Here is a 47111-nt window from a genome sequence, read left to right on the forward strand (position 1 = left end):
CCGGAGAACAGCAGGGCGGTGTTGTTGTCGGCCACCAGCGTTTTCAGCGGTTCACCGACGCTGGACACCCGCCGGTCCACACCTTGGTTCTGGAGGATCACCCCGGCGGCGGTGACCGGCCCGGCCGTGACGATCCCGAGGGTTTCCGAGCCGCCCTGGGTCGGCAGCGGATCGACCAGGGCACGGGGTGCGCCCTGGTAGTTGTTGACCGCGCCGAACAGCACCGCCTTCTCGTGCGTGCTGGTCATGGTGTCCATCGGCTGCGTGAGGTGTTTGCCGTCACCGTTGTGGCGGTGCGCCGCGAACACCGACCCCGACCCGAGCAACACGGGCTCGGTACGGCCGGTGCTGGTGTCGGGCAACAGGATCGCCGGGAACTCGGCGAACTTCTGCCTGCACCGTTCGGCGCGGGCGAGGGTCGCCGGCTGCAACGGGCGCTTGCGGTCCCCGATCTTCGTGCCGAGGGTGGTGAGGTCCAGGGCGTGCAGCGATGGCGTCATCGGCGGGACGACTTCGCGGTGGCAGCGCGGGCACCGGTAGTTGTACTGGGTGCCGTAGCGGACCGCGCCGGTCGGCGGCACCCCGGTCTTCCACGACCACATCGCCTCCACCACCTCATCGCAGTGCGAGCAGCGCGCGGCGGGACGGTGCTCCAGATCCGGGGCCGGGATCTTGCGGTCCCAGAACACGATGTAGAGCCGGTCCCGACTTTGCGGGACCCCGAAGAACATCGAGTTCAGGTACAGCACCTGATGCTGGTAGCCGAGGAGATCGAACTGCTTGAGCCACCACCGATAGGTGGTGCCGTCACCGACCTTCCGGCGACCCGGCAGCGCCGGACCCCACGAGGTCAACTCGGTGGTGCACTCGACCAGGATCATGCGTGGGCGGTGCCGGTCGGCGTAGTGCAGCACGCAATTCGCCGTCGCCCGGTCCCGCTCCGACCGGGTCACCCGCGCTTCGTAATCGGGATCGTCCAAATCGAACAGGGACACGCCCTGCTGGTAGGCCTTCTGCGTGTTCGCCTGCGAGTGATTCACGCACGACACACCCGCGACCAGCAGATCAGCGGCGGGCAGGTCCCGAACGTCGTGGTAGTCGGCGGACTCCGGGTCGACCAGATCCGCGATCCAGTGCTCCGCGCGCGGGTGGTTCGCCTCGTGGACATCCACCTTGTAGGCGTTGTGGTTGGCCGCCAGGATCGTGGTGAACCCCGCCATCTCCACCCCCCGGGTCAATCCCCCGAATCCCGAGAACAGGTCCACCGCGACGAGATCATCGTGGCGGTAGCGACGTTGGCGCGTGGCGGGCCGGTGGGTCGCGGTACGCGGCCGCTTCTTGGCCGAACGGTTGGACATGAGCACCCCTGCTGGTCGATGACCTGATTTCTCAAGTGCACCACAGGTCAATCAATAGAATCAAGTGTCAATCAGTTCACATGATCGACTACGGGTCGACCTACACTGAGTCGGTGAGCAACCAGCCTCGATACGCGCAGATCGCCGCCGACCTGCGCGCCCGAATAGAGCGCGGCGAGTACAAGACCGGCGACCAGATCCCCACCAAGGCCGAACTCATGACCCAGTGGGGAGCCGCCCTGAACACGGTGGCGCGCGCAGTCACCGAATTGCAGCAGGCCGGGCTCATCGAGACTTTCCACGGCGTCGGCAGCTTCGTGCGCACCCCGCCCGAACCGACCCCCACCCTCGACGAGGAAGTCACCGCCCTACGCGACCGTGTCGCGACGCTGGAACAGCAGCTGGCCGCCCTGCACGAACACCTCGGCGTCGCGCCGCCCGCCACGGACCCAGCGTGAGCCTCAACGGCGAAATGTAGTGTCGATGGCCATGTCTCAACCCGTTCCGGAGATCGAGCAGGTCACCACCTTCACCGCGATCATCGGCTCGACACCGGTCGTGATCGTGCTCCCACGAGTGCGCGCCACCGTGATCGCCGAGTCCGGCGCGCTGGTCACCGCGGACGCCTGGACCACCGCGCTGCTCGCCCACGGCGCGCAGCCGATGCGCGACATCGAATTCCACGACGACCCCGCCGCTGGCTGGACGATCACCATCGGCGCGGGACTGACCGCGGTGCGGATCAGCGGACCGGCCGGACTCGGCGACATCTACGACGGCGAACTGGTGGCCGATACGGCGTGGCGCGAGCGGGTCGCGGGCCTGCACCACCTCGGCGCGGGCCTGGTCGTCATCAGTGGCACCGTCGCTCATCCGACGCCGGACGCCGCGCTGGAGATGATGGAGCAGGACCGCGCGGTGTGTGTCCGTGTCGCCACCGCCTTGGATTGATTCCACTCATGATGTGTCCTGCACCACACTTGCTCGGTGGAAGTTCACGGGAGGGGCCGATCCAGCCTCTTTACCTGTGACAGTTCCACTTCCGGTGGAAAAGCATTTCGAGCGGTCTGTACCGGGCGAGGAGGGTGGAGGGGTGACAACGAAGCGGGGCGGCGATGGCTGAGCAGGAAAGTTCCAAGGCTCGACCGTCCCGACTCCAGTCCTCGGTGGAGCCGGATGCGGACGAGATCGAGTTCACCAATTTCTATCGAGACTTCATGCCGAGGTTGTTCGGTTTCCTGATCATTCTCGGTGCCAGCTCAGCGGATGCCGCCGAGATCGCTCAAGACGCGATGGTGGAGTCGTGGCGTTATTGGTCGACGATCAGATATCACGAGGCGTACGCGCGCACAGTCGCTGCTCGCAAGCTGGTGCGCCGATTCGTAGACGCTGACGAGAAGTTGGTCGCCGCGGTCCCGGAGCGCTCGGCGCTGCTGCCCTCACCGGACGCCATGGCCGAATTTATCGAAAGCCAGGAGTTGCTCACCGCCATCCGGAAGTTGCCCCCGCGCCAACGCCAGATCATGGCCTACACCCTGGAGGGATTGACTCCTACCGCGATTGCTCATGAGCTACAGCTGTCCGCCGAGGCGGTGCGATCGAGCCTGAAAAAGGCGCGTCTTCGGATTGCTCGCCACGTCAAGATGAACGAGGAGTCATGACCGATTCCCTGGACAATGACGCACTGGACGCACTACTGGCCGAGCACAGCAAGAACCTGCTCAAGGTTGTTGCTCGCGAGCTCGACATCGACGCGGGCCTGCGGGAAGCCTTGATCGAAACCCGACACATCGAGTTCGCACGTGGTCTGCGCGATGTGCTCGATGTCGAATCGGGACTTGCCGCCATCATTCCTGCTGTACAGCTGAAGCCCATTCCTTCGCCTCAAGCCGAAGAGTGGGACATCGTGGATGCCGTCCTGGCCTTGGAGCCGCCGCTGGCGGCCCGCCTGGAGTTGCGCCACATGGCCGCCGCCGCGATGACGGATGCGATGGCGGTCGCTCGTCGGATAGCCGATGTGTTCGCTTCGATCGCGAAACGCACCGGAGGCGTGGGAGATGCGGCCGGTGCCGTCAAACAAGTCGACGCAGGTCTGCGGAAGATCAGTGACCAGCTCGGGTACGTCCTCATCGAGGACGCCGCAGCCCACGTGCTCGACGGCGGCGATGGCGCCGCGGCCGAATGGCTCGAACACGTCCGCCGGTTCTTGCGCGTGTCGATGAGAAGGATCGAAATCGCCGTCCACGAGGTGTTTTGTGCCGCCTTGCAGGGCACGGAGTCGCAAACCCCTGCCACCCAGCTCACCGACTCCCTCGCGGCCGCGCGCGCCGTTCACCGGCTCCTCGAGCGATTCGCTCACGGCCTGTTCCGGTTCGAAAAGGTCCTCAACAACTTCATCGGCGAGGACCTCAGCGCCGTCGACCTGGTCGGCGTGCACCTGTCGGGGGTGCGGTGGTCCGACGACACCCGATGGCCCGAGGACTGGCGGGACGAGATCGAACACAACTCGGACCAGATCAGCGAAGGCATCTACGAGATCAGAAGCAGTATCGGTAAGAGTGTCGATGTCCTGATAGACGCGTGAATTCGTCCGGACGCCCGGAAACAAGAGGTGGTGGTGCCAACGATGGCTGTGTGTCCACTCGATCACCGATCCTGTCGTCGAACAGCCTGATCGATGACCACTGCATCGAGGTCGGAACGGACGCGGGCATCACTCGTGGGAGTGGGCAAGATGGTGATCGGTGCCCTCCGGCCGCCTGCGCGGCCTGGAGGGCACCGATGTCGATGGGTTATCCGGGCCAACGGATCCCATCACCCGGGTGCTCGGCTGTGTCAATGCGATCATCCGGGGGTTCATGACCCGTTCGATCGGGCTGTTCCTCACTGTAGGCCACCGATACTGTCCAGCGGTGTCCACCCTGACTGTCCAATGCGCTCTGAAGTGCACGAATGGCGAAAAATGCAAGGTCCGCCACCATTCGTACCTCATGTGGTGCGAGTGAGAACCCGTCTCACTGAACAGGCCCGTTGGACACCGGGACGCTGTGGCCCTCCTTGGTGAGTCGCAACTCGCCCACCTCGGCCCACGGGCGTTTCCGGCGAGCCGAGGTTGTTGGGCAGCGTGAGATTTCGTCTGTCTCTACCACACCGCGTCCGCCCCGGGAAGGAGGGAAGTGAGAGCTGAAAGAGCGTGCTCTTGCTGGACATTCATCCCTACCCTGACGGGCGAGTTGGTGATCAGAGCCGGCAGACTGTATGTCGCAGGCTCCAACCCATGTTGGAGCGGCCCACCCTCGAAGGCCAATTCGGGGAACGGGTTTCGTAAACGCAAACCTTTCAAAGGGTGCTCGGCTGTGTCACCGGTGTCCGTGCGGGCTGGAACCCGCCTGGTGGAACGCTCGTCGCGGGTTGCCCCCGACAAGCGGGTCACTGGCGTAACCGCCCCGCACGGGCACCTCCCTCCGGAGGTACGTCCGTGTCGGATTTCTTCACTCGAAAACCCAATCCCGTGGATGGGCAAGTCCAGCAGCAGCCGATGAGCGTTCCGGCGCCGGTGGCGCACAGGAAGGTGGGCGGCGGTCTCACCTGGAAGGGCACGATCCTCGTCATCGCGGGTCTGGCCTACAGCTGGATGTTGATGGCGCACGGGATGTCGCCCACCGACGCCGCCAAGACCGCGGCCGCGACCATCGGGACGCTGCTGGTCGTCGTGGTAGCCGCGCCGCCGGTCGTCGCGCTCTGCCAAGAGCTGAGTCGTCGGATCGGCACTCCGGGTCCGCAACAGGGCGTGCAGTAGTGGACGCGTTCCACACCATGGGGTCGCACAGCGAGCGGCGGTCGCCGTTCGCTGTGCCCACCGATGTCCGCGACGCGGCGGCCTTCATGGAGATGATGCGCGACATCCAGCAGTGGTCGGGCCTCACCGGCGGCCAGATCGCGGCGTACGCAGATCTTCCGAGGTCCACTGCTTACCGGTTCCTCAACAAGGACAACGTCACCCTGCCTAAGTCTCGGGAACAGGTGGAGCGGTTCGTCACCGTGTGCCGGTTGACCGGGTCGCAGGTCGTGGCTGTGCTCGCGATATGGGATCGGCTGGCCGAAACCGCAGACGCGGACAAGCCTCGCTTGAGCGTCATTATCAGCGACCCCGGGGATACCACCTGCGCGGACCCTGAAGAGCCGCCCACCGCCCCGGAGGAGCCGCAGACCGAGCAGCAAGAGCGTTCTGATGGTGGGCGGCAGACGTTTGGCGTGCGAGGGCGACGAACTCGCCGTTCCCGTAAAGACGCTCGTAAAGAGCGGTATGTGCGCCAAGTTGCCCAGCGGACCACGTTGCCTTTGCTGGCGGCGTTGCTGCTACTGGTGGCTGGATCGAACGATACGAGTTGGTTCCTGCCCCTCAATCCGGCTGGCCTGCGCTATCCACTTGAGATGGTGATAGTGGGGCTCGCCATCATCTCGATCGGGGTGAGTGTCGACAGCATTTCCATCGTCTCGGTGACCGCTGGCCGTGTCAGCTTTCTGGGTTCGCTCCTGGCTGGGATTCTTACCAGCCTGGCTGTCTACACCGCGGTTTCGAGCTACGTCATCGCCAGCGGCCTCGGATTGCTGATGTTCGCTGCCTTCCCGGGCTGGCTGGGCCTGCTGGAATTCCTTTACTCGCCGCTCCGCAGGATGGCTGATGCCAGACGACGCGTTGGTGGCGAGCAGGGCGAAAAGATCGAGGCCCGTGCCGAGATGTACCTCTACGGCATGATGTACGGCCTCTTGGCGTGCGGGGGCATCGGATTCATCGCGACGCTGGTCGTGTGCGCGATGAACGTACCCATCCAGATAGCCATTCTGGTCGGTGTCGTCATCACGGCCGCGATGCTGACCAAGGTCGACCGACAAGACCGAAGAAGACCTGACGCGTAGTAGTGCCCACAAGCGTTGAAGATGAGGCATCCACCGATATGGTGGGTGCCTCATCTTCGTCTCGAAAACCGGACAATCTCAAGGTCACGGGATTGAGCGCATTCCGTGCGCGGTTCACAACCGGTAAGCCTTCTCGACTTCTCATTTCCACACTCGCTGTGCGCCTTCACCATCCCCGCCGCAGCCCCTCTCCATACCCTGACCACATGCTCTCGCTACCCTTCTCCCCTAACCATTCCCCCTGCTCAACACACAAATTTGCACACCTCTTGCATGCAGGCCCTGTTTTCGGACTATCGCCGGAAAGGTGACCGAATCAGACTGCGGGGTACGGTGGTTGGGGTGATGTCACTGGCGAAAATCGCGAGTGGCGACGGCTACGAGTACTACCTGCGCAACATCGCCACTCACGACGCGAACGAGCGCGGCCCGCAGGCTCTGGCCGACTATTACTCCGAACGCGGTGAATCCCCGGGCCGGTGGTGGGGTTCGGGGTTGGCCGATCTGACCGTCCTGGATGCCGATGGGCGCATGGTCGATTTCATCGTCGCCGGTGATGAGGTCACCGAATCGCAGATGTGGGCGTTGATGGGGCGCGGCCTGCACCCGAACGCGGAAGCGTTGATCGCCGAGGAAGTCGCCGCCCAACGCGCCGCAGGGAAATCCGCGCGCATCGCCCGGAACCGCGCACTGCGGGCGAAAGCCCGGATCGGGACGCCGTTCGGCAAGCCCAAGGCCCACGAGATCGCCTACCGCGCCGAATGCCGCCGCGCCTACGAGGCGTGGAACGTCGAGCACAGCCGCCTGCCGGGGGCGCCGATCCCCGACACCGACCGCGACTACATCGCCACCGAGGTCGCGGGCCGGATGTTCCTCGCCGAGCACGGCCACGCCCACCGTGACGAGCAGGAGCTGTCGGCGTGGGTCGCGAAAGCGGCGCGACCGCACTCCAAACGGGTCGCCGGATTCGACCTCACCTTCTCCCCGGCGAAGTCGGTCAGCGCGTTGTGGGCGTTGGAACGCCGACCGGTCGCGGAGATCGTCGAGAACGCCCACCATGCCGCCATCGCCGACGCGCTCACCTACCTCCAGGACCACGCCACCTTCACCCGCATCGGGGACGGCGGCATCGCCCAGGTCGAAGTCGGCGGGTTGATCGCGACGATGTTCGACCACCGCGACTCCCGCGCCGGCGACCCCGACCTGCACACCCACGTGGTCATCTCGAACAAGGTCCGCCGCCTCACCGGCGAGTGGGGTGCCTTGGACGGGCGGATGCTCTACCAGCACGCCGTCACCGCCAGCGAGATCTACAACTCCCGCCTGGAACACCACCTCGAAACCGCCCTCCCGGGCATCGAGTTCACCGAACGCCCCGGCACCGACCCGTCGAAGCGTCCGGTCCGGGAACTGGCCGGATTCTCCCCCGCTCTGGCGGCGCAGTGGTCCTCCCGCGCGCAGCAGGTGAGCGCGAAGGTCGGGCAGCTCTCGGCCGATTTCCAGGCCCGCCACGGCCGCGAACCGTCGCAGAAGGAGCTGTGGCGGCTCGCCGAACAGGCCGCGCTGTCGACCCGCGGCGACAAACACCACGCCAGATCCCGCGCCGAGCAGCGCCGCGACTGGCGCATCCAGGCCCAACGCGTTCTCGGCTCCGCCGCGCGGCTCGACACCATGCTCTACGCCATGACCGGGCACACCCGCCCCACCCGAGAACCGGTGTCGGCCCACGAGATCGCCCGGCAGGTGCTCGATGTGGTCGCCGAGGAGCGGGCGACCTGGCAAGCCCACCACGTCCGCGCAGAAACCGTCCGGCAGCTACGCGGCCGCGTCGCGTCGGCGGACTGGGCGCAGGCCCTGGAACAGGTGAGCGCGGTCGCTCTCGGGGAGGGCATGTCGATCCCGCGCCGTGCGGTCGATCCCGCCCCGGCCGCGGCCGGGCTGGTGCGCTCGGACGGGACCAGCGTCTACGTGCGCGCCGAGTCCACCAAGTACACCTCCCGCGAGATCGTCGCCGCCGAGCACCGACTCCTCGCCGCCGCACGACTCGACGGCGGCCGCACCATCACCGCCACCGCCATCGCGCTCGCCGAAGTCGAATTCGCCGCCAACGGCCACGAACTCAACCCCGGCCAACGCGGGCTCGTGCACGCCTGCGCCACCTCCGGGCGCAGGTTCATGGCCGCGGTCGCCCCTGCCGGTACCGGGAAGACGACTGGCATGCGCGTGCTGGTCAACGCCTGGACCGCGACCGGCGGGACGGTGATCGCGATCGCGCCGACGGCGGCCGCGGCCGCCGTGCTCGCCGAGGAGACCGGCGTGCCCGCGTCGATGACTGTGGACATGCTGCTCACCCTCGCCGAATACGCCCCCGAACGACTCCCCGTCATCGACGAGACGACGTTGGTCGTCATCGACGAAGCCGCCAAGACCTCCACCCTGAAACTGGATGCCGCCGTGCACCTGTTGATCGGGCGCGGCGCCACGATCCGGGCGATCGGCGACGACCGACAATTGTCCTCGGTCGAGGCCGGGGGCATCGTGCGCGACATCGTCGCCTCCACTCCCTCCCCGACCCTCACGCAGGTCATGCGGTTCACCGACCCGAGCGAGGCGGCGGCGAGTCTCGCGGTGCGCCAGGGCGACCCGGCCGGGCTGGCCTACTACTTCGACCGGTCTCGCGTGCACGTCGGCACCGAGGCCGAGAACGTCGCCGCGGCGTTCCGGGCGTGGCGGGTCGATTTCTCGCAGGGCCGTGACGCGGCGATGCTCGCCCCGACCCGCGCCCTGGTCGGCGAACTCAACGCCTTGGCCCGCGCGGATCGGCTCGCGCGCGGCGAACGTCACGGCGAGATTCCCGGCCCTGAAATCGTCCTGGGTGACGGGCTGTCGGCCTCGGTCGGTGACATCATCGCCACCCGCCGCAACGACTCCCGCCTGCGGATCTCCGACACCGACTACGTGCGCAACGGATATCGGTGGGAAGTCCGTGCCGTCCACGAGGATGGGCGGATCACTGCCGCGCACCTCGGGTCCGGGCGTCGTGTGGCCCTGCCCGCCGACTACGTGCGCACCCATGTCGGGCTTGGCTACGCGACCACCATCGACTCCGCTCAGGGCATCACCGTGGACCGCTGCCACGGCGTGCTCACCGGGCGTGAGTCCCGCGCCCAGCTCTACGTCATTGCCACCCGCGGTCGCAGCGGCAACTACTTCTACCTCTCGACCGCGACCGCCGTCGACGAACACGCCGCCCACGCCTACGAAGCCATTCACCCGCCGACCGCCCTGGACCTGCTTACCGGAGTCCTCGCGCGGGAAGGCACCCAGACCTCGGCCACCACCCAGGCCCGCGACGCCGCCGACCCGCACCGCCTGCTCGCCGACGCGGGCGACGCCTACCGCCACGCCCTCGCCCACATCGCCGAAACCCGCGTCGGCGCCGAACGACTCGCCGAGATCGAGGCTCTCGCCGAGCGCCTGGTCCCCGGGATCACCGACGCGCCCGCGTGGCCGGTCCTGCGCGAGCACCTGGCCGTGCTCGAGGTCTCCGGCGCCGACGCCGCCCAGGCTCTCACCGACGCCGCAACCGCCCACGAACTCGCCTCGGCCGCCGACCCCGCCGCGGTGCTGGACTGGCGGATCGACCCCACCGGACGCCACTCCCAAGGCGACGACAGCGGGCCGTTGCCTTGGTTGCCCGCCATCCCGAGCGCCTTCCAGGCGTGGGAGCAGGACCGCCAGCACCTCACGGTGCGCGCCGAGCAGATCCGCGCCCTGGCCGCCGACATCGCCGCCCACGCCCGCACCACCACCGGCGACACCGTGCCCCTGTGGGCGGCCGGGCTGCGTGAGGTCGACCCGGCGTTGACCGCCGAACTCGCGGTCTGGCGTGCCGCCCACCGGGTTCCGGACCTCGACCGCCGACCCACCGGACCCCGCCAATACCCGGTCGCGGACCGCCGCGAACAGCAGCGCCTCGACGCCGCAGTCGCCGAGCGGGTCGGTGGCCACGACTCACACGCCCGACGGTGGCGGCCCGTCGTCGACGCCCTCGACACCCGCATCGCCACAGATCCGTACTGGCCGACCCTCGCCACCGAGTTCACCCGCGCGGCCGTGCGTGGCGTCGACATCCCCGACGCGGTCCGCACCGCCCACGCCGCCCGGCAACTGCCCGCCGAACAACCCGCGGCCGCGCTGCGCTGGCGTATGGCCACCGCGCTGGCCGCACCCGCCCCGCAACTGCCCCGCGAGATCGGCGACGGTGCGGTCCCCCAACTCGACGCGGCCCCGGTCGTCGATGAGCGCGCCGAGGCGCTGGCCCGGGCCCGCGCGCAGCTGCACCGCCTACGTTCCGATGACCCGCGTCGGATGAGCGACGCCGCCCTCGCCGACGCCGTCGCCCGCCACGAGCCTCTTTTCGACGGCGGACTCGCCGCGGTCCACGCCAACCGGATCTACAACGCCAAACAGCGCCTGGCCCGACTCGAAACCCGCCACCGCGAACTCGACGAACACGCGGCCGCGATCCGCCGCGCCCAACCCGCCGTCACCGCCGCCGAATCCCTACGCCGCGACCTCTACACCCTCGGCGACCAGATCCGCACCGCCCAACACCAGCTCGACACCACCCGCAAGATCCGGTGGCGCGCACGCGCCGAACAACAAGCCCACCTCACCGAACTGCACCGCCAGCGCGACGAAGTCCAGCAGCGCGCAGCCGCCACCGACGCCCACGCCCGACACCTCATCATCGAGACCACCGTCCCGGAAAGCTGGTGGGACAGAACCCTCACCGAAGCCGACGACCACCAAGGCCGTGCTGCCGACATCGCCGACGCGACCCGCGAACTCGCCGTCGCCCGCGCGGCCGACGAACGCCTGGCCGCCCGCGACAGAACGCCTTTCCAGGATGCCGTCCGCGCCGAGATCGCACGCCGTGACCAGCTCAGCGAACTCGACCTCGAAGCTGAGGAGATCGCCCGCGCTGAAGCCGACAACCAACCCGCCCCCACGCCCGGCACTGGTGCTCGACAACGCCGCACCCGGGCCAAGAGGCTGTCCGGGGGCGGCTTGCGCCGCGTCGTGTGGGACAACGGCCCCAGCAGCGGCTACCAGCACGGCCCACCGTCTTACGACGAGCCGTCCAACGACCGCGGCTACGGCCTGTGAATCAGAAGCCGAGGGCGTCGCGCTCGGCCGGGGTGAGGTTCGCCAAACCGATCACGCCCCAATGCAGGTAGCGGGCGTCGATCCACTCACCGGCGCGGGTCTCGCGCAGCAGCGCCTCACGCCACCGGTTCTTCTCCGTCTCGTCCATGTTCGAGGTTTCCAGCTCGCGCACCTTGTCCGCGCGGCAGGTGATGGCCCACCCGAGTTGCTTCGCCGTCCCGGTGAGGTCCGGCCAGCCCGCCACCCGAGCCGCTTCGGCGTTGGCGGCGTTCACGGAGTCGTTGTCACTCATGCGATCTAGAGTGCGCCCGACCACCGACACCACCACCCGCCAGCGCCCCGGCACCGGCCGAAAGAGGCTGCCGCACCCTCCCTTAGCGCTCCAGATCCGGGCCCGTCCGGTCGGTCCCGAGTTCACGCGCCCGCCCGCGGGCCTGTGGGGTCGTCGTGCGCCCGCCCGGCACCGGTTGGCGTGTGGTCGCGGCCTCGGCGACGATGTGGCCGTGCTCGTCGACCTGGCGGCGCCCGACCATGCCGATGTCGCTCAGGCGCTGGGCTTCCCACGCCCTTCGGGTCTCGGCGATGTCGGCTTCGGCCTCGGTCCGGTCACCGCGATCCACAACGACTGCGGCGCGGTAGGCCGCTGCCCAGGGTGGTGAACCTTCCTCCCGGACGTAGGGACGGGTCGGGTCGATGCCGTCGCGGCGCATGTGGATCTCGGTCAGCGCCCTCCGTGCGGTCAACGTCATCGCCGCCGCCTCGGTGGCGCGGTGGTTGGCGTCGAGCATGTCGCGAACGGTGAGCAGGCATTCGGTCAGCGCGTACATCAACGCGACCGTCCCTGCCTCCTGGGATTGCCAGCCCCACGCCATCCGCGCGACCGCCCGCACCGCCGACCCGTGAACCGGTTGCGGCCGACGGCGATGCGCTGGCAGCTGGCCCGCGCGGGCCAGCTGCCGCGCCATCTGATTCAACGGGCCCGGCTTGGTCTCGGTGCGCACCGACGCGGCCGCGAACACCCCGGAGGTGCGGGAGGCTGCCTGCGCCCACGCGTCGTGGTCGGATTCGGGGATGGTGCGCATGTAGGCGCTCCACCGGCCCAACTCCTCGATCGCGGCTCGCTCGTCGGAGGGGGCGATACCGGACCGCGTCGCGGCGGGCTCGCCCAGGGATTTGCGCCACTCCCGCAACGCTTCCTGCTCGGCCTGCGGGGAGCGGTCCCACGCCGCCCACCCCCGGATCGACGGCAGCGTCAGGTCCTTGGCCAGGTAGCCGCCGCTGTACTCGATGGCCTTCTCCAGCTTGCCGTCCCGGTTGACCTGCGGGCGCATCTGGAACGAGCAGCCGCCCACCGACTCCCCGCCCTTGGTGAAGCGCGGCTTCGCCAACACCCCGGCCGCGCGCAGTTCCCGGATCCACTCCGCTTCGCTGCCGGTCGCGATCGCCAACGCCCGCACCCGCCGCTGCATCGCCTCCCGGTCGGTCTCGGGTGCCCCGATCCGGTCCCTGCGGGCACGTTCGGCCGGTTTCGTCGCCCGCTCGGTCCCACCGCTTTCCCGCGAGGCCAGCACTTGCAGCCCGTACTTGTGTTCGAGCTGGTTGCAAGCCCGCTGCGCGCGGACGTGATCGCGGAACAGGTCCGCGATCGACCCGTCCGGACGCACCACGCCCATCGCGATGTGGACGTGGTCGCCGCCGCCCTCGTTCAGCCCGTGGTGCACCACCGCCCACCGCGTGTCCGGTGTCCCGTCCTCACGGTGGGCGAACCCCATCAGTTCCATGAAGTCGTGCGAGATGGCCGCCCAGGTCTCCTCGCTGAGCTGGCCCTCCTCCGGCTTCAACGTCAGCGAGCAGTGCCAGGTGTTGTGATCCGAGGTCGCCGCCTTCACCGCCTCCGCACGCTCGACCCCGTCGGCGACCAGCTTGCGCACCTTGCCGCGGTCGACCACCGACACCGGCGCACCCCGCAACACCGTCTGCCGCGGCGAATCCAGCAGCCGCGCCAACGACGCCGCCGCCTGCGGGGTGATCGGACCCCGGAACACCGCCTCGGTCACCACATCCCCCGCGATCACCCGCTGATCGCGATGTTCGTTCCGGCGGCCCTTGCCCGCCAGATACACCAGAAGATCCACCATGTAGGAGCCCTTGCGGATGTTCGGCATCACCGCGACATCACCGCCCCTCGGTCGAGCCCGCGCCGCTCTCGTCGTCCAGATCCGACCACCGCCCGTTCACGGCCAGGTCCTCCACGTCGACCACGCCCGGGTCCACCGCCGGGGTCTTGCCCATCACCCACCGCGCGGTCGCGTCCACGCTCAAACACGCCCGCGTCACCGCCCGCAACGCATCCGCGTGCGCCAGCACCAGATCCTCGGCCAGATCACCACGCACCTGATGCAGATGCCGGGTCTGCTGATTCACATTCGTCCCGATCCGACGGATCTGATCCTCAAGATCCAGCAGCCGCAACGCCGCGTACGCGCGCCCCGACTCCACCTGATCCCCGGCCAAGGTCGTCTCCACCATCAACCGCGCCACCGTCACCCCCACCTCCTCAGCCCGCGCCGAGAGGACGGCGTCCTCCTCCGGGGTCAGCTTCACCACCCGCCGGTGAGGTCTTCCCCCATCCAAATTCTCCTGCCGCGCACGCCGAGTCGACGCCCGACGATTCGCCGACCCACCTGCCACCGCAGCCTCCTCATGCTCAGCGCAGCGACCCACCGAGACCTCGGTGGGGGTGCCGATAGGGCACCTAAACACTAGCTCGCTCCCGGCTCTTGTCCTGAGAGTACCGGACCGGTAGGCGCTCGGTCGCCTCTTGAACCGAGACCTCATGATCTCCGAAGCATTCGCTCGACAAACCGTGCAATGTCGAGCGAGTGCTGCAATGGCGAGATCGGCTGATTCTCGATGCGGACGTGGGCAGAGGTATCCGGATATCCCCCCACCGCGCCCATCCAAGAGGAGCTTCCGCAATGTCTTTCAGCACCAAAACGCTGGTACTCACCTGCACTGTGCTCATGGCAACCATCACCGGGATCACCGCGGGGTTCCTCGCGAAAATCGACGGCGGAACTACCCCCGCTGCCCTGCGTGCTGCGGCGATCGGCTTCGGCAGCAGCCTGTCCTTGGCCCTGGCCGTCCTTACCGCTTACACCCTGCTGTGACTGACCGAGCTTGCGTGCACCACCGCGTCCTGGTGGGACACACAGGAGCGACGCACGGGGCAAGGGGCGGGCGCGGGGTCTCGGTAGAGTCCGCATCGACGCGGTCCCTGGATAGTTCGCGCTTCCAGGGGCTGCGTCCCCCCGAACCCCGCGCGGAGAATTCTCGCGGCCGGTGGAACCGAAGCGGACCTGGTGGCGTCCAACCCTGTGTTCACCGAAATTCGGTCGAAGGGGGAATCACGTGATCAGGACAGCCAGAGCAGCGCTCGGCGTGGTCGTCATCGGAGCACTGGTGGGGGTGGTGCCCGCCACCATCGCGGGCACCGCGGGGGCGACCACCGTCAACTGCATGTACAGCGGCCCGATCGTCGGGCACCCTGGCATGCAGTACATCTGCTACGTGGTCCACGACGACGGTTCGAGGGAGACTTTCTATGCACCAGGCCCCGCAGTCCGGCCCTGACCAGGTCGTTCACGTCAGCCAGAAACCCGAGTTCGTCACTCAGGCCGACGGCACGATCCGCGCCTACTACCCGGGCGAGGACTGGCACGTGACCGGCGCCGACCGCCAGGACGCCATCGCGGCGCTCACCGCCGAGGTGGACCGCCGCATGCAGGACCCGAACTACGTGGCCCAGCACTTCGCGATGGCACAGCGCCACCTCGACGGGGAGCACACGCCCGGGTTCGACGTGCAACGCCTAGACCAGGACCGCTACCAGCAGCGCGTGGTCGAGATCGGGGACTCGCTGACCGAAGGCCGTGGCCCCGAACAGCGATAGCACGCCTGTAGAGTTCGGAAACGACGAAGGCACCCGGCGAGTGAGAGCCGCCGGGTGCCTTCGTCGTTTGTTCGGACTGGTGGTGCGCTACGTCCGGTCGTGCTTGCGCAATTCGATCACGCGCCCACCACCCTCGCCGCGCGCGGCTTCGGCCAGGACGACCGCAGCGGTGTCGCGGATGCGCTCGATGGTGCGGCGGTGCACACCGGTGCCGTTGTGCACCGCGTTGATGCTCGCGCCGCGGTCGAGTGCTTCCAGCACCCGCACTACGGTCTCGACGGGCATCCGCGCGCCGACACCGCGCCCCCGCACTTCGGTCGCGAGCGGGGTCAGCGAGGCCCGCACTTGGCTGTCCTCTCCCGCACCAGCACCAGCACTTGCCCCCGCACTTTCGACCGTCGACAGGGCGAGTGCGGCCTGCGACCGCGCCCCCGCACCAACCGATGCCGGGTACCCCGCACCAGCGGCGCGAGAGGGATGGGAAGTCCTGGTTCGTGGTGCGCGCGGTGCCCGCACTTCCTCCGCACTTGTGGCCTCGTCGGTGGTGTCGTCGCTGGTCGGGGTGGTGCGGGTTTCGGTGCGGGCAGGTGCGGGGGTCTCTTCGGTGACTGGTGCGGCGGGTATCGCACTTTCCTCGCTCGGCTGGTGCGGTGCGGGCTCGGCGGTGTCGGTGGCGGCCCCCGCACTTTCGTAGTGCGGGGTGCCCGCACTACCCGCACTTGCGTCCGTTTCGGGAGTGCTGTGCATCTCCGGCGAAGTGCGGTGCGGGCTCTGGTGCGGGGTCGGCAGGACCGCACTTTCCTCGTCCGTGAAGTGCGGTGCGGGGGCAAGTGCGGGCTCCGCAGCGAAGTGTGGTGCGGGGTCGAACTCGGCCTCGAATTCGGCCATCGGCTCCGGAGTGCGGGCCTCCTCGTCACGATGCTGCGCAACGGCGGGCGCCGACGGCGCGGGCTCGGTGCGCGCGGCGCTGGAGTGCGTGGTGTGCACGCGCAGATCGGGGAGGTGGGTGGCCAGGTCGGCGTTGATGCGCTGCGCGACGATCTCTCGTGCGCGGGCGTTGTCGCGGCCGAGGTAGTGCAGCACCCACAGCGCGCCACCGATCAGCACGGGCGCGATGCCATGCAGGCTGGCCTGGTACCAGTGGCTCGCGGCGACGTAGGGGTAGGTGTTGAGCGCCAAGGTCAGTAGGAACAGGCCGACCTCGGCCCACTGGAGTCCCGGTGACGGCTCGACGCCCGCGGCTTCGCGGTGCTTGGCGGTGCCCACGGCGATGATGACGAGCAGTCCGGAGATCATGCCCTCGACCAGGAACGACACCCAGAACATCGGGTCGGACGGGCCACCGGGGGCCATGTTGTGCTGGACGTTGACCGCCGACCAGATCATGCCCGCGGTGATGACCGCGGCGCAGCCGTAGCGGGTGCCCTGGCTGTAGCGGTGCAACTCCGCGATCGTCGAGGCCGGGGTCTCCGCGCGGCGCTGCGCGGCCAGGGCCTTGCGGGCGCCCACGGCGTCACGGATGTCGGCGGTACGGATCTCGGCCTCGGCCTGCCGGATCGCGGACTCGGCAGCCAGCTGCGCGGTCAGCTCCGCGCGTTCAGCCTCGCGCAGTTGCGCGCGCCGCCACTCGGCCAGGCCGCGCTGCTCGGCGATCTCGGCCTCGGACAGAACCTCGGTCAGCACTGTCGCGGCGTCACCGCCGAGTAGGTCCCGACGGCCGCGGGCGGTGGTGAGCTGCTCGGCCAGGGTCTCGACGTCACCGCTGGGTGGATGCGCAGGGGCGGGTGTGGTCTTCTTCGTTCGGAACAGCATCAGCGGTCGCCCTTCTTGGTGGTGCGGGCCTCGGTGAGCGCGGTCCGCAGTGTGGTGATCTCGGATTCGAGTCGGGTGATGGTGGTGTTGGCGGTGTCCAGCGCGCCCTGCACGGCGGTGAGCTGCGCGGTGTGGGCGGCCTGGGCGCGGGCGAGGTCGCCCTCGTGGGCGGTGTGGAGGCGGTCGCGCTCGACGCGGTTGTCCTCGCGGGTGGCGGTGAGTTCGTCGCGCAGACGGGCGATCTCGGCCCGATCGGCTTGGGCGCGGGCATCGGAGTCGGATCGGATGGTATCGACCTGCGCCCGCAGTTCGCGACGTTCGACGCTGGCCTCCTCTCTGACCTGCGCCAATTCCGTGCGCAGCCGCGCGGTTTCGGCGCGGGAGTCGGCGGCGGCGCGGTCCGCGGCCGTGGCGGCGGACTCGGCGCGGGCCTGGGCAGTCCGCGCGGCGGCGAGTTCGTCGTGGGCCTGGGTGATCTGGAGCGCGGCTTGGCGCTCGATCTCCTCGGCTTCCTCCACTCGGGTCTGCGCGCGGGCCTTCTCCTGCGCGATCGCCTGATCGGCGGCCGTGCGGGTGTCCTCGAGTTCGCGGTGCGCGGTCTCGACTTCGGCCCTGCTCGCGGCGACTTTCACGTCGGCGGCGGTGTTCGCGGCCGCGATCTCGGCGGCGGCCTCCTCCCGCGCTTGGGCGGTCTCGCCGCGCGCGACCTCGACGAGCGCCAGGTGCTCGGCGACGCGGGCGTCGGCGGCGGCTGTGGCTGCCGCGATCTGCTCGGCCGCAGCGGCTTCGGCGTCCTGACGTGCCTGGTCGGCCTCGGCCACGCGGGCGTCGCGGTCTGCGATGGCGTCCTCGGCGGCGCGGGCGGCCAGTTCGGCATCCTCGACCGCGCGGTCCCGCTCGCGGCGCGCGGCGACCGTCTCGGTCTCGGCTTCCTCGGCGGCCGCGCGGGCGGCGTCGATCTCGGCTTGGGCGTCACGGCGCAGCTGCGAGACCTCGGCGACGGCGGCGTCCGGATCGCCCGCGGTGGCCACGATCTCGGCGGCGCGACCGATCAGCTCCTCCAGCTGCGCCCGGTGGGAGGTGGTGACCATCTCCCACTGCGCGAGCAGATCCGCCATCGAGGACCGCGACGAGGTCACCGGGCGCGGGGCCGACCGTTCGCGGCGCGACGGGGCCTTCCCCGCGGCCGCCAGTTGCAGTTCGCGCTTGCGCTGGAACGCCCCGAGGCGGTCGTGCTTGCGGCGCACGCCGTCGGGATCGATCCGTTCGACGCCGCAGTACTCGCTCTTTCGCCCGGGACGGCCCGCGCCGTCGTCCAAGGGCTGGCCGCACACCTGGTGTTCGCCGGATTCGGCGTCGAATCCTGTCCAGAACTGGCACACACGCGGCGCGACGGCGGCCGTCGCGGGCGGGGTTTCGGGCTGTGTCATACCTCGAATTCTACCACAAATCGTTATGTTTGATACGTTTTTAATTCGTTTCGTTAATACGTTTTAACAAAACATATTAATAAATGCTAGCTATGCTAGCGCGCCTAGCTATAGATACTTGCTATGGATGTTAGGGTCGCTCCGTGAGCGAAACGAGCGCGCGCAGCGATGAGAGCCAACCTCGCCGGATCGTGCTGGCCAACCAGAAGGGCGGCGTAGGAAAAACCGCCACCACGCTGGGAATCTCCAGCGCGCTGGCCGCGGCCGGTCGCCGCCGCGGTGAGGGCGGCCGGACCCTGGTACTGGACATGGACCCGCAGGGCAATGCCACCGGTGGGGTCGGTGTCGAGGTCGCGCCGGGGCAGCTGACCGTCGCGGACCTGTTCGACCGCACCGCCAAGCCGGGCGCGCTGGCCGACGTGGTCGTCGCCTCGGCGTGGGACCTGGTCGACATCGCCCCGGCCACCCGCGAACTGGCCGCCGTCGAGGAAGCCGGTGACGCCGACCTGGTGTGGCGGCTGGACGCGGCCTTCGACGGTGTCGACCTGTCGGCCTACGACGCGGTGCTGTTCGACTGCCCGCCCTCGCTGGGCCGGCTCCTGTTCTCGGCGCTGGTCGCCGCCGATCAGGCCATCGTGGTCACCGAGGCCACCAAGGACTCCGTCAAGGGCGTGACCGAGGTCGAGGAGACCATCGACCGGGTACGCCGACGCCCCAACCCGCGGCTGGAGCTCGGCGCCATCGTCGTCTCACGCCGTCGCAACACCGGCGAGCACAACTTCCGCGAGCGCGAACTGCGCGAGGCCTACGGCACCTACGGCACCGACGGGGGCCTGGTCTGCCGGACCGTGATCCCCGACCTGTCCGCCCGACAGGACGCGCACTCCGCGGCGAGACCGGTGCACCTGTTCCAGGGCGGCAAGGTCATCGCCCTCCAGGTCGCCTACACCGACCTGGCCATCGAGCTGGGCCTCACGGCGGGAGTCTCGGCATGAGCGGCGTCAACCGCGAACCGGCGATCAAGCGCCGTCACCCCGCCGACGCCATCCCCGACCGCCCCGAACCCACCAGGCCCGACCCCACGCCCGCGGCCGCCGCACCCGCACCCGCACCGCCGCAGATCCCTCCGGCGACACCGCTGGAGGAACGCCTCATCGAACAGCACAACGTTCGCATCCGGCCCTCCACCAAGGACCGCCTCGGCCGCGCGGTCGACAAACTCCGGTACGAGACCGGCGACCGCAGCATCTCCATCGCCTCGATCACCGACCTCGCCCTGCGCGAATACATGGACCGAAATGGCTGCTGACCTGCAAGGCTAGGTTTGCTAGCACGACTAGCTAGCAGTGATCGCGGTGCACACCTCGACCGCAGCGCTCCGCACCCCAGCCGAACTACCACCCGGCGCGGTCATCGTTCGCGGGCACCGCGCGCGAGGTCGCGCAGTTTGGCGGCCGCCCGCAGCCGCGCCGCCGCCTGGGTGCTGAGCCCTCGCTGTCCGGCGGCCGCCGCAACCGCGCGGGCACGGCTCACCGCCGCCGACCCCCGAGAGGCCGGTACCGAGGCCATCGCCTCAGCGCGTCGAGCCTGGGCCTCGGCGCGCTGGCGGGCCAGCCGCTCCAGTTCCGCGGCGGCTTCTCGCGCCCGGTCGAGCAGCATCGGCGGCTCGTCGACCGGGGTGCTGGCCAGCAGGTAGGCCAGGTAGGCGTAGGGATCTCGGGGCCGGTCGAAGATCCGACGCCCGCTCAGGTAGACCTCGTCGAGGGCGGCGTGCACGTCGTCGGCCTGCCACCCGTGGATCGCGCGGCGGGTCAGGACGGCCGCCAGCCCCTGCACCCCGAGTTGTCGTACCCAGAGCGGGAAACGGGCGTCTGTGCGCACTCTGGCGGCCAATAGCACCGCCCTGGAGTCGTACGCTCGAGGTTTCCGGCGAACCCCCTTCGTGTCCTGGCCGCGCGGAGCGCGTCCCTTCGTCACGTCCTGGTGGTCAGTAACTGCTCTCGGACGTGAGAGAGAAAGCGAACCGGGGCTTTGCCCCGGTGGGGTGCCAAAGCCCTGGTGGAGGATGAATTCCACCAGGGAGTTATCCACAGCCAGTGTCGTGGATTCGTGCAGTGCGGCAACCGCTGACCAGCCGCGGCACGGGTCGTCACGCCGCCACGAGTCCAGGCGTTCGGCGCGGGTGCGGTGACGGCCCCGGAACACCACCGTCCTACCGCCGAGGGCACCCAGCAGTCGACGACACCGATGCATGGTGGACTCGCTGCGCAGGGTGACCTTCTGGAGCGTGGCGACGGTCAGCCGGGCGTTGCGGCCGGTGCCGTGGTCGGCGCCGCCGGATTCGGCGATGAGGTAGTGCTCGAACGTCCGCCTCGATACCGATTCGACCATGCCGTTGCGGCGCAGTAGCGCGTAGTACTGGTCGTAGAGGGCCAGGTGGTGCGCGATCCACCGCTCACGCGACCACCAGCACGCCGGAGACGCCGCGTAGGCGTTCTCGGGCAGCTCCAAGCGCAGGGCAGGCACACGGAAGAGCGGGACCGCCAGCGCGGGCCTGCGTCCGTGTCGAGGAGGCGAGGCGACACAGCCTCGTGAGATGCGAGAGGGTAGCCAACACCGGCTGTTCGCGGAATCGTGACCCGATACACCGGGCGCGATCCTTTGTTGCGAACGTGCAGTATTGCTACCCTTGGAACCGCTTTCCAAAGCGTCGGTCCTCAGGGGCCATGAAGAGCCTCCCAGTTGGCGCTGGGAGGCCTTCGCTCGTTATGGGGACTATCTCCTCCGCGATCGGCTGCGGAGTCCTCCGGCTAGGCCGATATCGGCAGTTCCTCCTGTCCGTTGTCACCGGGATAGGGCGGCAGACCGAGTTCTCGCCGAAGCGCGATCTCGAATAGCGCCCTCTTGCTCAGCCCTCGCGCCGCTACTGCGGCGTCCAGGGCATCCACTACCTCGAACGACAGATTGGTACCGACGGGTTTCGTCACCGGGAGTCTGCGCGTTCTAGCCATAGTCGTTAGTACTAGCTCGTTTCCGACCATATCTGTGGCTGACACGCCGCAGAACCACTGTTTTCGCCCAATCTGGGGGCATCACTCTGGCTTCAACTTCCGGGCACGAAGCGAGAAATACAGCGGCAGTTCGATGCCTTCGGGCGGTATGTACTGCCGCGGAGTGACTTTCGTAAGCGAGGGCAGTGCGCGGTCCAACCAGGGGAATTCGTGGAAGAACTCGATGTAGAGGCCAGCCTGTGCGACAGCGGTGATGAGGTCGCCGGTGCTGTGGGTCCACAGGTACTTGCTGCCAGAGACGACCTTGGCATTCGGTTCGGCGTAGGAACCGGTGACCACGTGCCGCGTGGGCTCCGGTCTGGACCAGTAAGGCCGCCCGAGACTGAGGGTGTCGGCGGTGTCGTCGACGGCGCGCGCAAGGGGGTGCATGTCGGTGAGGTAGAGGGTTCCTCCGGGCCGTAGAAAGTGGCTCGCGACGTGCACCCAGCGATCGAGGTCGGAGATCCAGCCGAGGACGCCGCGTGAGGCGTAGACGACGTCCCATGCACCAGTGAGGTTTTCGGGCAGCGCCAGCACGTCGGAGCACACGAACTCGGCGGTCACCGCCAGGGATTGCGCCAGTTCGGTGGCGATCTGGACGGCGACCGGGGAGAAGTCCACGCCGGTGACCCGCGCGCCGCGACGAGCCCACGCCACCGAGTCCGCGCCGATCTGGCATTGGAGGTGCAGGAGACGCAGACCGGTGACGTCGCCGACCTCGGCGACTTCGTAGGGCCGGAGCTTATCGGCCCCGGCCCGGACCGCATCGAGGTCGTACCAGTCGCTTTCGGCGTGGATCGCTGCCCACTCGTTCCAGAGTTGACGGTTGGACTCCACTGCGGCAGCGGTGTGGTCTGGCTCGTCTGTGGGCATCAGGAGACGGTCACCCATTGGCCCTCGGGGATGGCGAACTCGCCGAATTCCAGGACGACGCCGGATTCTTCGGGCCAGCTGTTCTCGCCGCGCAGGATCGGATCGCCTTCGTTGATGCCGAGTCGTTCGGCGATGAGCGCGGTCGCCCGAGCGGCGCACTGGCGGTAGCTGTCGAGGCCTACCTTCGGGAAGCGGCCGGTCCGCTCCTTGACGAGGCCGATCGTGCCCTGCCCTCCGGGGATTGGTGCCAGGTCGAGCAGTTCCGGCACCGTTTCCACCAGTTCGGCGGGCATCCAGGTTACCGACCAGGTCACGGGCACATCCCCGTGTGCGGTAACCCGTTCGCGGCGAACGACCCGGTCACCCGCATCGAGTCCCATCGCGTCCGCGACGTGCTGGGGTGCCTCGATGACTTCGGCCGAGATGATTTTCGAGGCACCGTGCGGGTAGATCACGCGGCCGCGGTGAACAGACCGCAGGCGATCCGCAGGCGAGTAGGTCGATCCCTCCAGGAAAGCAACGATGGTGCCCTGCTTGCTGGTGGAGACCAGACCGTCGGCAGCGAGCTGGCGTACGGCCTTGGCCGCGGTGGTGTAGGCGACCTTCCAGTAGTCGGCGATCTCACGAACGGTCGGCAGACGCTGCCCCTCGGCGAGTTCGCCGCTGGTGATCGCGTCGCGGTAGTGAGTTACGAGCTGGAGGTACACGGGCTCGGGCCGCTGCAAGTGCGGATTCATATGGGGGTCCTTCTCTCGGAGTTCATCGATCAAGTCTAGCCATCGTGTGCGCGTGTGCGCGCCGCGGATCAGGATGCCGCACAACCGGCGATTTTTCGACCGTGTGCGCTCTTGTGCGTGGTCGCTATCACGTTCATACTCAATCGTGTGCGCTATGCGCACACAGCGCGCACACGATTGAGGAGGACGCGATGAACATCCCCGACGTATGGACGAGCAAGACCTGGCGGCGCAGCGCGGCGCCGACCATCCCGGCGGTGATCGAGGCCGCTGGCCACTTGGTCAGCGAGACCACCGAGCACCACGCCGATTACGTGGGCCAGGACCTGTGGGTCGTGGACTACCTGCCGGGTCGGACGCTGACCCGCGCGCAGGCGACGGCGGCGATGCGGATCGCGGTCGCTCCGGAGCGGCCGGAAGTCGAGCGGTGGGCGGGTCTGATCGGCCTGACCGCTGCTGAGGCACTGGGCTTCGTGTCGATGGCGGAGGCGGTGGCGTGATGGCCCGCGAGCGCGTGATCGATGTCTATGTCCCGGTCGGTGGCGGGATCGCTGGTGGGGTCGGTGTGATGGGCGCGTTGTTCGCGGCCGCCGTGCTGGTCGCCCTCGCCGCGTTGGTGGCTGTGGTGCTGCTGTTTCCCTCGCACGAGCCCAGCACCCAGTCCCCGACCCGCGTGATCGGCTCCTGCGAGCCGTTCTGCGGTGTCGCCCCGACCAGCACTGTTCCGGCGGGGAGTGCGCGGTGATGAACAAGCCGACCAAACTCCCGGACCCGGCGACCTTCACCGATCGCGCCTGCAACGGCGTGGACCAGGACGTGTTCTTCCCGCCGAACCGGGCGGGTGCCGCCGATCAGGCGATGGGCCTGTGCCGTGGCTGCCCGCGGTTGGCCGAGTGCGCCGAGTGGGCGGTCGGTGAGGTGCTCGCGGGTCGGCTGACGGGCGCGGTCACCGCGTCGGTGAAGGTGCCCGCCTCGCATTCGCGTCGCGATCAGAAGCGGCGACTGGTCGTCGCCGAGGAACTCCGCGCCGTCGCTCTCACCGTGCGCGGAGCCCGGATCGCGGAAGGGGCCGCGTGATGGATCGCAGTGTGAAAGCTCCTGGTGGTAGCGCTGTTTCGGAGTGGGCTGCGCCGCTCGCGACGGGTGCGGTGTTCGGTGTGGCCGAGGTGGCGGGGCTGTCGGTCCGGGTCGGCGGTGCCCTCTTCGGCGGGCCTGATCAGGACGTGCCGTGGAACCCGGCCGCACTCGGAATCGGGCTGATGACCGGAGACGTGGATTGGACGCACGCCGCTACAGGCGGTGCGGTCACTCTCGTCGTCGGTGCGGCCGGTGCGGTGGTCGGGGCGCGGTGGGCGTGGACGGCGGCGTGCGGCAAGTGCGCGCAGCTGCGCGGGTGCGGTCGGGCGGGCCGGATCAAGAAGCAGAAGGTCGACACCCAGTCCCGGTACATGGCCTACGGCCGCGAGTTGGCCGATCTGCGCCGCGACGCGGTGCTGGGCAAGGCCCAGGACCTGAACGTGCGCCTCGGCGAGGACGACGTTCCGGGGGTGTTCGTCGGGCTCAATGTCCGTGACGGGCAGGAGCTGTGGGCCTCGTTCGAGGACCTGCACCTCGACATCTGGGGGCCGCGTCAGGGCAAGTCGACCTCACGGGTGATCCCGGCGGTGATGGAAGCCCCCGGTGCGGTCGTGGCCACGTCGAACAAGCGTGACGTGGTCGACGCGACGCGCGATGCCCGCGCGGAGTTCGGTCGGGTGTGGATCTTCGATCCGCAGGGCGTGGCCGAGCAGGAGCCGACGTGGTTCTGGGATCCCTCGGCGTGGGTGCGCGCGGGCGGCGATCTCGTGATCGCGGAGCGTCGCGCGGCCGAGCTGGCCGGTCATTTCGCCGTCGGCGGGGACGCCAGCAAGACCGACGCCTTCTTCGATCCGGAGGGCAAGGATCTGCTGATGGCGCTGTTCCTGGCGTGCGCGGTGTCGCGGGCGCCGATCACCCAGGCCTTCGACTGGACGGTCACCCCCGACGACACGACGCCGGTCAAGATCCTGACCCAGGCGGGGTTCCGTCGTACGGCACGGGCGTTGTCGGCCCAGTACTCGGCCTCGCCGAAGGAGAAGTCCGGGGTGTTCTCCACGGCCAAGAAGATGGCCGCGTGCCTGCGCTACGAGGGCATCCGCCCGTGGGTGACCCCGCCCGAGCCGGGCGAGGTGCCGCGCACGGAGTTCCGGTGCGCGGATTTCGTGACCTCGACCGAGACCCTGTACCCGCTGAGTCTGGAGGGTGAGGGCACTGCGGGGCCGCTGTTGACGGCGCTGTGCGCGGCGGTGGCCGACGCCGCGACCACCGAGGGCACCCGCCACGGCGGTCGCCTGCCGGTGCCGATGCTGATCGCGCTGGACGAGGCGGCCAACATCGTCAAGTGGTCGGCGCTGCCGAAGCAGTACTCCCACTTCGGTTCTCGCGGAATCATCGTCATGACCATCCTTCAGTCCTGGGCGCAGGGCGTGGGCTGCTGGGGCCACGACGGCATGACCGCGCTGTGGTCGGCCGCGAACTTCAAGGTCCTCGGCGCGGGCCTGGACGACGCCGGATTCCTGCGTGATCGCGCCGAGTTGATCGGCCAGCACTACGAACTGGTCGACTCGGTGTCCAAGAGCAACGGCCACCGGTCGGTGTCGACCTCGCGCACCACCGAGGTGACGTTGACCGCCAGCGATCTGGCCTCGCTGCCGCGCGGGCGCGCGGTGGTGTTCTCCTCCGGGCACCGCCCCGCCCTGGTGCAGCTCGTGCCGTGGCGCGAACGTCCCTATGCCGACAAGGTCGACGACTCGATCAAGCGCCACGACCCGGCCCGCAAGCACGCCCCGTCCACGGCCGGGGTCACCCCGCCACCGCGGCTGCGCAGCGTGCCCACCGGTGAGGAGGTCGTGGCATGAGCGAGGCCACCGACAACCCCGCGCCCACCGAGGACGCTACGGCCGCTCAGGCGGTGGTGGCGCAGATGGATCTGGGCGCGCTGCTGGATTCGGCGACCCGCAAGGCGGTCACCGCCCAGGTCAACGCGGCGGCCAAGGAGATCGCCGAGGGGGTGGTGGCCGATCTGCTCACCCCCGAGGTGGTGGCCGGGGTCCGCGAGACCGCCGTGAACCAGGCCAACGCCGCCCTGAGCCCCACCGGCGCCGAACCCGAGCCCGCCCCGGAACCCGCCGCGGCGGCGGACGGGGAGGCCGAGGAGCCCAAGCGGGAACTGCGTTTCAAGACCCTGGCCGACTTCGTCGAGCGCTACGTCGCGCAGGTGTGGCGGCGTGAGGTCAGCGAGTTCCAGTCCGAGAAGTACTTCCGCTGGTGCCCGGACTGGCACGAGCACGGCGAGGTCGTGGCACGGATGGAGGCGCTGTGGGCGGCCTTCGAGCACCTGCGCCTGGGTGAGACCACCGAGATGAGTGAGTTCTGGCTTTCGCACTTCGGCCCGCACATGGCCGCGATCCTGAACCCGCAGGGACCGTTTCGGCACTGCTCGGTGGAGAAGGGCCACAGCGCCGAGCTGGGTCCGCTGCCCTGCAAGCCGATCTCCGTGGCCGTCAACACCGAAGGCCACTACACCGAACGCCCCTCGGGGTTGTTCGTGCCGACCGACACCGGCAAGCCGCTGCGGCGACGGGTCGAGATGGCGTGGCCGGAGTGAACACCGCCCCGACACACGATCAGGGATCGTTCGCGCTGGTCACCGATGCCCTGGAACGCGTTGTGGGACCGGGCAGGCCATCGGGGACCTGGACCAAGTTCTGCTGCCCGGTCCACGAGGGCGACGGTCGCCACCACGACCCGTCGCTGAGTGTGAAGCACTTCGCCGACGTGGGCCGCACGAAGGTCGAGTGCCGCGCGGGATGCGATGACGAGCGAATCCTCGACGTGCTCGGGCTCAAGGTCCGCGACCTCTACGACAACCCCTTCCAGCCCGGAACCCGGCGCGCACAGAGCGGTCCGCGCCGGGGCCGGGTTCCGGCGCGCAAGCCCGCGCCTAGGGTCTCTCAGGCCGATCGGGCGATCGAGGCCGCCGGAATCCCGGTCACGAAAGCCAAGACCGACCTGGGCGAGCGGGTGACGCCGTGGGAGCGCACCGCGACCTACCCGTACCTGAGCCACGACGGTGAGGTCCTCGGCGAGGTGATCCGCAAGGAAGCCCAGTTCGAGCGCGGCCGCGACAAGGCGTTCTCGCAGCGCCGCTGGGACCAGCAGGCCGGGCAGTGGCAGGCCGAGGGCTTCGCGAAGGTCCCGTTCCAGCTCCCGGCCGTGCTGGAGGCGATCGCGCAGGGCCGAACCATCTATCTCGTCGAGGGCGAGAAGGACGTGCTCAGCGCCGAGCACGCGGGACTGACCGCGACCACCAACGCCGGTGGCGCCGCGGGCTGGAGTCCCGAGCACGCGCAATGGCTGCGCGGGGCGCGCACGGTCGTCATCGTCGCCGACCGTGACGCGCCCGGCTACCGCCGCGCCGAGCGCGTGATGGCCAGCCTGAAAGGCCGCGTGGAGCGGGTGCGGGTGGTGCAGGCCGCCACCGGCAAGGACCTCACCGACCATCTCCACCTCGGCCACGAGATCGCCGAACTCGACCCGATCCCGGGCCTGGACCCCTACACCCCGATCCCCGCCGACGGCGCGCTCTCACCCGCCGGCGGGGCCTCGATCACCCCGGGCTCCGACGTCACGGTCACCAGCCCCTCACCGACCCACCCACCCACCCAGCACGAAGGAGATCCCACTGTGGGAGAAGGATTCGTCGCGCCGCTGCGCGATCACCCCGTCGACACCACCCCCGACATCGACCAGGTGTCGGGGGCCTGGGCGCGGTTCATGCAGCTGTGGTTGCAGCAGTTGCTGGTCTTCGCCCAGAAAGCCCAAGCCCAGCGCGCCGCCGACCGTCGGGTCGCCGAAGCGCGGGAGGAAGCCGAGCGGGCGGTGATCGAGGCCCGTCACGAGGCCGAGCGCAAGGCCATCGAGACGCGGTTGTCGATGCTGCGGAAAGCGGGCTGGGACAACGCCACCCGCGCCCAGGTCGCCGGTGCGGTCAAGGACGCCGCGGCGTGGGCCGCAGATTCCGAGGTCGCCGCGCGCACGATCGCCGAACTCCAGGACCACGTTCACCACCGGTGGGGTCTGCGCGTGGATCTGGAAACCGGTGCGGTCACCAACGCGGTCACCGTCGAGCTGGCCGAAGCGCTGCGGGCCCGGGAGACCGAGCGCGCGGGCGCGCACCGGCTGCGGATGGCCGGGGACCGGATGACCAAGGTGGTCGCCGGGATCGAGGGCCTGTCGGAGTCCGAGCAGCAGATGCTCTACCAGCAGATCAACGCCTGGCAGACCAACCCCAGCGCGGACGAGTTGGCCAAGCTCACCGCCGCGCTGAAGGACCGCAAGGTCTCCGAGCGCGACCGGACCCAGATCCGGTTCATCGCCGGATATCTCGGCCCGGAGGCGGTGGTGCCCGACGCGCAGGTCGGGGTGGTGCCGTCGGTGCTGCCCTCGCGGGAACTGCGACGTATGGAGGCTCCGCTGGTCGATCCCGGCGAGGAGGTCAAGCCGCGGGTGGACGCGCTGCTGGTGCGCTACCGCGACCGGCTGCGCGGCGGGTTCGACACCGCCGAGGTGCGCGGAGAACTGGCCGAAGCGGTGGCGCTGATGATGCCCGAGGACCAGGCCATCGCCCGGGCGCGTGGGGTGGAGATCCGCACCGACCCCACCGTCGAGCACAAGCCGCTGTGGCCCGACCACGTCGACCGCGAACAACTCGGCGACTCGATCCGGATGTACGCCGCACTGGCCCCGGAGTCCGAGCGCCAAGCCGCGATGGCCGGACGCCTGGACGCCGAGACCGCCGAAGGGCTGCGCAAGCAGGCCCAGGTCCATCGCCGCCGCATCGATCACGCCCTGACCCGGGGTAAAGGGCTGCACGAGTTGGAGATCGACCAGATCCGCGCCGTGATCGCCGACGCCGACGCCGGGGTGCCCGCGGTGCCCCAGATGCTGTTCGTCGATGACCGCACCGGAGCCTCGGTCGACCTGACCCGCGCCGACGACGCCGCCCGGATCAACGGCTACATCGACCGGCGCCGAGTCGAACAGATCCTCGGCTCGGCCGCGGCCCCCGACCGCGCGATCGCCCGCACCACCGACGAGGTCTCGCAGGTGTTCCACCTGCAAGCCCAGCTCGGCGCGGGCCGGATCAGCCTGCCCGACTACGAGCAGCACGGCGTCGAGGTCCGCCTGGACGCCGCCCTGACCCGCAGCGGCGTACCCGAACCGATCCGCAACAGCGTGCGCAACTACCTCACCCGCGTCACCGAGGAATCGGCGATCACCGGCACCCAGACCCGCCGCACCGCCGACCAGTGGGCCCAGCGCAGCGAGCGCATCGCCGCCGATCGCGGCGTCCGCCCCGACTACGACAGTCCCGAACGCCGCGCGGAGATGGAGGCCGGGCTGCGCGCGGAGGGGAGGTCACCCGACCAGGTCGCCCAACGCATGGCCGCCGACGCCGGACGAGCCAACCCCATCGAGGCCGCGGTGCGGACCACCCCCGGCAAGGCCCGCAAGACCCGCACCACCCGGCCCGGCAGCGGCGTGGAGCGCACCCAGCATCGGGGCCCCGAAGAGGAACGCGGCCTGGGCCGCTGACCTCGGATTCCAAGGGGGGAACCGATGGCACCACCGCTCGAAACATCCACCGGTAGCGGCCCACACCTGGACTGCTACCCGTGGATGGCCGCACCCGCGCACCTCAAGACCCGCCGCCAACTCCGGGCGGCGGGTCTCGCGCCCGGCGGACACGAACCCGTCTCGAAGATGGTCCGCCGCCGCTACGGCCGCGAGATCGTCGCTCACCTCTACGACTCCCGGCTGGCCACGCCCAAACGCACCGCCACCCCCGCCCAACTGCTCGCCGTCGCCAAAGCGATCCGCGAGCACCAGGCCCGCGCCGCCGAACGCCGCGGACTCACACGCGCCGACCTCACCACCGAGGTCGACCCCGGCCCCACCTGGGCCGGACCTCACCCCACGAAGGAGAACACCATGCCCGAAATGCACGTCAGCACGCCGCGCCCGCAGGAGGTGACCATCGGCCCCGACGGCACCCCGACCTACCACTTCGCCCCCGGCGCGACCTTCGGTGTAGTCATCGACGAGACCCGACCCGCCGCGGAGTTCCCTACGCCCGCGAACGCGCCCACCGTCGAACGCGAGACCGATCAGATCAAGCGCGAGCAGGCATTCGGGTACGCGGCTGCGGCGATGTTCCGGGCGCGCGGCACCCGCGACGTGATCGACGCCGCGCAGATGAGCGGCGACCCGCAGCGGCGCGAACGTCTCGAGCAGACCCGCGCCGAACAGAACCGCTATCTGAGTCGGGTCACGTTCGGGCAGTATCCCGACCTCGACGCGGAGGCGTTGGCCGCCTCGGCCGCCTGGTACGGCGAATTCCCCGCCGCCACAGCCAAGTTCGGTGAGCTGACCTACCACTTCGCCCAGCGCTACGGCGTGACCGTCGACCTCGACGACATGTCCGCCCGCCTCGACGGTTGGCATCCTCCAACCGGTCACGGTCAGCGCGTGGCGTACATGCACGCACGCGTCGCGGTCAACCAGGCCAACAACCGACGCGGGGAACTCGACCGGATGGCCGACCAGGCCCAGCAGGAAGGCACCTACGCCGAACTGGAGAAAGGGGTCCTCAAAGCGGTCGAGAAGGTCGAGGCACGACTCGGCGAACCGGAGAAGAACCGCTACGAGCGAGTCACCCGGTTCGCCGACGCGCTGATGTGGAGTTTCGGCTCCCAGGTCGCCGCGCAACAGGCCGACGAGATCGCCGAGACCTACCACCACGAGTGGGGCGTAATCGTCGACACCGCCACCGGGACCGTGCAGATCGATCCGGAATTCGACGCACCCGCCGCCCAGATTCGCACCGAGGCCCGCGCGGAGTGGGCACGCGAGACCGCCGCGATCGAGGCCGTCTCGGCCACCCCGTTGAGCGAGGAGATCGGCCGAGCCGTCGCCGAGCGGCTGCACGCGTGGCGGGGCCCGGAAGCGGCCGTCACCGACACCCCACAGCTCTACCTGGACAGCCGTCGCGAGCGCCGCGCGGCGCTGAGCCTGGCGTTGGCCGAAGTGCGGATGCCCGAGTCCGACCGGTCCGCCCTGGAGTTCACCATCGACTACGCCCGCGGCGACGTCGACGGCCACGACCTGCTCACGTCCCCGGTGACGGTCGATCCGGGCGAGGAGACCCGCGGCCGCGTCGGCGCGCTGCTGCGCGCCTTCACCGGGCGACAAATGGCGGCCGCGGAGATGACCGAGGAGATCTCGGTCATGACCGAAACCGATCAGCAGGCCGTGCGGGAGGTCGGGCGCGCTCTCACCGCCCGAAAGACCGTCGACCTCGACATCTGGCCCGACCACATCGACCGCGACGAGGTCCTGTCCACCCTCGAATCCTTCGTCAACGACGCCGAAGAAGAGCGGATGACCGCCGACTACATCGCCGACTCCTACGCCAGCTTCTCCCAGGAAAACCCTGAACACCTGGGGATCTCCGACGAGACCGGGGACCGGATCGCGCGCATGGCTGAGACCGCCGAGACCCTGCGCGCCGCGGTCGGTCCAGACCGACTGGGTCTCGCCGAGGTCGAGCGCGGACAGGTACTGGCCACCCTCACCGACGTCCAGACCGGCCGCATCCTCGAACGCAATCAGCTGCCCGAGCTGGTCTTCGCCGACGAGCGCACCAAGACCGAAGCCGACTTCATGCGTGACCAGGTCACCGGTTCCGGTCTGGCCGCCGCCACCCGCGACAAGGTCCACGAACTCGTGCCCGCCTCCACACGCGGGCACGAGAACGAGAAAGGCCGGCGGCTCGGCAGCGCGATCGATGGCATGCGCAACACCCTCAGCTCCATCGCGGGCGGGCCCTACGCCGGAATGGACAAGGCCCGCCAGGACTACCGCGAAGCCAGCGACCGGCTCGGGCGCGCACTCGGCGACGCCGGGATCGACGTCCCCACCAAAATCGCGGTCCGCGCCGCGATCGACACCGGTGCCCGCGCGGCCGCGCAGGCCGGACAAACCGCCCTGGACCGGCGCGAACAGTGGGACAACCGCCGCGACCAAGTCCGGGCCCACCGCGACGACCAGTCCGCCCAAGCCGCCGCCGTCGCCGCCGGTCGCTCCACCCCCGCCGAACGCGCCGCCCGCACCACCACCGCCACCCGGCCCACTCCCGCTGTCGGCGCCGAACCCGGACCACGCCACCTCCACGAACCCGACATGGGCCGATGACCACCACCCCAGACCAGGAGAACACCATGACCACCCTCGAAACCCCCACCACCACCGACGAACTCAGCGCCTACGAACTGCACGAACGCGTCGTCGTGGGGATGACGATCTCGCGCGGCTCGGTCGAGACCGCAATCCTGGGCCGCCAGCTCGGCCTCATCGACGGGCCGGACTACGAGCTGGCCAAAGTCCTCCAGAACCTCGACTTCACGCTGTGGCGGATCGGCCTCGGCGGTGAGGTCGAAGTTCTGCGCGACGAGTTCCGCGACCTGCTCGGAGAACTGCCATCGGCCCTGGCCGCCGCTGGATTTCCCTCCACCGTGAACGTCGCGATCAGCACGCTCTACGCCGACGGCCTGCGCGAGTCCGAGTACCTCGGCCAGATCGCCAACCGCCTGCCGTAACCGCTTTCCGAAACCATTGAGGGCCACCCGGATATCCGGGTGGCCCTCAATGGTTTCGGTGGTCAGGCAAGGAACATCACGCACAAGAACCCGACCGCCAGCACCACGTACAACAGCGTGGTCAGCACCCCACCCACCGACACCCGAGGTATCTGCTCAGAGGCTCGGCGCCGCCGAACGCGGGGAAGGATCGGCCCCACGGAAAACCCGCCCGCGGCTTCGGTGCGGCGGTAATGCTCGAAAGCCCGCAAGTCACGCTGCGTGATCGGCCGCATCTCGATGACGTAGGGGCGGGGACAGACCATCGTGGGGTGGTACCGATCAGGACACGACGAATTCACGCACGCGTACAACATCAGCGGTCCCCCTTGTCCCGAAATCATTCTGAACAGCGCGAGTATGCCCGCCGCCGCCGACAATCGCGAGGAACCGACCGGGTCAGCGCACGGGCACGGACCGCATGTCATGGTCGCAGTCAGGTCGGGCGGGCGGGGTGTAGATCACCGCGTCGCAGGCCACGCAGATGTGGGTGCGGTGCGAGCCCCCGACCTTCGTGCACGCCAACGAGCCGACCAGACAGGTCCCCGGCCCGAACTTGTGCCCGTTCGGGCAGGCTCGCGGCGCGGGTTCGACCCACCCGCCGCCGCGCACCTGATAGAGCCGCGACGGATCGTCCACCATCCGGCCGCCGACGTGATAGGTCGGCGCCCACCCTCGCGATTCGCTCACACGTTCGAGTATCCATCCGCGTCCCCGATGGACCACAACACTTCCGGCCTATCAAGATCGAATCTTCTCCGGATAAAGCGGAACCGCACTTCGGCAGAACGGATTACGGAAACAGCAGTGGGTTTACCACGTCAGGAATCAGCGGGAAGGAACGGTCATGCCAGAGTCGGCCGCGAAACCGATCCGATGCTGTTCGACCACCAACACGGCCTAGGCACCCTCGCGGTAGACGGTCATCCAATGACCGCTCGGTCAACGATCCGCACGGAATCGTGCATACACCCTTTGCGGCCCTGACCTGCTATTTACGGACGCGGTGTGTAAACTATGCACCGCAGCGTGTACTGCATTGCTGCGTTGCTGCACCGAGGTTTCCTCGGGAATGCGCGGAGCCCCCGACCTGCCAGTCGAGGGCTCCGACAAGGTGGTTCTGACCGGTCTAGCAGCTAGATCAGAGCCTGTATCACCATGACGACCGCCGCCAGCACCCGCTCCAACGGGTCGGCGGCGGTCACGGTATGCCAGTCGACCTGGCTACCCCACTGCCACACCGTCCTGACGGTACGCACGAGCGCAACCACTTGGACGACCCACTGGACGAACCGCTTGAGGCGGCGACAGTCCTTCTTCTTTTCTTCCTTCTTCTCTGTGGGCTCAGCCATACGGCCTCCAGCACCTATCGATCCCTCGCGAGATCAGTGAGCCAGACCATGACTCCTGGGCACGGCACATTCTTCGTGACGGGCAGAGAAGCACCGAGCGTGACGACTGCTCAGGTCCTCCCCACTCGCCACGCGATCCGCGGCGGCCGAGGCCGGTGAGTGATCACCGGAAATCCACGACCAGATCATATGCGAACCCGCGACACCAGCGGACGAAGGTGCGGAGCGAAATCGCCGCCGCACGGCGATTTCTCACAACCGCAGCGGCTTACTCAGGACATTCGAGCGCCAGCTCGCACCCGGTATTTGGGGTCGACGTGGTTGTCATAGCCCTCGGTGTACATCCACCTCATGAAGTCGTTGATGGTGGTCCGGCACCATCTTGCGCAGGTTGGAGAATTTTGCAGCGAGGCCGGTACCGATCGCCCGCTTGATCCGGGCTGCCAGTTCTTCGGCCGATAAGCGAAGTTGAGCATCTTGTCCTCGACCGGATCCCAGACCCGCTGCTAAGGCTCGCCACTGGCGTTGTCGGAGAATCGATCGGTTCTCCGACACCCGACCCGAGACGCGGAACTCCCAGGTCGCGTCCTCCAGCACGGCGTCGGAGAAAGGCGTCGGAAGATCGCGAGTTTCTACCGGTCCCGACCACGGTCCGGACCGGTCGTGCGTCCCCACCCGTCGACCTCCCACCACGTACCGCGGTCGTTGTCGCGGACGGCCTCGGTGGGAGAGGACTCGGGGCCCAAGACTGTCGGGTGCAGGGCGGCGTGGATCTCGCGGGCCCGACGGGCGACCTTCTCCTGTCGGACCCGCCGCGCGCGATCGGCCGCGGCGGTGAGAAGAGACCGGGCGTGATGGCCGATCTCGCGCAGGGCCTCACGACGGGCGGGAGCCAGGTCGCGGGTGGCGTCAGCGAGGTCCTGCTCGAGCCGTTCGAGTTCCTCGCGCAGTTCAGCGATCCGGTCGACACTGGGATCATCGCCGAGCTTCCTGGCGTCGGCGATGACCAGTTTGTAGCGCTTCTCGAAGTCGAGCATCACGGTCCCCCCGAGGTTGATGAACGTGGTTCATCCAACGGTATGCGCCCCAGTGGATTCGAGGAACCTCATCGAACGACCTCGATGGTTTCCCGCGAGCAGTGCGACTCCGCCGGAACCTCATCGCGACGCCCGCTGGGCGGGGTCCTAACCTTCTGATCCGTAGTCGGGTGTGTCAGGCGGTCGAGTGGTCGCAGAGCCTGTTTGGCCCGCGGACACGCCGACGCGTTGGATTAGGAAAGGTCCAGACCTCGGGCGGATCATGAGCCCATGACGCGCCGCAAAGGCCACCCACCCGCGTTTCGCCGATTGATGGAGGAAGCGAAGCGGAACGCTGCGGGATCGCCGCCACGTAAGCATCACCTCGTACCTGGTTCTTATCTGCAACGGTGGGCGGAGCCGGACGGTAAGGGACGCAGTGAAGTTCGTGTCACCGAGGTGGACGAACACCGCAGCTACTGCGTCGCGCCTAAGAAAGCCGCCCGCGAAACCGATTTCTACCGACTCGAACACCCCGACATCGACCCGGACACGTTACCGCCACTGCTGTTCGAGACCTACCTCAGCAAGATCGAAGGCCACGCGGTGCAGGCAATCGATGGCCTGATCCGGCACGGCGACACACGCGAACTCGGCGCCGAGACGTTCGTGCTGTTCGCCATGTATCTCGGACTGACCGCGACCCGCGGGCGGGAGTTCAGAACCCGGGCACACCAGATACTCACGGACGGCTACAAGCTCCTGTACGCCGATGTCAGCGATAAGACGATCGTGCAGAAACTGCGTGATCATGGCATGGAACCCACCGACGAACTGATCGCTCAGCATCGCGCGTTCCTGGACGGTCTCCAGACCGGCGAAATCGTTGCGCGAATAGAGGATGCCCAGTTGGTCCTTCAGTCGGCCGAGATGGCCGAAGACGTTGCCGAGCGATTCGTTCACCGCGAATGGCTGGTCTACGAGACGCCGCCGATCCTGGTGACGTGCGACGAGCCGGTCGTCCGGGTCGCCGGGCCGGGCGCGCCGCGCGGCGAAAGAAGCGGAGTCGAATCGAGCGGTGCGGTCCTGTTCCCGCTGGACCCCTCCCACCTTCTCGTCATGTTTCACCCCGACATGGCTCCACGAGGGCCGCTGGTGCTCGATCACACCGAGACAGCAGAGATCAATCAGGAGATCATCGCGGGGTCGACGCGGTGGGCTTTCGAGCGTCCCCGGCGCAAAGTCGCTGAGCGCCTCACCGTTCCGCCGCTGCCGCCTGAGGCGATGAAGACCGAAGGTCCACTCGCACAGGTCGAAGGTGCCAAGGGAGATCTGTACCGCCAGTACGCGCCGACGCGATGGCAGGACGATCCGCACGCACCCCCGTGGCCGGTGGCGCGGTGGTGGCCCGGCTGGTCCGCCCACCAGTACCCGAGTCTGGCGAACCTCGGTCACAACGGACGAGTGGCGTACAACCCCGAGCCGGAGCCTTGGCGACCGCCGCGAAAGAAGAAGCGGCGCCGTCGATGATCGTGCCGCTGACGGCGAACAGGAGCCTGCACGGGATGTGGTAGTGGACCGACCGATCCAGCAGCCCGTTCGGCTTCCATTATCGCTGGCGGTGGCGGCGTCCATCCGGTTGGGTGGTGACAGAATCACCACCAGGTCGCTGCGAACTAAACCGCGATTCGTGTTCGGAAATCGACCGCTTTCTGAACGACTCGATCGCTTCGGCCGGGTGGTGGTCTGGCGGGCTACTGGGTGGTAGGACGCGGGATCGCGCAGAATCGTGCGATGGCCGGGAGGGTGAGCGCGGTTCGCGCGCAGGCACGTACGAAATCCGCCACGCTGCGCGCGCGACTGAGCGCGGACTCCCGCGCGGCGATCGGGCGCCGCGCCGGACGGATCCGACTACTGCCCGCGGTCCTGCTAGCCCTGACCGCTGGGCTCGGTGTGGCGGCCGCCGCGTACGGGTTCCTGCGCTGGATCACCCCGGTCGACGCGAGCAAGGGTGCCGCCGAGATCGACATCACCCGCGTCGCGTTGACCGTCGTCGCCGGCGTCGGCGGCGTCGTTGCCCTGGTCATCGCCTACCGGCGTCAGCGAGACCTCGAACAGTCACGGTTCGTCGAACGCTTCGGCGCCGCCGCCGCGCAACTCGGCGCGACCGATGTCGCGGTCCGGATCGCGGGGGTGTACGCGATGGCCGGTGTCGCCGATGAATCCGAGGGCACGCGCCGCCAGCAGTGCATCGACGTCCTCTGCGGCTACCTGCGCCTGCCCTACGACGCGGAGCACGGTGCCAGTGGCCGCACGAAACTCGTGGTCAAAGCCCCCCGCGTAGAACGCGGGCGCGTTCGTGGAGAGACTGAGGAACACGTCGAGTATCGGCAGAACGATCGAGAAGTCCGTGCCACCATCGTTCGCGTCATAGCTGACCATCTGCGTCCGAAGGCTGACTACAGTTGGTCCGCGAGCAACTTCGACTTCCGGACCGCACATCTCGAAGACGTCGATCTGAGCAACACCACCTTCGCCGGTGACGCCAGGTTCGTCGGGGCAACCTTTTCCGGCCGCACTGAGTTCGCCAACACCACCTTCTCCGGCACTGCCGAGTTCGACGAGGCGATCTTCTCCGGCGACACCCGGTTCGTCGGGGCGTCCTTCGCTGGCACCACCCAGTTCGACAAGGTGACCTTCTCCGGCGCCATCCGGTTCAGCGGGGCAACGTTCGCTGGCGATGCCTGGTTCTACAAGGCGACTTTCGCTGGCGACACCTGGTTCAGCGAGACGACCTTCGCTGGCGACAACACCTGGTTCAGCAGAGCGACCTTCTCCGGTGCCACCCGGTTCGACAGGGCGGCCTTCGCTGGCACCGCCCGGTTCAGCGGGGCAACCTTCGCTGGCGAGGCATGGTTCGCCAAGGCAACCTTCGCTGGCGAGGCATGGTTCGACAAGGCGACCTTCGCTGGCACCGCCCGGTTCAGCAGGGCAACCTTCGCTGACGACACCTGGTTCGACGAGGCGACCTTTTCCGGCGACACCTGGTTCGACAGGGCGGCCTTCGCTGGCGACACCCGGTTCGACGAGGCGACCTTCTTCGGCAGTGTCCGCTTCGTAGGTGTGGAATTTGGCGCCGCGGCCGTCAGCTTCGTCAACCCCAAGCAGTGGGGTCCTCCGGCACCGATGTTCGACTGGGGTCACGATGTCAGCCAGAAGCCTGTCAATATCGAGCCGCAGGACTGGCCACCCACCGTTTCGACGACCTCATAGTCTCTCGGCTCGTGTTCGGGAATCGTTCGTTTCCCGAACACCCCGGCGCGCCGCTGGCGGTGAGTGAGGACTCGCAGGAGCGGGTGTTCGGAAACCCGTTCGGAAACCGGTAGGCTCCCACCCGGTTGTCGAACACGTTTTCCGAACGGGCGGAGTGGGTTTCATGGCGTTGGTCGGTCTGGTCCGGGTGAGTACGAGTCGGCAGGAGACCGCGCGCCAGCACGACGACCTCGACCCGATCTGCGTGAAGGTCTTCGAGGAGAAGATCAGCGGCAGCCTGAAACTCGCCGACCGGCCGGGGTTGCAGGCCGCGCTGGACTACATGCGCCCCGGCGACATGCTCACCGTCCAGGAAGCCGACCGCCTCGGGCGCAACCTCCTCGAAGGGTTGATCGTCCTCAACGACCTGTTCCAACAAGGCATCCAGGTGAAGATCCTGGCCGGGATCGCCGCGGGCGAGCACACCGAACGCAGCCTCATCCTCGACCTGGCCCTCGCCCTGGCCGAGGACCGGCGCCGCGACATCGTCCGCAAAACCCGCGACGGACTCGACGCCGCCGCCCGCCGCGGCCGCCGCGGCGGGCGACCCACCGTCATCGACGACGACAAACGACGCGCCATCCTCGCCCGCCGCGCCGAAGGCCAATCCCTGCGCGAGATCGCCCGCGGTGTCGGCGTCAGCCTCGCCGTCGTTCATGGCGAGGTAAGTACTGCTCAAGCCGGAGGTTGAGCAGACCGCTCAAGCTGAGCCTCATCGATCCACCTAGCGAACAGGCTCCACGCTGCCAGACGCTCTAGCGCAGTCTGATCGTCGAGTTCGATCTGATCGTTCGGGAGGTGTCCGACCGGGTTGCGGATAGCGGCGAAACACCCTGAGCCGAACTCTCTGGCACCATTGACCATCGACTTGGCTGTCTGGGCATCCTCGATATGTGGGAAGCGGAGCCGAGATTTACCCGGCTCAGCGGGATCGTTGGAGAATGCCTGTTTGACCAGGTGGGCGTCTGCGACGTCTCGCCGCCCGACCTTCGATTGAAGCATCGAGTTGACGGCTTTGGCTGCGGCGAACACAGCTTCGTGACGGTGGCCTGTGCTCCATTGCGGGGCTGCGGCTTGCCAGATGAGGTGGTGGAGCGAACTGGCCGCGATCTGCGGCGAGCTGTCCATCCCACCAAGCATCTTCGTGGTGTGCTCGTGCACTTGAATCCTGGCGATCAGGCTCTTGATTGCTTCCAGCAGGTATGTGTAGCGGTAACCGCGACCGTCCGTCGGATGTTCCTCTCTCCACTGCGGGTACAACCGGTCCAAGATCATGCGAACCTGCTCCACGACGAAGTAGGCATCATCGGCACCGCTGGCCGGGCGCATCTGCCTTTCCGAAAATGACCTGGGACTGGCCGCGCGGTGGACGAGGTCCTCATGCGAGGGCGAGAGCTGCCGCACTGCCTCCTCGAGCGTTTCTCGGACACTCCAAATGTCGACGCCTGCAAGGTTCACGGCCTCATGATCGCTCATCCTGGCGTGTACACGACAGCGGTTATACGGCTGGCCTGCGGAAACAAGTTGGCGTGGCGGATGTCTCGTAAAGGATCGACTCTCCAGACATCGCGACGATCACCACGGACCTCGTCAGTCGTTGTCGGGTACGGCGTGGCGGTGTCCTGGCGGTAGTTCCAGCCACACCGGCGTGCGATTATGTACGGCAGGAACCTGGGCAGCCGCGGGGAATTGGCGTCTTCCCCATCGCTGTGGTGTTCAGCCGGGACACCTTATCGCTGCGAGGCTGCGCCGCCCGCCGCCGCTTCGAGAGTCGCGGCTGCGTTTCGCATGCCCAAACTCAGCCTCGGCTCTCTCTGAACAAGAGAGACGGAAGATGGACCTCCCAGGTACAACAATCGCTTTGATCTGTGTTGCGGTCGCACTCTTTGGTTCGCTGTCGGGAGTCGTGATCGGGGCGCTGTCCAAGAAGAGCAACCCCACCGATCTCGCCGCAGCCATCATGCGTGGACTGCTGACGACCGGTGCCGCGATCGTCGGAACGTTCGCGGTGATAGGAGTGCTGGTGCTGTTGGCCTGATCAACGGCCGCCGCCCCACAGCCAAAAAGAGGGACCCGCGCGGTGTGGTGCGGGTCCCTCTTTTTGTTCTCTGTCAGATGCTCAGCTGGCGAGGGCGGCTTTCCAGAGTGGTAGTTCCTGCCATCCGGCGGGGAATCCCATCTCGATCTCCTGCCGGATGGTGAAGTCGGCGAAGGTGTTCTGGACGAGGTGGGCGATTTTGCGGGTCCAGGTGTGGCCGGGTGAGGTGGTGTTCAGCAGGAACGTGATGAGGCAGATCGTGCCGTAGACCGACTCGAACTGGTCCGGTGGCAGGCCATCGAAGCCGGGCAGGTGTTTGAGCGTGGGTGTGCCGACCGGGGTGAGCTGCCGGTTCCACAGGCGCCCATGGTGGGCGCAGATGTTGCGCACGATGCTCAGGTGCAGCAGCCAGCTGGCCAGGGGAGGATTGCGGTTCCACCGCTTGTGGTCGCGCACGCGGCTGGACTTGCTCTGGGCGGGATCGGGGGCAGGGCGCCGGATGCCGAACCAATCCATGATCTGCGCCTGATTGGGAGCAGTCAGCCCGGCGAAGAGTTTGCTCAGGTCGGCGAAGTCGAGGACGTCGGTCAACACCCAGATCGGGATCATTCCGCCGTAGTTGTTGATGTGGTGCACGACGGCTTGGTCGTTGCTGTCGGCTGCGCGCTTGACTCGCCGTTTGGCGAGATCGAGCCACTTGTCGTGGTTGCTGAGTTTCTCTCCTGCCGCGGGCGTGCAGAACTCGGGACGGAACAGGGTCGCGTCGTTGTAGGAGAGCGGGTCGTGGCCTCCCAGCGTGTGGCCGGTCTGGCTGCGCAGGGCGACCTCGACGCGCTCCAGGCCGCTGAGGATGAGGGTCTTGAGGTGTCGGTCGAACTCGTAGAGCGCGACCACCTCACGGAAGCTGGTGCCGAGGACGAAGGTGTCGAGCCGCTTGGCGGGGGTGGTGGGGTCTTTGGCCCGGAAGGGGTAGGAGTAGCCGCTTAGCCGGTAGTAGCCGACTGCTGATAGCCATCGCTTCGCCTCATCTGTCGGCTCGATCGTCATCCCGCGAACGGCCAGCAGGGCTACCTGATCATCGATGGACAGGAACGGTTTGAGAGGCGTGCTCATACCCCACATATAAATCCGGCCCGCTCCCGGGTTACCGAGGCGGGCCGAACGATTGTCATCAGTGTAGGGGACAGTGGCACGCCTAAGCAAACACTTCTTGCAGGCGTGTCAGCGGTGCTGGTGAGAGGGGTGAGCGTCACCTCTGACAGCCCTCTGAAGGCTCCTCCTTGCCTGAGTCTGTAGCCAGAGAAGGAAGCAACCCAGGCCATAGTGACGAGGCGACCTGGGGTGTCGAGGCAGCCCAGGGGACAGATTTGCATCCTCTTCAGCTAATCTTGTGGACGACGCCTTTTCGGCTGGTTGACGCGGTCCCTCCACGTGGGGGGCTGATCAACTGGAGAGGAGGTGTTATGCCGGAGCAGAAGCCCCGCAACCCGCGGGAGGACTGGAAGAACCGGGTGGCGAAGTGGGGTCCGTTGTGCCTCGCACTCGCCCGCTGGCTCAAGGACGGCATAGATCAACTGCTCGGTTGACGGACCGAGTCGAAGATCGAGAGTCTGGCCCGTCAGCCGGACTTAGCAGGAAAGCACGACCCGCGAAAGCTGCTCCAGGGCGCGATGCCTGGAGGACCGAGAGCGATTCTCGGACGGTTCTGTGGCGCGATGCCCGGAACCTTCCGCGAGCAGCCATCGCACACGCCTACGCCCGGCCAGGGCGGAGACCGCCGCCAAGGGGGTCCTCGGTCACCCGACAGGGGTGAACCGCAGCTTACGTCCCAGAAGGGACGGCGACGCTCCCGCGAGGGAGCGGTGCCCAGAGGGGCAGCCCGAAGGCGTCCAGTCGGACGCCTTCAGTGCTTTCCAGGGTGCCCTTCGTTTTGACCACCGCTTACGCCCGTTTATCGGCGGCCAGAAATCGAACAAGCGTTCGGGGAACGATGGACGCGCGGAGGTGCTATCGACCTTCCTCGCGAGAGCGCGATTCGAATATTCTCAAGCGGATCACGACGATGGCACCGCCGAGGGCTGTGATGGAGCCTGTAGCCGTCATGAAGTAGCCCAAGAAGCCGAGGGGGGTTGCGGCCGCAAAAAACACGCCGGCGAGGGCCAGCACAGCACAGCTGGAGGAGTAGAAGGTGAGGAAGCGGATGGCCCCCTGATAGCGGTCATGCTCGGCAGCGGGAACGAATGCCTCCGTGTGCAGGATGCGTGCGGTCTTACGGCCTGTGAACAGCAGCGGGACCGCGAACCGCACCGCCCAGATCAGCCGGGTGATCGGCCGTTGGTGGTGGCGCAGGAAGATCTCGGCGAGATCGGCGCGCCACCACTGGTAGTACTCCGCGCGCAGCGCGGGGGGCAGGCGCAGGCAGACCAGGTACACCAGCCCGTACCCGAGGCGGTCGATGTTGCCCTCCACCTCCTCGCTCACCAGGTGGGCCACCACCTTCGCGGCGACGTAGACGACGAAGCCCGCGAGCAGGCCCAGGAAGGTGAGCGCGATCTCTCCGGCGCCCAGCGTGATTCCCCAGAGGTTCACAGGGCACCGCCGAAGGCGGTACCGGTGCCCCACTGGGGCAGCCGGAACCGGGCCAGGGCGTTGCCGGTCGCCGGGCGCGGGGACCAGCCCGGCAGCCGCAGCCGGGCGGCGAGTTTGTCCAGCGCCTGGGTGGCGGCGAACTCGCCCGCGGCGGTCATCGTGTAGTAGCGGCGCGCGGGGCGGCCTTCGGCCTTGGGGTCGATGTCCTCGACGTGCCCCTCGATCCATCCGGCCTTCTCCAGCCGGGCCACGATCGGGTACAGCGTCCCGCTCGAGATCTCGCAGGCGCGCATCAGCTCGAACCCGTAGTGCTGCGCGGTGGGGTCGTCCAGGAACTCGCGTAGGACCGCCGCCACGTTGTTGGTGATCCGGAATCCATCAGCCATGCCGATATTCTACATAGGTTCTGCCGGTTTCCGGCATAGGGTCTGGGGCGGGCCGCTACAGGGCGTGGTGGGTCGGTACTGTCGCGGCATGGTGACCCCCGAGATGCCCGAGATCGAGCAGGCGACCACCTTCACCGCGATCATCGGTTCGACACCGGTCGTGATCGTGCTGCCGCGGTTCCGCAGCGTGCACATCGCCGAGTCCGGCGCGTTGGTCACCGCGGACGCCTGGACCACCGCACTTCTCGAGCACGGCGCGGTGCCGATGCGTGATCTGGATTTCCTCGGAGATCCGGTGCCGGGATGGACGGTGACGATCGGTGCGGGCGTGGCCACGGCGCGGATCACCGGCCCGGCCGGACTCGGCGTCGTCTACGAGGGCGAACTGGAGGCCGATGCAGCATGGCGCGAACGTGTCGCGGGCCTGCACCACATCGGCGCGGGCCTGGTCGTCATCAGCGGCACCGCCGAGCAGCCGACCGCCGACGCCGCACTGGAAATGATGGAGCAGGAGCGCGCGGTGTGGATCCGGGCCGCCACCGCGCTGGACTGATCACGCAGACCCGAACGAAAGATGTGCGACGTTCGGTGACTTCGTAGACCTCGGATGATGGCGCGGTGACGTGCGGATACAACCGCGTACTTCTCGTCATGACGTCATGACGAGAAGTACATGACGAGCGGACACAGACTCAACGAACTTCTCAATGTTGCGACATCCGAACTCTGTGAACTTCTCAATGTCGAACAGAGGGGCCGCTCGACCTGGGGATGTCAGTGATAGTGTCCACCCACGGATACCGTGGACATTAGGAAGCAACCGGATCTATCCGGAACAGATGGGTGTTGACGGTACCCCCGCAGAGAGTGGAATGGGGCCGAGAGGTGTCCACCTCCCGACCCCACGCTGACTGCTACACGATCATGACGGCCTAGGAACCATTGATCGCGTGCAGTACCACCAGCGCCAGCCCGGTGGCTACGGCTGCCGGGCTGGTGTCGCTCTCCCCCAGGGGGAGTAGCACCTCCAGCACGCTCAGCGCCGCGATAGCCATCGCAAGCCAGTTCCTGTCGCCCCGGCCGGGCCGGGACTCCTCCCCTTCGGTGTCCATGGAGCGGGCGTCGTCCTTTCGATCGCAGTGCCGCCGAAACGTTCTCGGCGGCCTGTCGCCGGTTTGGCGACAGGGTTCGAGGCCCTCCCCAATCGGGGAGGGCGTCGCGATCGATCAGGGCCTGCTAGGCGTCCGAATCGGAGTGAGACTGAACCTACACCACGCGGACCGACACTTTTCTGTGCCACGGGGCCACCGGAGGTGCCATTGGTGCCACGAAATCGGCAACACCCGGCAATGTCCCTGGTCACCGCATTCCTATCGGCCACGAAAAGTGGCACTTTGGTGGCACCAGTTTCGGAAGTAGCACTTTCAGCACGGCGTTGTACCTCGCGGTGAGGTCCTTCCCGCAGAGGGACTTACATCCGAAAGTTGTTGACTAGAACGAAGATGGCCCCGCCGATTCGGCGGGGCCATCTTCGTGTCGAGGGGGCTCAGATCGCCACAGTGACCAGCGCGGCAACCCACAGCCATCCGACGTGCCAGGACTGATCCAACGCGGCGGCACCGGACCCCAGATGCCCGGCACCGACAGTCCAGAACTCGCCGTTGCCGAGCGCGACCGCCAAGCGGTGCAGCGGTGCACGCCGGTCGGCGAAGTAGTGCGTGCCCGCGCTGACGAGCTGGCCGGCGATCACCCCGGTGACCGTCAGGTGCAGTCCGGTCACCGCGGCGACCACCAGCAGCATCGCAACCAGGGTGGCGGTGTAGGTGCTGACGTGCTTGAGGCATTCCCAGCGTCCGGCCCAGCCGGGTCCGCTCTTGTGGTTGGCCTGGTGGTGGGTCTGGACCCAGTAGTCGCCGACCTTGTGCCCGGCCAGGAAGGTGGCAAGGGTCGCGGCGTACTCAACGACGGTGGTGGGGTCAGGCATTCTCGGCCCCCTCCTCGGTGTCGAGGTACCGCCACAGGATTCGGGTGACCTCGGTGTCGCCGGTGCAGCCGTGGTGGGTGCGGGTGAAGAAGTCGATGAACTCGGCCGGGGTCCAGTCCGGGAAGCCCTCGGCGCGCACGTCGGCGGTGGTGATCGCGTCCAGGCGCTCGCGGCGCACCTCCTCGACAACGACGTCGACGATGCGCACGAGCGGTTCGCCGCGGCGGCGGCCCATGACCTTGCGGCACAGGGTCAACCGGGTTCCAGCGGTGAGGTCGCGCCATCCGGCGCGGCGGGTGACGGTCTTGGTGCGGTCGCGGACCTGGGCTTCGGTCAGCGACACGGCCATCAGGCGTGGCATGTGGTGCTCCTGTTCTGCGGGAATTCGTTCCGGGTCTGGCCGTCGAGGTCGCTCATCGCGTCCCCGAACCAGCGGCAGTGGCGGCCAGGGCGCGGTAGGTGACCGTCTTGCCGGTCGCGGTGGCGTAGGCGATCTCGGCGCGGGTGGACTCGCCGAAGTAGCCGGTCTCGTCGGACACCACGACGATCTCCTCGGCGAGGTCGATCTTGCGGCGGTGCAGCACGTCCAAGCGCTGCTTGACGGCACCGGCCTGGGAATCGGGGCCGATCACGACGAACGGGGCGAGCACGATGACATCGGCGGCGGTGAGTTCGGCGGCGATGTCGAGCATCTGCTGCCGGAAGCGCATGCTCCCGCACAGCGTGACGACCCTGCGCCCCAGCGCGATCCGGACGCAGCGCGCCAGGATCCGGGGCAGCCGGTGGGTGAGCGGATTCAACGGTGTTCTCCTTCGGTGAGGGGTGGTTACGGCCTGACGGGAAGGCCAGGCCGTGTGGTGGGGTCGTGCGAGGTCAGGCGATGGCCTCGACGGCGTGCAGGGCGGCGCGCAGGCGTTGGCCGATCCAGGCGCCCACGGCCGGGCTCACGGCGTTGCCGAATCCGTCGACCTGGTCGCGTGCGGTCCCCCAGACCACGAACTCGCCGGGCCGGTCGGGGAAGGTGGTGTCGAACCCGCAGCCGCGGCCGACCTCGTGGGCGGCCATCATCCGGAAGTAGCAGTCCTCCAACGCCAGTTCGGCGAGCGCGTCGCGCCACTCGGTGGTGAGCAGGCCGGTGGTGTCGCGGGAGGTGAAGGTCCCGAACGGGTCGGTGACCGGGTGCGGTGCGGTCTCGGTCCCGGTCGGCCCGTTCTGCTTGTACCAACCGCCGAACAACAAGCCCTGCGACGCCGAGGAGGTGATGGCTCCGAGCGGCGCGGAGACGGGGTGGGCGCGGTATTTCGCTTCGTCGATGCTCCCGTTGTTCTTGATGACCCCGGCCGCGGTGACCGGG

47 protein-coding genes and 1 pseudogene are annotated in these 47111 nt (G+C 68.1%); 26 read left to right on the forward strand and 22 right to left on the reverse strand.

Annotation, left to right across the window (positions count from 1 at the left end):
- Positions 1-1358 (reverse strand): DNA cytosine methyltransferase (locus ON30_RS30875; protein WP_040713250.1); only part of this gene is annotated, 1358 nt, incomplete at its 3' end.
- Between the two features lie 113 nt (positions 1359-1471).
- On the opposite strand from ON30_RS30875, the gene ON30_RS36635 reads away from it, so the two are divergent.
- The 7 genes from ON30_RS36635 (at position 1472) to mobF (ending at position 11450) form a co-directional block, all read left to right on the forward strand.
- Positions 1472-1816, forward strand: coding sequence for a GntR family transcriptional regulator (locus ON30_RS36635; RefSeq protein ID WP_157183968.1), 345 nt, complete (start codon positions 1472-1474; stop codon positions 1814-1816).
- 31 nt (positions 1817-1847) lie between these two features.
- Positions 1848-2309: a hypothetical protein gene (locus tag ON30_RS30885; protein WP_040713253.1), complete on the forward strand. Its 462-nt coding sequence runs from the start codon at positions 1848-1850 to the stop codon at positions 2307-2309.
- Positions 2310-2473: 164 nt separating this feature from the next.
- Positions 2474-3019 carry an RNA polymerase sigma factor gene (locus tag ON30_RS30890; protein ID WP_083911827.1) on the forward strand — a complete coding sequence of 182 codons (546 nt, stop codon included), beginning with the start codon at positions 2474-2476 and terminating at the stop codon, positions 3017-3019.
- Positions 3016-3942 (forward strand): hypothetical protein, encoded by a 927-nt coding sequence (locus ON30_RS30895; protein WP_040713259.1) that lies wholly within the window; start codon positions 3016-3018, stop codon positions 3940-3942. Before ON30_RS30890 ends, ON30_RS30895 begins: the two co-directional genes overlap by 4 nt.
- A gap of 954 nt (positions 3943-4896) precedes the next feature.
- The gene (locus ON30_RS30900) at positions 4897-5157 is read left to right on the forward strand and encodes a hypothetical protein (RefSeq protein WP_157183969.1); all 261 of its coding nucleotides are present in this window, start codon (positions 4897-4899) and stop codon (positions 5155-5157) included.
- Entirely contained in the window at positions 5157-6278 is a 1122-nt protein-coding gene (locus tag ON30_RS30905; protein WP_040713265.1) for a hypothetical protein, read from the forward strand. The genes ON30_RS30900 and ON30_RS30905 overlap by 1 nt, the downstream gene beginning before the upstream one ends.
- A 345-nt stretch (positions 6279-6623) precedes the next feature.
- On the forward strand, positions 6624-11450 hold the full coding sequence (mobF, locus tag ON30_RS30910) for a MobF family relaxase (RefSeq protein ID WP_051030211.1): 4827 nt from the start codon (positions 6624-6626) through the stop codon (positions 11448-11450).
- Between the two features lies 1 nt (position 11451).
- On the opposite strand, the gene ON30_RS30915 is transcribed toward mobF, so the two are convergent.
- From ON30_RS30915 to ON30_RS42435, 3 genes are all read right to left on the reverse strand, one after another.
- Positions 11452-11742, reverse strand: a complete 291-nt coding sequence (locus ON30_RS30915) for a hypothetical protein (RefSeq protein WP_040713268.1) — start codon at positions 11740-11742, stop codon at positions 11452-11454.
- Positions 11743-11824: 82 nt separating this feature from the next.
- Positions 11825-13615 (reverse strand): relaxase/mobilization nuclease domain-containing protein, encoded by a 1791-nt coding sequence (locus ON30_RS30920; RefSeq protein ID WP_051030212.1) that lies wholly within the window; start codon positions 13613-13615, stop codon positions 11825-11827.
- Positions 13616-13625: 10 nt separating this feature from the next.
- The gene (locus ON30_RS42435; protein WP_373282663.1) at positions 13626-14288 is read right to left on the reverse strand and encodes a plasmid mobilization protein; all 663 of its coding nucleotides are present in this window, start codon (positions 14286-14288) and stop codon (positions 13626-13628) included.
- Positions 14289-14428: 140 nt separating this feature from the next.
- Here ON30_RS42435 and ON30_RS30930 point away from each other — a divergent pair, with 140 nt between their 5' ends.
- The 3 genes from ON30_RS30930 to ON30_RS30935 all read left to right on the forward strand — a co-directional run bounded on the left by ON30_RS30930 (position 14429) and on the right by ON30_RS30935 (position 15402).
- Entirely contained in the window at positions 14429-14620 is a 192-nt protein-coding gene (locus ON30_RS30930; RefSeq protein WP_040713271.1) for a hypothetical protein, read from the forward strand.
- 241 nt (positions 14621-14861) lie between these two features.
- Entirely contained in the window at positions 14862-15083 is a 222-nt protein-coding gene (locus tag ON30_RS39790; RefSeq protein ID WP_157183971.1) for a hypothetical protein, read from the forward strand.
- The gene (locus tag ON30_RS30935) at positions 15055-15402 is read left to right on the forward strand and encodes a hypothetical protein (protein ID WP_040713273.1); all 348 of its coding nucleotides are present in this window, start codon (positions 15055-15057) and stop codon (positions 15400-15402) included. Before ON30_RS39790 ends, ON30_RS30935 begins: the two co-directional genes overlap by 29 nt.
- An 87-nt stretch (positions 15403-15489) precedes the next feature.
- Here ON30_RS30935 and ON30_RS36645 read toward each other — a convergent pair whose 3' ends face one another.
- Both ON30_RS36645 and ON30_RS30945 read right to left on the reverse strand, forming a co-directional pair.
- Positions 15490-17214 (reverse strand): hypothetical protein, encoded by a 1725-nt coding sequence (locus ON30_RS36645; RefSeq protein ID WP_051030214.1) that lies wholly within the window; start codon positions 17212-17214, stop codon positions 15490-15492.
- Positions 17214-18644, reverse strand: a complete 1431-nt coding sequence (locus ON30_RS30945; protein WP_040713275.1) for a coiled-coil domain-containing protein — start codon at positions 18642-18644, stop codon at positions 17214-17216. Before ON30_RS30945 ends, ON30_RS36645 begins: the two co-directional genes overlap by 1 nt.
- A gap of 143 nt (positions 18645-18787) precedes the next feature.
- Here ON30_RS30945 and ON30_RS30950 point away from each other — a divergent pair, with 143 nt between their 5' ends.
- Together ON30_RS30950 and ON30_RS30955 are read left to right on the forward strand one after the other, a co-directional pair.
- Positions 18788-19639, forward strand: a complete 852-nt coding sequence (locus ON30_RS30950; protein ID WP_051030215.1) for a ParA family protein — start codon at positions 18788-18790, stop codon at positions 19637-19639.
- Positions 19636-19953 (forward strand): hypothetical protein, encoded by a 318-nt coding sequence (locus ON30_RS30955; RefSeq protein WP_040713278.1) that lies wholly within the window; start codon positions 19636-19638, stop codon positions 19951-19953. The genes ON30_RS30950 and ON30_RS30955 overlap by 4 nt, the downstream gene beginning before the upstream one ends.
- A 101-nt stretch (positions 19954-20054) precedes the next feature.
- On the opposite strand, the gene ON30_RS30960 is transcribed toward ON30_RS30955, so the two are convergent.
- The 3 genes from ON30_RS30960 to ON30_RS30970 all read right to left on the reverse strand — a co-directional run bounded on the left by ON30_RS30960 (position 20055) and on the right by ON30_RS30970 (position 23304).
- On the reverse strand, positions 20055-21170 hold the full coding sequence (locus tag ON30_RS30960) for a hypothetical protein (protein ID WP_157183972.1): 1116 nt from the start codon (positions 21168-21170) through the stop codon (positions 20055-20057).
- A gap of 566 nt (positions 21171-21736) precedes the next feature.
- Positions 21737-22567 (reverse strand): class I SAM-dependent methyltransferase, encoded by an 831-nt coding sequence (locus ON30_RS30965; protein WP_051030224.1) that lies wholly within the window; start codon positions 22565-22567, stop codon positions 21737-21739.
- Positions 22567-23304 (reverse strand): GntR family transcriptional regulator, encoded by a 738-nt coding sequence (locus ON30_RS30970; RefSeq protein ID WP_051030216.1) that lies wholly within the window; start codon positions 23302-23304, stop codon positions 22567-22569. The genes ON30_RS30965 and ON30_RS30970 overlap by 1 nt, the downstream gene beginning before the upstream one ends.
- A gap of 191 nt (positions 23305-23495) precedes the next feature.
- Here ON30_RS30970 and ON30_RS30975 point away from each other — a divergent pair, with 191 nt between their 5' ends.
- The 8 genes from ON30_RS30975 (at position 23496) to ON30_RS31010 (ending at position 33041) form a co-directional block, all read left to right on the forward strand.
- Positions 23496-23804, forward strand: a complete 309-nt coding sequence (locus tag ON30_RS30975; protein ID WP_051030217.1) for a hypothetical protein — start codon at positions 23496-23498, stop codon at positions 23802-23804.
- Positions 23804-24049: a hypothetical protein gene (locus ON30_RS30980; RefSeq protein WP_040713284.1), complete on the forward strand. Its 246-nt coding sequence runs from the start codon at positions 23804-23806 to the stop codon at positions 24047-24049. The genes ON30_RS30975 and ON30_RS30980 overlap by 1 nt, the downstream gene beginning before the upstream one ends.
- The gene (locus ON30_RS30985) at positions 24049-24381 is read left to right on the forward strand and encodes a WhiB family transcriptional regulator (protein ID WP_040713286.1); all 333 of its coding nucleotides are present in this window, start codon (positions 24049-24051) and stop codon (positions 24379-24381) included. The genes ON30_RS30980 and ON30_RS30985 overlap by 1 nt, the downstream gene beginning before the upstream one ends.
- An 80-nt stretch (positions 24382-24461) precedes the next feature.
- Positions 24462-26240, forward strand: a complete 1779-nt coding sequence (locus tag ON30_RS30990; protein WP_245554300.1) for a type IV secretory system conjugative DNA transfer family protein — start codon at positions 24462-24464, stop codon at positions 26238-26240.
- Positions 26237-26989, forward strand: a complete 753-nt coding sequence (locus ON30_RS36650; RefSeq protein ID WP_051030219.1) for a DUF4913 domain-containing protein — start codon at positions 26237-26239, stop codon at positions 26987-26989. The genes ON30_RS30990 and ON30_RS36650 overlap by 4 nt, the downstream gene beginning before the upstream one ends.
- The gene (locus ON30_RS36655; protein WP_083911829.1) at positions 26977-29979 is read left to right on the forward strand and encodes a toprim domain-containing protein; all 3003 of its coding nucleotides are present in this window, start codon (positions 26977-26979) and stop codon (positions 29977-29979) included. Before ON30_RS36650 ends, ON30_RS36655 begins: the two co-directional genes overlap by 13 nt.
- Before the next feature lie 24 nt (positions 29980-30003).
- A complete protein-coding gene (locus tag ON30_RS36660; protein ID WP_157183973.1) occupies positions 30004-32637 on the forward strand; it encodes an RRQRL motif-containing zinc-binding protein in 2634 nt (877 codons plus the stop codon).
- The gene (locus ON30_RS31010; RefSeq protein ID WP_040713289.1) at positions 32634-33041 is read left to right on the forward strand and encodes a hypothetical protein; all 408 of its coding nucleotides are present in this window, start codon (positions 32634-32636) and stop codon (positions 33039-33041) included. The genes ON30_RS36660 and ON30_RS31010 overlap by 4 nt, the downstream gene beginning before the upstream one ends.
- A gap of 62 nt (positions 33042-33103) precedes the next feature.
- On the opposite strand, the gene ON30_RS31015 is transcribed toward ON30_RS31010, so the two are convergent.
- The 4 genes from ON30_RS31015 to ON30_RS31030 all read right to left on the reverse strand — a co-directional run bounded on the left by ON30_RS31015 (position 33104) and on the right by ON30_RS31030 (position 35469).
- Positions 33104-33346 carry a hypothetical protein gene (locus tag ON30_RS31015; RefSeq protein WP_040713292.1) on the reverse strand — a complete coding sequence of 81 codons (243 nt, stop codon included), beginning with the start codon at positions 33344-33346 and terminating at the stop codon, positions 33104-33106.
- 133 nt (positions 33347-33479) lie between these two features.
- A complete protein-coding gene (locus ON30_RS31020) occupies positions 33480-33770 on the reverse strand; it encodes a hypothetical protein (RefSeq protein ID WP_157183974.1) in 291 nt (96 codons plus the stop codon).
- Positions 33771-34216: 446 nt separating this feature from the next.
- The gene (locus tag ON30_RS31025) at positions 34217-34432 is read right to left on the reverse strand and encodes a hypothetical protein (RefSeq protein WP_040713297.1); all 216 of its coding nucleotides are present in this window, start codon (positions 34430-34432) and stop codon (positions 34217-34219) included.
- A 632-nt stretch (positions 34433-35064) separates the two neighbouring features.
- Positions 35065-35469 (reverse strand): hypothetical protein, encoded by a 405-nt coding sequence (locus ON30_RS31030; RefSeq protein ID WP_157183975.1) that lies wholly within the window; start codon positions 35467-35469, stop codon positions 35065-35067.
- A 270-nt stretch (positions 35470-35739) separates the two neighbouring features.
- Between ON30_RS31030 and ON30_RS31035 the strand changes: the two genes are divergently transcribed.
- From ON30_RS31035 to ON30_RS31045, 3 genes are all read left to right on the forward strand, one after another.
- Positions 35740-36978, forward strand: a complete 1239-nt coding sequence (locus tag ON30_RS31035) for a DUF4238 domain-containing protein (protein WP_083911830.1) — start codon at positions 35740-35742, stop codon at positions 36976-36978.
- A 264-nt stretch (positions 36979-37242) separates the two neighbouring features.
- Positions 37243-38721 carry a pentapeptide repeat-containing protein gene (locus tag ON30_RS31040; protein WP_051030222.1) on the forward strand — a complete coding sequence of 493 codons (1479 nt, stop codon included), beginning with the start codon at positions 37243-37245 and terminating at the stop codon, positions 38719-38721.
- Positions 38722-38884: 163 nt separating this feature from the next.
- On the forward strand, positions 38885-39451 hold the full coding sequence (locus tag ON30_RS31045) for a recombinase family protein (RefSeq protein ID WP_040713355.1): 567 nt from the start codon (positions 38885-38887) through the stop codon (positions 39449-39451).
- On the opposite strand, the gene ON30_RS36665 is transcribed toward ON30_RS31045, so the two are convergent.
- On the reverse strand, positions 39436-40236 hold the full coding sequence (locus ON30_RS36665) for a TIGR02391 family protein (RefSeq protein WP_051030223.1): 801 nt from the start codon (positions 40234-40236) through the stop codon (positions 39436-39438). The genes ON30_RS31045 and ON30_RS36665 overlap by 16 nt on opposite strands.
- Positions 40237-40594: 358 nt before the next feature.
- Here ON30_RS36665 and ON30_RS39795 point away from each other — a divergent pair, with 358 nt between their 5' ends.
- A complete protein-coding gene (locus ON30_RS39795) occupies positions 40595-40798 on the forward strand; it encodes a hypothetical protein (protein ID WP_157183976.1) in 204 nt (67 codons plus the stop codon).
- A gap of 81 nt (positions 40799-40879) precedes the next feature.
- On the opposite strand, the gene ON30_RS31055 is transcribed toward ON30_RS39795, so the two are convergent.
- On the reverse strand, positions 40880-41911 hold the full coding sequence (locus ON30_RS31055) for an Abi family protein (RefSeq protein WP_040713309.1): 1032 nt from the start codon (positions 41909-41911) through the stop codon (positions 40880-40882).
- 350 nt (positions 41912-42261) lie between these two features.
- Here ON30_RS31055 and ON30_RS41880 point away from each other — a divergent pair, with 350 nt between their 5' ends.
- Positions 42262-42384, forward strand: coding sequence for a hypothetical protein (locus ON30_RS41880; RefSeq protein ID WP_281004774.1), 123 nt, complete (start codon positions 42262-42264; stop codon positions 42382-42384).
- 421 nt (positions 42385-42805) lie between these two features.
- Here ON30_RS41880 and ON30_RS31060 read toward each other — a convergent pair whose 3' ends face one another.
- Positions 42806-43387, reverse strand: coding sequence for a hypothetical protein (locus ON30_RS31060; protein WP_040713311.1), 582 nt, complete (start codon positions 43385-43387; stop codon positions 42806-42808).
- Positions 43384-43773 (reverse strand): PadR family transcriptional regulator, encoded by a 390-nt coding sequence (locus tag ON30_RS31065; RefSeq protein ID WP_040713313.1) that lies wholly within the window; start codon positions 43771-43773, stop codon positions 43384-43386. The genes ON30_RS31060 and ON30_RS31065 overlap by 4 nt, the downstream gene beginning before the upstream one ends.
- Before the next feature lie 88 nt (positions 43774-43861).
- Between ON30_RS31065 and ON30_RS31070 the strand changes: the two genes are divergently transcribed.
- Complete coding sequence (locus tag ON30_RS31070; protein ID WP_040713315.1) at positions 43862-44326, forward strand: hypothetical protein; 465 nt, start codon at positions 43862-43864, stop codon at positions 44324-44326.
- 379 nt (positions 44327-44705) lie between these two features.
- Here the strand turns inward: ON30_RS31070 and ON30_RS31075 are convergent, their stop codons facing one another.
- The 5 genes and pseudogenes from ON30_RS31075 to ON30_RS31095 all read right to left on the reverse strand — a co-directional run.
- Positions 44706-44885: a hypothetical protein gene (locus tag ON30_RS31075; RefSeq protein WP_040713317.1), complete on the reverse strand. Its 180-nt coding sequence runs from the start codon at positions 44883-44885 to the stop codon at positions 44706-44708.
- Positions 44886-45319: 434 nt separating this feature from the next.
- Positions 45320-45757, reverse strand: a complete 438-nt coding sequence (locus ON30_RS31080; RefSeq protein WP_040713320.1) for a DUF3307 domain-containing protein — start codon at positions 45755-45757, stop codon at positions 45320-45322.
- Positions 45750-46118: an ASCH domain-containing protein gene (locus ON30_RS31085; RefSeq protein ID WP_040713321.1), complete on the reverse strand. Its 369-nt coding sequence runs from the start codon at positions 46116-46118 to the stop codon at positions 45750-45752. The genes ON30_RS31080 and ON30_RS31085 overlap by 8 nt, the downstream gene beginning before the upstream one ends.
- 52 nt (positions 46119-46170) lie before the next feature.
- Positions 46171-46557, reverse strand: a complete 387-nt coding sequence (locus ON30_RS31090; RefSeq protein ID WP_245554301.1) for a hypothetical protein — start codon at positions 46555-46557, stop codon at positions 46171-46173.
- A gap of 73 nt (positions 46558-46630) precedes the next feature.
- Positions 46631-47111, reverse strand: a pseudogene (locus ON30_RS31095) (DNA cytosine methyltransferase); the annotation flags it as partial.

It is taken from the genome of Nocardia takedensis NBRC 100417, assembly GCF_000308695.1.
GTDB classification, from domain to species: Bacteria; Actinomycetota; Actinomycetes; order Mycobacteriales; family Mycobacteriaceae; genus Nocardia; species Nocardia takedensis.

Excerpts from the sequence above, each read along its gene's own strand:
- ON30_RS30885 (WP_040713253.1), top strand. The coding sequence starts at position 1,848 with ATGTCTCAACCCGTTCCGGAGATCGAGCAGGTCACCACCTTCACCGCG.
- ON30_RS30890 (WP_083911827.1), top strand. The coding sequence starts at position 2,474 with ATGGCTGAGCAGGAAAGTTCCAAGGCTCGACCGTCCCGACTCCAGTCC.
- ON30_RS30895 (WP_040713259.1), top strand. The coding sequence starts at position 3,016 with ATGACCGATTCCCTGGACAATGACGCACTGGACGCACTACTGGCCGAG.
- ON30_RS30900 (WP_157183969.1), top strand. The coding sequence starts at position 4,897 with ATGAGCGTTCCGGCGCCGGTGGCGCACAGGAAGGTGGGCGGCGGTCTC.
- mobF (WP_051030211.1), top strand. The coding sequence starts at position 6,624 with ATGTCACTGGCGAAAATCGCGAGTGGCGACGGCTACGAGTACTACCTG.
- ON30_RS30915 (WP_040713268.1), bottom strand. The coding sequence starts at position 11,742 with ATGAGTGACAACGACTCCGTGAACGCCGCCAACGCCGAAGCGGCTCGG.
- ON30_RS30920 (WP_051030212.1), bottom strand. The coding sequence starts at position 13,615 with ATGCCGAACATCCGCAAGGGCTCCTACATGGTGGATCTTCTGGTGTAT.
- ON30_RS42435 (WP_373282663.1), bottom strand. The coding sequence starts at position 14,288 with ATGAGGTCTCGGTTCAAGAGGCGACCGAGCGCCTACCGGTCCGGTACT.
- ON30_RS30930 (WP_040713271.1), top strand. The coding sequence starts at position 14,429 with ATGTCTTTCAGCACCAAAACGCTGGTACTCACCTGCACTGTGCTCATG.
- ON30_RS30935 (WP_040713273.1), top strand. The coding sequence starts at position 15,055 with ATGCACCAGGCCCCGCAGTCCGGCCCTGACCAGGTCGTTCACGTCAGC.
- ON30_RS36645 (WP_051030214.1), bottom strand. The coding sequence starts at position 17,214 with ATGCTGTTCCGAACGAAGAAGACCACACCCGCCCCTGCGCATCCACCC.
- ON30_RS30945 (WP_040713275.1), bottom strand. The coding sequence starts at position 18,644 with ATGACACAGCCCGAAACCCCGCCCGCGACGGCCGCCGTCGCGCCGCGT.
- ON30_RS30955 (WP_040713278.1), top strand. The coding sequence starts at position 19,636 with ATGAGCGGCGTCAACCGCGAACCGGCGATCAAGCGCCGTCACCCCGCC.
- ON30_RS30965 (WP_051030224.1), bottom strand. The coding sequence starts at position 22,567 with ATGCCCACAGACGAGCCAGACCACACCGCTGCCGCAGTGGAGTCCAAC.
- ON30_RS30970 (WP_051030216.1), bottom strand. The coding sequence starts at position 23,304 with ATGAATCCGCACTTGCAGCGGCCCGAGCCCGTGTACCTCCAGCTCGTA.
- ON30_RS30975 (WP_051030217.1), top strand. The coding sequence starts at position 23,496 with ATGAACATCCCCGACGTATGGACGAGCAAGACCTGGCGGCGCAGCGCG.
- ON30_RS30980 (WP_040713284.1), top strand. The coding sequence starts at position 23,804 with ATGGCCCGCGAGCGCGTGATCGATGTCTATGTCCCGGTCGGTGGCGGG.
- ON30_RS30985 (WP_040713286.1), top strand. The coding sequence starts at position 24,049 with ATGAACAAGCCGACCAAACTCCCGGACCCGGCGACCTTCACCGATCGC.
- ON30_RS36650 (WP_051030219.1), top strand. The coding sequence starts at position 26,237 with ATGAGCGAGGCCACCGACAACCCCGCGCCCACCGAGGACGCTACGGCC.
- ON30_RS36660 (WP_157183973.1), top strand. The coding sequence starts at position 30,004 with ATGGCACCACCGCTCGAAACATCCACCGGTAGCGGCCCACACCTGGAC.
- ON30_RS31010 (WP_040713289.1), top strand. The coding sequence starts at position 32,634 with ATGACCACCACCCCAGACCAGGAGAACACCATGACCACCCTCGAAACC.
- ON30_RS31015 (WP_040713292.1), bottom strand. The coding sequence starts at position 33,346 with ATGGTCTGTCCCCGCCCCTACGTCATCGAGATGCGGCCGATCACGCAG.
- ON30_RS31025 (WP_040713297.1), bottom strand. The coding sequence starts at position 34,432 with ATGGCTGAGCCCACAGAGAAGAAGGAAGAAAAGAAGAAGGACTGTCGC.
- ON30_RS31030 (WP_157183975.1), bottom strand. The coding sequence starts at position 35,469 with ATGCTCGACTTCGAGAAGCGCTACAAACTGGTCATCGCCGACGCCAGG.
- ON30_RS31035 (WP_083911830.1), top strand. The coding sequence starts at position 35,740 with ATGACGCGCCGCAAAGGCCACCCACCCGCGTTTCGCCGATTGATGGAG.
- ON30_RS31040 (WP_051030222.1), top strand. The coding sequence starts at position 37,243 with ATGGCCGGGAGGGTGAGCGCGGTTCGCGCGCAGGCACGTACGAAATCC.
- ON30_RS31045 (WP_040713355.1), top strand. The coding sequence starts at position 38,885 with ATGGCGTTGGTCGGTCTGGTCCGGGTGAGTACGAGTCGGCAGGAGACC.
- ON30_RS36665 (WP_051030223.1), bottom strand. The coding sequence starts at position 40,236 with ATGAGCGATCATGAGGCCGTGAACCTTGCAGGCGTCGACATTTGGAGT.
- ON30_RS39795 (WP_157183976.1), top strand. The coding sequence starts at position 40,595 with ATGGACCTCCCAGGTACAACAATCGCTTTGATCTGTGTTGCGGTCGCA.
- ON30_RS31055 (WP_040713309.1), bottom strand. The coding sequence starts at position 41,911 with ATGAGCACGCCTCTCAAACCGTTCCTGTCCATCGATGATCAGGTAGCC.
- ON30_RS41880 (WP_281004774.1), top strand. The coding sequence starts at position 42,262 with ATGCCGGAGCAGAAGCCCCGCAACCCGCGGGAGGACTGGAAGAACCGG.
- ON30_RS31065 (WP_040713313.1), bottom strand. The coding sequence starts at position 43,773 with ATGGCTGATGGATTCCGGATCACCAACAACGTGGCGGCGGTCCTACGC.
- ON30_RS31070 (WP_040713315.1), top strand. The coding sequence starts at position 43,862 with ATGGTGACCCCCGAGATGCCCGAGATCGAGCAGGCGACCACCTTCACC.
- ON30_RS31075 (WP_040713317.1), bottom strand. The coding sequence starts at position 44,885 with ATGGACACCGAAGGGGAGGAGTCCCGGCCCGGCCGGGGCGACAGGAAC.
- ON30_RS31080 (WP_040713320.1), bottom strand. The coding sequence starts at position 45,757 with ATGCCTGACCCCACCACCGTCGTTGAGTACGCCGCGACCCTTGCCACC.
- ON30_RS31085 (WP_040713321.1), bottom strand. The coding sequence starts at position 46,118 with ATGCCACGCCTGATGGCCGTGTCGCTGACCGAAGCCCAGGTCCGCGAC.